This is a genomic window from Anaerohalosphaeraceae bacterium, assembly GCA_035378985.1.
GTDB lineage: Bacteria > Planctomycetota > Phycisphaerae > Sedimentisphaerales > Anaerohalosphaeraceae > JAHDQI01.
In genome coordinates, this window is the sequence record DAOSUR010000001.1 from 230,687 (window position 1) to 288,357 (window position 57,671).

The following is a 57,671-nucleotide window of genomic DNA, read 5'->3' on the forward strand; positions in this document are numbered from 1 at the left end:
CAGCAAAACAACCCAAGCATCCTGCCTTCCGTTATGAACTTTTATCGGCTCGAGGGGGAACAGATTCACGAAGTGGCCGTCGGTCCGGTTCATGCCGGAATTATTGAGCCGGGGCATTTTCGGTTTCAATGTTTGGGAGAGCATGTTTCCCATCTTGAGATTTCCCTGGGCTATCAGCACCGCGGCATTGAACGCCGTCTCATCGGCGTCCCGACCCCCCGCACCTATGCCTTGATTCAGACGGCTGCCGGAGATACCACCATCGGCCATACCACCGCGTACTGTCAGCTGCTTGAATCGATGGCGGATATCCAGGCGCCTCCGCGTGCTCAGGCCATTCGCGGCATTGCCCTTGAACTGGAACGGCTGGCCAATCACACCGGCGATCTCGGGGCGCTGGCCAATGATGTCGGATATCTGCCGACCGCCTCGTTCTGCGGACGCATCCGCGGCGATTTTCTGAATCTGACCGCCCTGCTGTGCGGCAATCGATTCGGGCGAAATCTTCTCTGCCCGGGCGGCGTGCGGTTTGATTTAACCGCCGAGAAAACGGACCAGATGCGCCGCCGCCTTCGGCAACTGAAAAAAGACGTCACGGTCGCCGTGGAACTGCTGTGGAACACCCCATCGGTACTGGCCCGATTTGAAGAAACAGGCAAGATTGATGAACAAACCTGCCGGCAGCTGGGGCTGGTCGGCGTGGCAGCACGGGCCTGCGGCATCGAAACGGATGTGCGATTCCGCTTTCCCGCCGGCGTATACCAATTCGCCCAAGTGCCTGTGTCCACCTGGCATACAGGCGATGTATTCGCCCGGGCCTACGTCCGCTGGCTTGAGATTCAGCGGTCGCTGGCCTTTCTGCTGGAACTGCTGGAAAACTGCCCCGGCGGTCCCATTCAAACCGATTGGAACGGCGCCGCTCCCAACCGCTTCTGCGTAAGTCTGACGGAGGGATGGCGGGGAGAGATTTGCCACGCCGCCGCGACAGACGCCCAAGGACGCCTGGCCTTCTACAAAATTATAGACCCGTCTTTCCATAACTGGACGGGGCTGGCGATGGCCCTTCGCGGCCAGCAGATTTCCGATTTCCCGCTGTGCAATAAAAGTTTTAATTTGTCCTACTGCGGACATGACTTGTAAGAGGATAAACGGATGATTCGTGCCCTTCTGGCCCGCCTTCAGCAGAAACACCGAACCGTCGGTTTCCCGAAAACCGAACCGACATTGCCTCCGGATTTTCTCGGACGCCCGGAGCTCTTTCCCCAGCGATGTTCCGCAGACTGCCGGCGCTGTATTGAGGTCTGCCCCACCAGTGCCGTTCAGAAAAAGGACACTGTGGCACTGGACATGGGCCGATGCCTCTTCTGCGGACGATGTGCGGAGAAATGTCCTTCCGGAGTAATTCGATTCTCGCGGGATTATCGGCTGGCAGCCTCGACAAAAGCTGACCTGCTTTTAAAAGGAGAAGAATACAAACGAGCTGAAACATTGGGAAAAGAGCTGAAACGGCTCTTCGGCCGCTCCCTGAAACTCCGGCAGGTTTCCGCAGGCGGCTGCAACGCCTGCGAGGCAGATACAAATGTGCTGACGACCGTCGTTTTCGACTTGAGCCGCTTCGGCATTCAGTTTGTGGCCTCGCCGCGGCACGCAGACGGCCTGCTGATTACAGGTCCGGTGCCGGAAAATATGAAGCTGGCTCTCGAGAAAACCTATCAGGCCGTGCCGGCTCCGAAACTTGTGATTGCCGTCGGCTCCTGCGCAATTTCCGGCGGCCCCTTTGCCGGACATCCCGAAGTGCACAACGGCGCTGACGGGATTGTCCCCGTGGATTTGTATATCCCCGGCTGCCCGCCTCATCCGATTACAATTCTGGACGGTCTGCTTCGGCTGTTGGGCCGAATTGACTAATCCGCACGGCTGGTAAACGAAGCACTGCCGGATGTCAGGCCCGATGCGGAAGCCGTCACGGTAATCAGCCCCGGCGTTTCGAGAACCCGAATCAGGCCGGTTGCAATCCCCGCCTCGGATTTGACCGCAGCCGGTGAAACCAGCTCCGCCGGCCCGGAGACGGACAGCGTAACCATGGTACTCGACGCTGTCGGAACCAGTGTTCCATTGGCATCCAAAATGGAAACATAGACAAACACCAGCTCCGAACCATTCGCCGGCACATCCGTCGTATCAAAGGCCGGCGACAAAGACCGGGCTGCACCGGGGGTTCGGACCTGATGCTGGGCGACCACCTGTCCATCGATGAGCCCCTCGGCCCGCAGGACGCCCGAACTCCACGTCAGCCCGCTGAAGGTAAACGGCGGATGCGGCAGATTCGTCCCTGTATCCGGAGACCGCTCGTCTATCAGAACATCATTCAGAAACAGCCGCACTCGCTGACAATTGCTGTACACCGTGACCGTCGTCGGCGAAGAAGACCGCCAGTGATTGGCGATAAAGACCATCGGCCCGCCGTCAACCCCCTCGATTTGCACATCGGGATCCCGCTGGCTCCTCCAGAAATAGTACGAAAACTTCGGCAGCCGATAGATATCCAGCACGCCGGACGGATACGGCCCGTAATCGATACCCGCCCACAGCCCGTCGCCGCACAGGTAAGTCATTCCGAGATTCTGGCTGTAGCCGTCCATATGATTGACGACCTGCGCCAGCATCGCCGTTTCGCCGTAGGCATATTTATCCCCCACAGACCCTCTCCGCACATCGCTGGCACAGCCGTCGCCGCCGTATTCCCAGTGGCCGTATTCGCTGATAATCAGGGGCTTGGAACTGCTGTAGGTCCGCGCCCCGGCCGTGGGAGTGGCAATAAAAATATCGTAAATCCAGTCATACAGCCAGCCGCTGATATACGCCCCCGGGTACTCCGCCCGTCCGATATTCACAGCGGTCGAAGCATAGGTCGAGTTGAAATCCGTCTCGTTGAGCGACAGCTCCCAGGCAATCACCGAAGGCCGATTGCGGTCCCGCCGAATCACCTCCCGCATCATCTGATAGGAATGATTGCGGAATGTCGTGCCCCCAATGTACTGAAAGCCCGGAATCGCATTCATCACCAAAATCCCCAGTTCATCGCAGGCGTCCATAAACGCCGGGTCCTGCGGATAATGCGCCGTGCGGATATAGTCAAACCCCGCTTCCTTAATCTTGAGGGCATCGCGCCGGTGCCCGACATTGCCCATCGCATACCCGACAAACGGATAATCCTGCAGCCGGTTGGCCCCCGGAACTTAAACGGCTGGCCGTTAATTCGAAAGCCGTCGGCCTTGCTGAACGAAATGCTGCGGACGCCGATTCGCGTCTTCTGCCAGTCCGCCGGACGCTCCCCGTCAAACACTTCCGTATAGAGCGTGTAGAGATACGGACGGTGCGGATGCCACAAATTCGGCTGCTGGACGGTCATTGTCTGTGTAAACGTGAAGGCCGCTCCGGCGGCTATGGTCTGGGAAGAGGCGGCTTGGGCAACAATTCGCTGCTGTTTGTCCGCAAGATACGTTCGAACCGTACAGCTCCGTGCGGCTCCGTAGTCATTTTTCACCTGGGTTTTGACCTGCACCTGGGCCGAGGAGCTGCTGACGGACGGATACGTCACAAAAATTCCGCCGCCGGCCGGCGTATTGGCATAGACGGCATCCGTCACATAAAGCTTGTCCATATAATGCAGCCACACATCCCGATACAGCCCGCCCCAGTTAAACCAGTCGGCATTGCCGATCGGCACATCCGGATTGTCCGTATTGTCCACCTTAACGGCGATGACATTCTCTCCGCCGTAAATCAGACAGCCGCTGAGGTCATACAGAAACGGCAGATACCCGCCGTAATGGGTGGTCAGTTTTGTGCCGTTAATCCAGACATCCGTAACGGTATTGGCCCCTTCAAATTCAAGGAAGACCTTGCCGTCCGCCGCCGCAGGGTCTATCGAAAACCGCTTACGATACCAGCTGACCCCCTCATAGCTGTAGTTCGGCCAGGCCGGACGCAGCGGGTCCGGACCTGTCTGGCCGCTGATGGGCGGATTGTGCGGCAGACGCACGGAGACCCAGCTGCTGTCATCATAGGAAGGAGCAGAGGCCGCATCGCCCGAAATGCTCCCTTTATAAAATTTCCAGCCGAGATTGAAGGACACTTTCTGCCGTCGGGTTGAAATGGGAACGTAATAAACATCCGCCGGCTCCTGGAGCCACTGAAAAGCAAACACCGCCAAATCCCCCATCCCGACCTGCCCATCGCGGTCCAAATCGAACCGGGCGTCAAACTCCGCCTGACCGCTTGCCGTCTGCCAGGCACAGGCCATCTGTCCGAGGTCGGCGATACTGATTCTCCCATCGCCGTCAAAATCCGCCGTCAGCGGCCCGGCATAAACCTCCGCCAGCAGCCAGGCGGCCAGCAGCATCGTCCACCCTGTCTGTCTTCTCATCGGCAACCCCCAAGTGAAAAAAAAATTCGAAATCCGAAATACGAAACTCAAAACAACAAAAAATTATTGTTCCTGTCGGACAGAACGGACAAGAAAAATCCGTTCGATTTCCAGGGCGTGCGGCTCGTTGGCGGCCTCCGGAAACAGCCGGGCCCCAAAGGAGACCTGCACGGCCTCCAGCCGGCTCCAGTCAACCGGCCCGCCGCCGCTTCGGTCCGGCTGGTCCCAATAATCCAGCCCCACCGTCGGATAAGGCCGCGGCAGCCAGCTGGCCGTCATCGGCTCCAAACGGCTCAGCGGGATTTCGTGCTCCTTCCATTCATCGGTCAGCGGGATCCGAACTCCGCGCACCCAGCCGTCCCGCCCAATGAAAAGCAGCTCCATTTGCCTCGTCTTGGGCAGTCCCGCCCGAACCCGGACCCGAACCGCATTCAGCCGCTTCAAATCCTCCCGGCGCGGCTCTATCCGCTCATCCAACAGCAGACGAAACGAGACATCCTGCGGCGCCGGACGAAACGTCGGCACATCGACCCGCAGCGCTGTATTGTCCGCCGTCGTCCCGGAGGTCAGTCGGTGCCGGAAAGAAACCCGGTGTTCCGAATTGGGGAAAATCAGTCGGCCGCTGTCCGCCGACGCCTCAAACAGCACAAACTCCGACTCCGCCGCCGCAACCGGCACCTGCCAAAGCGGGGGCGAAGGCCGTACGGCAATCTCCTCCAGCTCAAAGCCGTGAGAGGCCCCTTCAGACCCCGGAAACAGCCACGCACCGAACGTCAGCCGTGCCGTTTTCAGATTTGCAATGCAGACATCTTTCAGCAGAATCTCTGTGCGGCCTTTTCGTCCGTCCAGCCGCAGCAGATGCTTGTTCTGCATCCCGTAGCGGTCAATCAGCAAAAGCTCCAGCCGGTCGGTCTGCTCGCTCAGCGGCCGTCCCTTGAAAATCAAAACGGCATCTTCGTAGGTTTCCTTCTCAAAAACGTCGGGACCTTCAGACGGGGGCGGACTGTTCAGGGCCAGTTCAATGCTGACGGCCCCATTGGCTTCAAATCCGGCCGTCTGCACGCGCAGCCGCCGCCGTCCGCCTTCTTCCGGCAGCGAAACGGACGCATGACGGGCGGACCACTGCCTCAGCTCCGGCGTCTGGGAAACCGCCGCTGCATCAAACAGCACCTGCGGGGCCGCTTCGGCCTTCATTGAAGAAGTCGGCGGTCCGACAATCCGCGCCGGAAACGTAAGCATTTGCCCTTCCTGAATCACACTCACCGCATATTCGATAAGTTGACCCGCTTTGCCCTCTATCGACGCCTCATAGTCGAACCGCGAAAGCGGTTTCATCGGAATCTTTTCAAACTCCGCCCCCGCCTGTCTCCGCACCCAGCAGACCACCTCCTGCGGCGGCTGCTCCCACACGCCTTTGACCCGAACCGCAAACGGTCTGCCTTCTGCAATCTGCCGAGGCGGAAGATGGTGAATCACAACCGGATTTTTCTGCCGGGCGGGTACAATGTACTCACGGCTGAAATCGGCTGCCGCTGAAACGGAGGGTTCTCTCTGGAGACGATACACTCCCGGCTGGATTTCCAGAGTTCCCTGAGCAGCCCTGCCGGCAAGAGAATTGCCTTCATCGGCCCCCTCATACGTAAACGAGGTCCCTAAATCCGGCACGGCAATCTTCATCCGCCTTGTCCCACAAGCTAAATATGCCGCCTGACGGCCCCTGCTGGGCCGGCCGAACGGGTCGCGGATCCACACGACATCCGGGTAGACCTCCAGCCGCCAGAGCCCTTCAGTCTGTCTTTCCAGAAAATATGCCCCGGTTCCTTCATACTCGACCACAGGCGAGCAGCCGCAGCCGATGACCCGTTCCAGCCGCTCCGGTTTGGGCGGAGTCGTCTGGGTCGTATTGGAATAGAAAAACTCCCGCTCTGTAACCAGCTCGCTCAAATCCTCCTCGAAACTGACCCGCACCGGCCCGAAACGGTTTGATTCCGATGCGGTAAAGCTCCTCGGCAGACGGCGGAAGCACTCGGCCGCAATCAGCAGACTGACGGCCTTATTCGGCGTATAAACCAGATTAAGATAATGAGTCTGATATTCGAGATTTCTCGAGGCCAGCGGCAGCGGGTCATAGGTGAACATCGCCGCAAACTGAGCCCCGCCGCTGCGAAATGTGCGGGCTATCGCCGGATACAGATACGAGCCCGCCACATCCGCCGTATCAAATTCGTAAACGACTTTGGGCTTGTTCTTTAAGGCCGGGTCAAACAAAAGCCGATACGACTCCACCCGCAGCAGGAAATTGCTCGTGAGGGTAAAGCCGCTGACCAGACCCGTCGGATACCAGCCGAACGTGGCCCCATCGGCTCGGGAATCCCGCACGGCCGGTGCAATCGTCATATCCTGACTGACGTTGAAAACAATCGGCTTGTTCCAGCCGGCGTCCCGAATCGCCTGAATCAAGACATTGATATACTCCACGGGCTTTTGGCCCGGGTGATGATGCGGCTCATTGACCGGTTCAATCATCACAATCGCCGGCTCATCTTTGTAAGCACGGCCCGTATAGCGATTGACATGCTGAACAATCTGCGAAAGATACCGCTGCTGAACGGCAATCGCCTCCGGATTAATGCCCAGTTCGCGCTTGGGGAAAAAACGCGGGAATCCCTGACAGGTGTTCATTTCCTCCGGCTCTGGCCAGACCGGACTGTACAGCGTAATCGGCGTCAGCAGAATGGATATCCCTCTTTTCTCGGCCTGGGCAATCACATAATCCAGCAAATCCAGATGCTCATTGTCAATGAGATTGCCCTGCCGGTCGCTGTTTTCCCAGTCTCCCCAGAAACTGAGCCGAAGCCCGTCCAGCCCCAGCCGAGCCAGATGGGCCATATCCGCCTCCACCGTCTTTTTGCGGTCCGCCCCGACATAGCCGGCGGCCCGGAAACTGTAGCCGGACGGCAGACAGTAATTCACCCCAAACAGGGCGGCCTCCTGCTGGGTGTCCTGCCGGCGAAGCACGCCTTCCGCATCTATAAAAAGACCCCTCTGGGCTTCGGACCGCCCCGCTCCTCCGGCATCCAGGGCACAAACCGCCGCCGTCCAAAGCAGCACAGCGACTGATTGAAATCCTTTCTTCATCCGCATCGATTGTATCATCTCCATCCGAGCTGTTCATCTGAAAAAAAGTCCCTGTCCGCCTCTGGGACAGGGACACTGTTTTTTAAAAGAAATCCGCCTTCATCCCTGAAAAGCCGCCATCAATAATCCGGGTAGCGTTTCATCCATTCCGGCCACTGACGGCTTTGATTATTATTCCACCGCGTGTTCCATTTCAGCCGCCATAACTCTTTCAGACCGACTTTTCGACTCTGTCCATCGACAAACAGCCAGTTGGGACCGCCGTTGTGCCGGTCCAGACAATACGTGCTCAGACCGCCGCTGTTGTAGGCGTTCTTGCCGGCTTCGACTCCCCGCGACGGCGGCGGCGAATCCGTATCGATGGCATTGGCCCCCTCCCACATTCCGCCGCCCATCAGCGGCACGGCGGACGGCACGCGGATTCGGCTGATTTTCCGCCAGTAATAGTCCCGCCAGGCCGGAGCAATGTTATATGTACCCGGCACACCCACATCCAGCGGGTTGTGTGCCCAGCCGTTCACGGAATAACTGCCGTACTGGCCGTGTTCTCCCCAATAAGGCACAGAAATGCCGCCATACCCATACCGGCCCCAGGCCGTCAATTCTCCCGGAACCTGACCGGGCACCGTATCCAGAAACCGCGTGGCCCGCGGACAGAGCCGCAGGTCGTCCGTATTCTGATAATACGACAGCAAATCCGTCATCCACATTTTCCCGCCGTTCCAGCCGATCGGAAGACTCGAGTCATTATCCTGTGCATAGAGGGTATAGAGGATCCCCCACTGCTTCAGATTGGAAAGACACACAACTCCCTGGGACTGCTCTCGGGCCTTGCGAAGACTGGGCACCAGCACCGACAGCAGAACCGAAATAATTGCAATCACCACGAGCAGTTCAATCAGGGTAAACGCACGCACTCTTTGCTGCATACGGTCTTTCATGGTTTTGCCTTTCCTTTCTATCCGAGTATTCCGTTATAGGGGGAAGAACCGCTCAAGCAGATCTTCCCCCTTTTCCGGTTTCAATCAGGATAAACAGCAGCCTGCAGCCACAGTCGAGCCAGTTCCGCTGCATCTTCTAAATCAATGCGGCTGTCGCCGTTAACATCTGCCGGTTCAATGAGCGGCTGAAGCATCGGACTGGAGGCCGCACCGCCCTCCTGAGCCAGCTGGAGCACCTCTTCCGGCGAAAGGGCGTAATCATAGACGCGGAAGTCATCAATCCAGCCGTCCACAAATCCGCCGGCGCCGCCCGACCACCGCCAGGCCCCGATGGAAAAGAAGCCGTTTGTGTCATCCACGGCCGGTGAATACGTGCTGAATGCGGGCATTTCAACGACTAATCGGCCGTTCTGGTAAATCCGCATCAGGCCTGCCGAAGCACTCTTCACAAAGGCATAATGCACCCATTCGTCCTGCGGATGAGACGGATTGCTGTACAGGTCTGTTGACGAATAATATCGGCTGCCGGTCCAGACGAGCGTATCGCCGCCCGCTTCATACTCAAACTTGCCTGTGACATTCATCCAGTTGCCCAGAACAGCTCCATCCTGTCCGATTTGGAACAGTTCGCCATCTGCATCGCTTTGCCCGGGGTCTTTGACCCAGAGCGAAATTGTGGATTCGGCGCCCAGCGCCGGCGGGGCAGCATTTGGGTCGCCGATATTGGCCGCCGCCGCAGGCACCTGCACATAGGCACTGTTGTTCAGATACAGACAATTTGAACCGCCGATACCGCTGCCGACTCCGCCCCAGACTGCGTTGGGATCCGCACCCGGTACAATCGTTCCGTGATAGCCGAAACCCGACAAATCGCTGACAGTTGTGCCGGTCCCCTCGTCAAAGGCATACCAGAGCACCGGTCCCCGCGAAGGCGTCTGAGCGGTCACCGAGGCGGCTTCCTTCAGCCAGTTCCTGGCGATTTCGACAAAGTCGTAAATATCTGCTACGCAATCCTGATTAATATCCGCCGGCGTATAGCCCCGCAGACACATCGGAGTGCTCAGCCTCAGGTTGTTTACCAGAACCGAACCGGCTCCGCCGGGAGTCGGAGACGCTTTCGTCCCGACACCGATGATAATCCGACTCACGGCCGTCAGGTCCACCCCCTGCGCCGCAAATTCCTGCAAAGCGATGGGCCAAAAATGGAACCACTCATAGCCCGCCTGCTGATTGAGTTCTCGGACATCGCGATACTGAACGGTGCCGCGTTGGACTCCGCCGTTGGATTCAAGCGTTACATAAATTGAATCGACCATGTTATCATGGCCCTTGACATCCAGCGTCAGCAGCCCGTTGCCGCCGCGGGTCCAGTCCGTTGAGCATCCGAATAAATCCGCATCCGCCGCCACTTCTGTCAGATACGAACTGCCGGTATGGTCATAGGCAATCTCCATCGCCCCATTGTTCAAAACCGCTCCGCTGCCCCAAACCGCCTGGAGAGCGGCCGTTGAAGCATAGTCAAACAAATCCAAATCCGTAAACGGACTGATGGTAAACCGCCAGACACCCGCCGCCTTGACTACCCCGCTCGATGTGGTTTCATCCACACGCCAGTAATACGTCTGCCCTTTGACCACCTGTCCGAGCGAAAGGACAAAATTCGGTTCGCCCAGCGGAACCGTCCCCAGAAACTCCGGAGAGGAGGTTGTGGCATTCGCCACCGCCTCCTCGCTGGTTCCCAGATACACATAATGAACGCCGGTCGCCTCCTGAGCCGCTTTCCACCGCAGCGTAGGTCCATAACCGCATCGGGTCGGGTCCTCCCACGGAATCGTACTGTTGTTGGCTGGAGAAAGCCACTCTGCCTGCGTTGTTCCGGAGTAGCTGAGCGAAATATTATCCCAATACACCCCTTTGAGCCAATCGGAGCCGCGCAGGACCAACGTGGCCTGTCCGGCACCCGGCGGAACGGTAAAATCATGATTATACGCTGTCCACACCGTCGGAACCGGATACTGATTATTCGCGAAAAGGATGAATTCATCATACGCCAGATACGTTCCATTCGGCTCGCGATAGGTAATCTCAACCGTGGCATCCCCCCAGTTGTTCGAACTGTACCAGCGTGTAACGACTACACAGCTGAAATGGAGGACCGAAAACGAATTCGGCTCAAAAATTACCGTCTGTCCCAGCTCCACCCCCGGCCATTCCCCCTGGCTGGGATACATCACCGCACAGGGACTTCCGTCATACGTAAAGGATGTTTCCATGGCAAACCAGGCCTGATTAGGATTGCCGATATACACATACCAGCCGTCCGGCACACCGCCGGTCCAGCTGTTCAGATTCCCGTTGACCAGCAGTTCCACCGCTCCGGCCTGAGCCGCCAGCATCACCGCCAGAACAGCCAGCCCCATCTGTATTCTTCGCCTCATAACACGCACCTCCCAAAACCTATTTCTCTTTATCCTGCCGGAAAACAGGATTCTGTTTTCACAGATTTTCTCTTTTAGACCCGTGTCTGGGCCATAGAAGTCTTTTTTTTCAATACCGGCTGCGGTCGTTTCACCGCACCGCAGCCGGTTCTTCTCATCGTTCGATTACCGACGCCGCACCAGCGCCAGGCCGCCCAGTCCGAGCATTACCAGACTGGCCGGTTCAGGCACCACGCTCACATTGTCCACATACAGCGTGCCCCAGCCGCCCATCGCGAACTTCACCTCTGCATAGGCCGCCCCTGCCGGTGTGGTGAAGGTCTGGACAAACGAAGTCCACTGACCCGAATTCGGCGGCGTCAGCAACGGTATCCACTGATACCCGACATAGCTCCAGCTCGAATCCCAGTATTTCAGATTGATGCCTGCATTGGCCCAATCCGTAGCATTGTACACCAGACTGAGCACATAATTCGCTCCGGCCGCCACCGCAAACGACTGCCCCATTTCCTGCCAGGAGCCGTCCGTTGCCGACCACATCTTCGCATTCGGCGTGGAATCATACGTATAGGCGGTCTCAATCGAAATGGACTGATTGACCGTATCCGGCACCCACGTCCACCAGCCGCTCAAATCACCTGTGTTGAAATCCCCGTTGGTCAGCAGATTCGCCCAAACAGAGCCGCTGAGCATCAGTCCTGCCGCCAGCAAACAGATCATTCGTTTCTGCATCGTTCACACCTCCTCAATTCAATTAGGTTTTCTTTCCATCCATTCTCACACACACCACACTTCACACTTTTTATCGGGAGAAATCGGCCTTGAAGCCGTTTTCTTCTTTTTCGTTCAGTCTTCCATCACCAGTTCCAGAACCGGTTCGACAAAGACCACCCAATCTGCGCCGAGGCTGTCGCCACTGTCCATCACTGTCAGAGTCAGAAACCGATGCGTTGGTTCGATCGGAATCTCAATCTGCTCCGGTTCGGAAAATCTCGAGACAGACCGTTTTTCAAAGACAAGCCGACCGTCCAGAAGAACAAACACATCCGCCAGCGTATTGCCGACCGCCAAGCGAGGACTTTCCACCGGCGACAAACCGCAAACGGCCCGAAACGCTCGGACCTGACAGCCCGGAATTGCCCGCCGAACCGCTTCCAGATCAACTGTAATTCCGGCATTGCCGTACATGCAAAGCGCCGTCCGGCTTCTCGCTGCGGGGCTTTCCTCCCATACAAGCCGGAAATATTCCTCCGGTCTGTTCTGTTCAGCCCGTCCGCAATACACCCCTGCGAATCCCGCCCCGCTGCAGAACAGGACCTCTTGAAAACGAAGACCTGTTGAAGTAATCATTCCGCCGCCGGAGGACGTTCGGCCCGGAACAAACACCCCGTCAATGAACGGATGCTCCGGGGTTCTTGCAAACACCGCCGGCCGACTGTTTTCAAGTCGGGCATCCTGAAGCATCGACGCCCGCCCCGTCTGGGCACTTAGACCCCACCCCGACCGACCGCCGCCAAAGCCCGTCCCGCCGCCGACCGCATCCGCCACATCCAGCCGCTGACCCTGCCAGACGACACCGGCCCGCGAGGAAATCTGACGGGCAAACAAATCTTGCTGAAGACGAATGTCCTGAATCGCCCCCTCAGGCCCTGCCTGTTTGGCCTGTCCCTCCTGGACAAGAACACTCTGACGCGGTCCCCCCTTGGTTCCGCCGACAATCACCGACGCCCGGCCCTTGAGCATATGCACCTGGGCGCTGCCAACCCCGCTGACCTTCACGCCGAACTCCGTGCCCAAATCAATCACTTTCATCGCCGGGGTCGATACCGAAAAACCGGTTGCCGAAACCGGACAGCGTACATAAACCTGCCCATACGAAAGCCCCAGTTCTTCCAGTCCCTTAATCTGAAACCGGGCGGGCCCTTCAATTACGGCCTCCACTCCGTCTTCATACGTAAGCCGAACATATCCTTCTTTCAGCACAAACGGCCTGCTGCCGGCATACAAAAGCCCCTCCGGTTCCTGTCCGCCTTCTCCTTCACTATCCCAGACGGCCCCGAGCGCATCAGCGATCCGCGCCGCCGGCTCTTCCGCGGCTGCCGGATGCAGTTCCAGCCAGACCAGCAGGAGCACCATCGCCGCCAGAGCAGCTGCCGCAGCGGCCAGCGAAAACCGGCTCGTCCGCTTTCGCACCTGCACAGGGGACCTCGTTTCGACGGGAATCGTCTTTTCCTCCGGCTCTATCAACACCGCCGGAGCAGTTTTTTCATATTCTCCCAACGCCGCCAGAAACTGCGTATCTTCTCCCGATTCGCTCTGCATCGCCTCTGCATACAGCAATTGTGCCCGCCACATCAGTGCCGCAGAGTTCATCACCTCTTCCAGATACTGCTGAGCCGCCGACGGGTCCGACTGAAGCCGCTTTTCCAGCTCCGAAAACCGCTCCGGGGTAATCTCCCCTTCCAATGCCTCCACAATCAAAAGCCCCAATTCAAATTCATCGCGGGTAAAGGCCTTCATCTTTCCCCTCCTTCCGCCTGCAGATGGGCATTGACGCAGTGTCTCAGAAAAAGATGAATCCGGTTGAACCCTCGGTACAGACTGTACACAGACCGCCCCAACTGCTGAGCAATGTCCTTGATGGCCATCCCCTGTTCATACCGCCGGTAAACCAGTGCCCGGTCCGACGGCTCCAGCCGCTTGAGGCACTCTTCCAGCCACTGAACCCGCTGGTCAATCCGGGAAATCTGCCGGCAGGTCTGGTCAAAAAGCATCTCCATCGTCTCGCTGGAAAACTGCACACGGCTCCGCCGCTGGGTCTTGCGGATATTGTTCAATTCATAGCGGGCAATCTGGAGGGCCCAGGCCAGAAAACTGGTTCCCGGCTCAAACTCCCCGAATCGCCGGCACATAATCATCACTACCTGCTGGAAAAGGTCCTCTGCATCCGCATAGTTGGGCACCATCGCCAAAATAAACCCGTAAATCCGCTTCTGATAAACCAAAAGAAGACGGACAAACTCTTCATTCTGCGACGAGCCGTTCTGATGTGCATAATCCATATAAAAGGCTTCCTGTACTCTTTCCGAATAGGATAACGTACAGTCGGAGCTTTTTTTGCGGTTTATTTTTGGAATGGCACTAAAAAGAGATTCTCAATCCTTTTTGGCCTGTTTATAGTCGATTAAAATGTCCTTTGGCTTGTTCCAGCTGGCTCGGCAAAGCCGGTCATTGATAGTCCGGCCGATGCCTTCATTGGGCACTGCAACAGCAATGATTTCCTCCAGCCCGCAGCGGTCCAGCCGGCGCATCGCCGCATACAGATTGCGGGCCGCCTCTTCTAAGTTCCCTGATACCGAAAGCACTTCCGCCGCGGCAAAATCCCCCGCCTCCGACAAAGGCCGAAACGTCAGCAGCCCAACCCGACGTCCTTTCGGGGGACGTATCAGCTCCGGCGCCAGAAACAAAGGCGTCCGCGGCGCATAATGATGCTCCAGACGGCCCGGTGCCTGCGGAGTATGCTCCGTAAACCCAACACGCTGCACCGGTCCGATAACTTCTTCAATCTGCTCGGCGGAAATCCCCCCATACCGCAGCAAGAGAGGCGGCCGCACGGCCAGCGAAAGAATGGTGGACTCGACCCCTACTGAACAGGGTCCTCCATCCAAAATAAAATCCACGGCATCCCCGAGCTGTTCCCGCACATGCTCGGCACAGGTTGGACTGACATGCCCGAATAAGTTGGCACTCGGAGCCGCCACCGGTACATCCGCCCGGCGCAGCAGGGCCAAAGCCGCCGGATGCGCCGGCATTCGAATCGCCGCCGTCGGCAGCCCGGCCGTCACAATATCCGGCACAATCGGCTCTTTGGGCAGTACCAGTGTCAGCGGTCCGGGCCAGAACCGTTCCGCCAGCAGTTCCGCCTCCTTTGGAAAATCCCGCACCAGACGCCGGGCCTGTTCAATTGTGCCCACATGCACAATCAGCGGGTCAAAACTCGGACGCCGTTTGACTTCGAAAATCCGCCGAACTGTCTCTTCACTCAGCGCATTGGCACCCAGTCCATAAACGGTTTCGGTCGGAAAGGCAACCAGTCCGCCCCGGCGAAGACAGTCCGCCGCCTGCGCAATCTCCTCCTCATTCGGCAAAAACTCCTTCGAACCGATTCTCCGGAGTATCCACTCGGCCGCTTCTCCGATATGCCGAGCAATCGGAGTCCCCGCCGGCACTTCCCGGCAATGCTGCTGTCCATGGCCGGTCAGTACATAGACTCCTTCGGCACCGGCATTTCGGGCCAGTTCGATATCATGCGGATGGTCTCCAATGCAGAACGAACGGCTTAAGTCTATTGAATAATCCTGAGCGGCCTGCCGCAGATAAAACGGACGCGGTTTGATGCATTCACATCCTTCCTGCCGCTGATGCGGACAGACATAAACCTGCGTGATGCAAATCCCCGCCTCCCGCAGCGTGTCCGTCACAAAACTGTTGACGCTCTCAACCTCCTCGGCACGGAGAACCTGCTGGGATATCCCCGGCTGATTGGTCACGATAAACAGAACGAAATGTTCCCCAAGACGCCGAAGCGCTTCGAAGGTTTCGGGGAAAAAAACAACCTCAGACGGTTGACGTACATACCCGATGTCTTCAATCAGGGTGCCGTCTCTGTCCAAAAAAACCGCCGGGCGACGTGTTTGACTCATTTCGGATTCCGTGCTGGCTGTCTGACCACTGCGAGCGAGAGGAGTCGAACCCCCACGTCCTTACGGACACAAGGACCTAAACCTTGCGCGTCTGCCAATTCCGCCACGCTCGCCTGTTTATCCTTTCATCCAATCGCTGTCTTCCTCCTCTTCAGGGCCGAATTCTTCCTCCGCCTCCCCGTCAATTTCCCTCGCCAGGGCCTCCAGTTCATCCTCATCAGGGCGTGCCGGGGTCTTCGGCCCTGCGTGCACTTCTTCAATCTGGGCAATTCGCTTTTCGGCCTCCTGAAGAATCTTTCGGCAATGGGCAATCAGCCGCATTCCCTTTTCGTACTGCTCCAGACTTTCCTGCAGGGGCACCTGCCCGCCTTCGATTTTTTCGACAATCTGGGAAAGGGCCCGAATCGCCTCTTCAAAACTCAGTTTCGACAGGTCATTTTGATTCCCGTCGGTTGTCTTTTTGGCCATGGGTTACGTCTCCTGCTTTGCCGGACCGCATTTCTTCCACCCGGCTCGTAAACTGCAGCCTTTGGGCAAGTTCCGTCAAAATGACATCGCCGACATCAACCTCTTCCAGCCGGCGAATAACTTGTCCGGTCCGCATGTTGATTGTAATGGTATAACCGCGGCGGAGGACAGCCCGCGGGTCCATCGCCGTCAGTTTATTCTCCGCCGCCGACAATTGCAACCGCTTTTGCTCGAGCACTTTAGACAGCCCCTGACGTGCCGCCGCCTGCATCCGCTCCAGACGAAGACGCTGGCCGGCAATCAGCCGCACCGGTTCCAGACGCCGCACGATGTCTTTGGCCTGCTCCAGCCGTCGCCGCAGGCGATCAAACCGCTCCCGCATCACCCCGGCCAGATGAAGCGCAGCCATATCTACACGCTGCCAGGCCCGTTCAACCATTCCCTGCGGTTCCCGGAAGACCCAGCTGGCCAGAATCGTCCGCAGCTGCTCCCAGGCCGTCCGATACGCCGAATGCATCGAATGCACCAGCCGACGCTGAACCATCCCCAGCTGTTTAAGGACTTCGTGCTGGTCCGGTACAGCAAGCATTCCTGCTTTGGTTGGTGTCGAAGCCCGGGCGTCTGCCGCCAGGTCGGCAATCGTTGTATCAATCTCATGACCGACTGCACTGATAATCGGGATTTTCGAGCGGAAAATCGCCCGGGCCAAAACCTCTTCATTAAAGGCCCACAAATCCTCCATCGAACCACCACCGCGTCCGACAATCAGCAAATCCAGCTGCAGCTGCTTGTTATTGCGATTTATCCAATCCAGTTTCCGGGCAATTTCCTCCGCCGCCCCTTCTCCCTGAACCGGCACATCAAACAAAAACAGCCTTACAATCGGCCAGCGATGCCAAATACTGTCAGCTATGTCATGAACAGCCGCCCCGCTTTTGCTGGTGACAATTCCTATCCGTTGCGGAAATTGGGGAATCGGCTTTTTGTACCGCTCCTCAAAAAGACCTTCTGCCTTGAGTTTTTCGTACATCTGCTGAAAAGCAATCTGCAGGGCCCCAATCCCAGCCGGCTGCAAGTCTTCGGCGTAAAATTGAAATTTGCCTTGTGTAGAATAGACCTCGACATGACCGGTCGCCAATATCTCCATTCCATTTTCCGGCTGAAATTTCAATTTCTGGTACTGTCTGGCCCACAAAACACAGGAAATTTGAGATTCTGTATCTTTTAATATAAAATAACAGTGCCCGCTTTGGTGCCGTTTCCAGTCGCTTATTTCCCCTCTGAGGATAAAACGCGAAGGCAAATGCCTGCGGATGGCTTCATTGACCATCGCATTCACCTGAGAAACGGACAAAATGAGTAATTTATCTCGGGCCATAATCAATATTATTGTTGTTATTGTTTATTATATGCGATGTCGAATTTTGAACAATCTCTATATCTGAAGTCAGACTATTTGTGCACCATGAATGTTAAAATAGGAAAAATCTGAAGTCTTTTGCAAATTATTTTAGAGAATTTCCCTTTTTTCTATCAATGGCCCCCTCATCAGAAACGACTTATCTACAGAAGGTCCACGCCTACCAAGCGCATGTGCCAAACCTTCACAAGGCCGAAACAATCGTCACGATTGTTTCGGTTTTTTATTTCTCTTTTCTTCATTTGTTCAAAATCCAAACGAACTTTTCCGTTCCTTCCCCCAACCCTCTGTTCTAAAAACCCGGCTTTTTAGGCCAAAAACTCGACTATTCCATCAAAAAACGCGTCTGTCGATTTGCTGGCACATTCCTTGCACATCCTCCACTCGACTGATAGTGCCTTTATGGAGAATCTTCAATGATTCAGGACAATACCATACTGAACCTTCTGGAAGCAGGGATGCGGGCGGAAGGCATTCGCCAGCAGGCCATTGCTCACAATATCGCCAACATCAATACTCCCGGTTTTCGCCGTTCCGACATCAAGTTTGAAGAGATCCTCCAGGAAGCCCTGAAAAAAAATGAATCCATCGACCCCGATTCGCTGAAACCGGAGATTTATCAGCCGCAGAATACCCCTCTGAATGAGTTCGATAACGATGTGTCTTTGGACAGTGAAGTCGGAGAAATGGTCAAAAATACCATTAAGCACAGGACTTATATGCTGATTTTGAAGAAAAAATACCAGCAGATGGATGCCGCCATAAAAGTATCCGGATGATTCGAAAGGATTGAGAAATGAAAGTGGAGCACCCCAACCTGTTCAATCCAATCGACATCGCCACATCGGGGCTGCGGGCTTACAATAAGCAGATGGAGGTCATCGGCTCCAACCTGGCGAATATTCAAACCACGGACGCTGGCAACGGCCAGCCTTACCGCCGGCTGGTTGCAGAATTCAAAACAAAAGAAGAAGACAGTCTGGCTGGTGTTGAACTGAGTGATATTGTCCAGGACCAAAGTGCCTTTCAGCGGGTCCTGATGCCCGGCCATCCGCAGGCAGACAAAGACGGCTATGTGTTGATGCCCAATATCAACTGGCCTACGGAAATGGTGAATCTGAACCTGGCCAGCCGGGCCTATCAGGCCAACGCTGCCGTTCTCCGGCGCTACCAGAGAATGGTCGAATCGAGTCTGGAACTGTTACGATAAGAAAGGGATGCGCATGAGTGTGCAATTCAACCCAAAAATCCATTATCCCAACACGACGGCTCCCGCCGTATCGAATCTCCCATCCGTTCAGCAGGAGAAAACACCGTCTTTCACAGACAAGATTCTTGAGTCGCTGAACAAGGTCAACGACCAGCAGAACCAGGCCAATCTGTCCATTCTTGACCTGATGACCGGTAAACAGCAGGACATCAACACCGTTGTAGCGGAGGTCGCCAAGGCGGATATGAGTTTCAAACTCCTGGTCGGAGTACGCAACAAACTGGTCGAAGCCTACAAAGAAACCATGCGGATGCAAATTTAGTTCTTTCCGGGGAAGACCTTCAGGGATAACGGAGCGGTATGGGGTTCTTGGATAAAATCAATGCAGTCTGGCAAAAAGTCGGCTTGGTCCAGCGCGCCCTTCTGGCTGCCCTGGTCCTGACGTGCATTCTGACGGCCGTTCTGCTGACCCGCTGGGCCACTCGGCCCGAAATGCGGCTGCTGTTCGGCAATCTCTCTCTGGAACAGGCCTCCAAAATCGCCGACAAAATCAGCGAACAGAACATTCCCTACGAAATCCGCGGCGGAGGCAGCAGCATTTTTGTCCCTGCCGACAAAGTCCACGAACTTCGGGCCCTGGCCGCCCGTGAAGGACTGCTCCCCAAAAGCGGCGAACCCGGCTACGAAATTTTTGACAACGAAAAACTCGGCGTCAGCCCTCTGGTTCAGAAGATGAACTACAACCGAGCCCTGCAGGGGGAGCTGGCACGCACCATTCAGGTCTTTGACGGAGTTCAATATGCACGGGTTCATATCGTTCGGCCTGAACAAACCCTCTTTACCGGCGGCGAGCAAAAAGCAACCGCCTCCGTGATGCTCCAGCTCAAGCCCGGCTGGCAAATCAGTCAATCTACAGTCGCCGCCATTGCCAATCTGGTTGCCGGCGCCGTTGAAGGACTTACACCGGAGCAAGTGACCGTCGCTGACAGTCAGGGACACATTCTTTCCCAAGCCGGAAAACTGGACAGCCATGCCGCCGGAGCCAATACCTATCTGGAGTACCAGAACGCCGTGGAAACGGAGATGGCAAACCGCCTTCAGCAGGCCCTTGAACGCGTGCTCGGCCCGAATCGTTCCACCGTGATGGTCAAGGCCGCTATCGATATGAACAGCGAATCCATCGTCCGCAAAACCTACGAAAAAGGAATCCCCGTCGAGGAAACCATCGACGAAACATCCACCATCAAACAGTCCGCCGGCAGCTCCTCCGAAGAAGGAGGAAGCAATACTCCCTCCTCCACAGAAAAGAAAGGAACAACAACAACCCAATACCAGCTGCCGGAAACCGTCACTACCCAAACAAAAATTCCGGGGCGAGTGACGGCCTGGTCGGTTTCCGTGATTGTGGATCTTTCCAAACCCTCGACGGAAAATCCGGCAGCAGGAACAGAGCAGACTCAGCAAACCGCTTCGCCGGGAAATGAAAACAGTCTGCTGATGTCTGTGGAGGATGTGAAGGAGATTATCCGCACCGCAATCGGTCCGGACCTCCTGAGCGAACAAAACCTTACTGTAAAACATGTGCCGTTTTACCGCCCTCCGGCGGAACCCATCCAGACGGGTCCCAACTGGGAGGGTCTGATTGAAATCGCGCGTCAATTGTCCATGGGGATTCTGGCTGTCAGTGCCCTGCTGGTGCTGCGGATTTTCACCCGCGCCACGGCCAAAGCCGCCGCCCAGCCGGCGTCGGGCGCTGAAATGATGCTCGGCGGCGGAGGAATGCCGATGCTGCCGGCCGGACTGGATTCACCGGCGGCCATGCGGCGAATGATTGCCGCACAGCTTCAGCAGAATCCTGAACAAGTACGCACGCTCTTCAGCAGTTGGCTTGCGGAGGAACAGTAATCCATGCGTCTGAAGGGGATTCAGAAAGCAGCTTTGCTTCTGACCAGTTTGGATGCGGCTACGGCCAAAGAACTGCTCAAGGGCCAGCCCTAGGAGGTGATTCAGAAAATCGCCATGGAACTGTCCCAACTCGATGCCCAGGGCAAGCAAAACAGCGAACAGGCCTACCAGGTGGCCCGTGAATTCTGCGGGCACCTTCAGCAGGCCCAGACAGGCACCCTGCATATCAAAAGCTTCGTCAATTCGCTCATTCACGGCACAGCCGGCAAAGAAAAAGCCGCTGAACTTCAGGCCCGAATGCAGCAGGCCGTCCGGGAAAAGGACCCCTTCCTGGTCATTGCCTCCTCGTCGCCGGCCCACATTGCCGCCGCTCTCGAAAACGAGCCGCCTCAGGCCGTTGCCTTGGTTCTGTCGGCGCTGCCGCCGAAAGTCAGCACCGAAGTCCTCAACCGGCTCCAGCCCGAAAAAAGCCAGCAGGTCATCTGGCGAATGACGCAAGCCATTGAAGTATCTCCCAAAACCTTGCGGCGCATCGGTGAAATCCTCTGCAAGCGAATTATGGACCTGAACCGAGAGGAATCACCGATTGTCAAAGAAACGGTTCCAAAAGAAATGCTGCGCAAGGTGGCTCTGGTTCTCAGCGGACTGGACAAGGAGAAACGGGACGCCCTTTTGAAAGAAATTGAAGCCCGCGACAAGGAGACCGCCAAAACCGTCAAGGCCCTGATGGTAACCTGGGAGGATATTGTCAAAATCGAAGACCGTTCTCTGCAGCAGGTTCTGCGAAATGTGGAGCCGACCGTTCTGGCCAAGGCCCTTCACGGAGCCGATCCGGCGATTGCCGCCAAAATCCGCTCCAATATTTCCGAACGGGCCTCGCAGATGGTCGATGAAGAAATCTCCCTGATGGGCGAACCGCGAAAGAAAGATGTTCTGGCGGCGCGTGAGGAAGTCGTCAAGCCGCTGCGGGAAGCCAATGAGACGGAAGAACTGCTCTTTATCGAGGAGGAAGGATGAAAACGACGGTTGTCCATCTGCCCTCCGGGGCACCGATTTCGTCCGCCGCCCCTGTGGCTCGTCCGACGCGTCCGGAACCGCAGGCCGCACGGCCTGCACCGACCCCGTTGAATCGGCAGATTCAGCAGGCCCTGGCCGCCCTCCAAAAGGCCGCCAAACAGATGCAGGAAACCGCCCAGCGGCTTTTTGCCTCTCATCGCGAGCAGCTGATTCGGCTCAGTATTGAAATTGCCGCCAAAATCCTGGCCAAAGATATTCAGGAACACAACTATCAAATTGAGTCCATTCTTCAGCAGGCCCTGGAAGGAATCGGTCAGGACCGCCCGATGACGGTCCGGCTCAACCCGCAGGACCTGCAGACGATTCAGCAAACCGCAGAAAAAACCAATGAAGCACCCTCCGCCCTGATTCGGTGGATTCCCGATCCGACCGTGAAACCGGCGGAATGTGTGATTGAAACCGAAGAGGGAATCATTGAATGGATCATCGAGGAACATTTGAAACGAATCTCCGAGGCCTTAACTGCCGGGATAAGAGTTCATGACGAAAACGGAAGAGAAAACCTGCTGCATTGATTTTCAGCCGCTTCTGGAAACCGTGCGGAATCTGCACCTGGCGGAACCCAAGGGTGTCATCGTCCGCGTCTCGGGCCTGATTCTCGAAAGCAGCGGTCCGGCGGTCGGTCTGGGAAAACTGTGTCAAATCCGAATGCGGTGCGGACGGACTATCGAAGCCGAAGTGGTGGGGTTTCACGGCGGTCACGTGATTCTGCTTCCTCTGGATACCATCGACGGCGTGGCACCGGGGGATGTGGTCAGTGCCCTGGACAAACCGCGAATGCTTCCGGTCAGCCGCGCTCTTCAGGGACGCGTGCTGGACGGTCTGGGCAGACCCATTGACCACAAGGGCCCGATCCCGGTTGAAGAACTTCGTCCCCTTCAAAGCACAAGCCCTGACCCGCTTCGGCGGAAAATGATTGATCAGCCGCTGCCGCTGGGCATCCGGGCGATTGACGGGCTCCTGACCTGCGGCAAGGGACAGCGTATCGGCGTCTTTGCCGGCAGCGGCGTCGGCAAAAGCGTCCTGCTGGGTGAAATTGCCAACGGCAGCGCCGCCGACATCAACGTTGTGGCTCTGGTCGGTGAACGCGGACGCGAAGTACGCGAATTCATTGAAAAAGACCTCGGATCGGAGGGACTGGCTCGAAGTGTCGTGGTGGTCGCCACGTCCGATTCCGCTCCCATTCAGAGGGTCAAGGCCGCTTTTACAGCCGTAACCATCGCCGAATATTTCCGCGATTTGGGCAGCCATGTGCTTTTTATGATGGATTCCTTAACGCGTTTTGCACAGGCCCAGAGGGAAATCGGTCTGGCCGCCGGAGAACCGCCGGCAACAAAAGGATACTGCCCGAGCGTTTTTTCGATGCTGCCTCGACTCATCGAACGTCTGGGCTGCTGCCCGCACGGAAGCATCACGGGCATTCTGACGGTTCTGGCGGAAGGCGACGATTTGAATGACCCGGTGGCCGACAGCGCCCGGTCCCTTCTGGACGGACATATTGTCTTAAGCCGCAAACTGGCGGACCGAGGACACTACCCGGCCGTGGACATTCTTCAGAGCATCAGCCGGCTGATGCCGGCCGTCGCTTCTGAACCCCACAAAAAGGCCGCTTTGAAACTTCGGGAAATCTACGCAACCTATACGGACGCCGAAGACCTGATTCAAATCGGCGCCTTTGCACCCGGCAGCAATCGGCGGATTGACGGCTCGATCGCGCTGATTGACCGAATCCGTGATTTCCTGATTCAGCCCGTCCGCCAGCGGGCCTCCTTTGAACAGACTATACAGCAGATGAAAGAAATCGCCGACGCCTGGGAACGGCTTCTCTCTGACGGAAACGGCGCCGCGGCGGAAAAACCGAGTCCGAAACCCAAAGCCCGGCTGAACCCGGCCTCTCAGGGGAATCCTAAATGAAAAAGTTTGTCTGGAAACTCCAACAGCTGCTGACCATCAAGGAAAAACAAGAAAACGCCCTGCGAAGCGAGATTGTCGCTTTGACGGAACAGTCGATGGTGCTGCGGGGGCGGATGATGGCTCTTCAGATGAGTCTGCGTGCTCATCAGCGTCAAATCCAGTCTCTTCCGGAAGACCAGCGCATCGCGGCACAGGCCCTCTATTGGCGGCATGCCCCCGTAGTTGATTCCGCCCTGCGGCAGCTGGCCGAACAGAGACGGGCTCTCGAGCAGCGCCGCCGCCAAAAATTGGATGATTATTTGCAGGTACAGAAATTCCGCAAGGGTCTGGAACGGCTTCGGGAAAAAGCCCGACGGCAGTACGAATACGAGGTGAATCTGGAAGAACAGAAACAACTGGATGATTATACGCATACAAACTGGAACCGTCCGACGGCGGCCTCTGTCTAAATCCAACCCGCTTTCGGACAGGAGAAGAAACGTATGAAAAAAATTCATTTGCTGATTCTGATAATGACCGGACTGCTGTGCTTTGCAGCGGCATTCGGTGTCAGCTGGCATCTGAAAAAGAAACGTGCAGCGGCTCTGCCCCAGCCGGCTTCTTCTCCCGCTGCAACCAACAGCTCCGCCGACGCACCTGCTAAAACAGGTCCTTCGTACCTTCTGGCTGCCTCTGATGAATATACACCCGGTTTATCTGAACGGCAGCTGCAGAACCTGATCGAGGACATCCGGGCACGGATGCAGGAATACCGCACCAAAGAAAAACAGCTGGCTCAGGAGGAACAGCGGATTCAGATGACCCAGCAAACCCTGCAGGAGGAAATTGATCGGCTCAATCAGCTGCGGGCCAAACTGGCTGTATTAGCTCAGGAAGTCGAACAAAAACAGCAGGAACTGCAGAAGAGCATTCTCCAGATTGAAGCCCTCGAGCAGGCCAATTTCCAGCGGCTGGCCGCCACCTACGACAAAATGGATACCACCCAGGCCGCCCGTATCCTGGCGGCGATGGCGGCCGGGCCTCAGGCGTCTGATGCCATCAAAATCCTGTATTATATGTCGGAACGGACAACCGCCAAAGTGCTGGGGGAAATCGGGACCGCCCAGCCCGAATTGGCTTCGATGATCAACTTAAAACTGAAACGCATTCAGGAAATACGCTGAACAAGTATGGATATTGCAACAATTATTGGTTTGGTTCTCGGCTTTACAGTGATTTTTGTGTCTGTCGCCATGGGCGGCGGAGTCATGGCCTTTATTGACATTCCCTCCGTCTGTATCGTGGTCGGCGGGATGCTCTGCGCCACAATGATTCACTTTTCTCTGCCGCAGTTTCTGGGGATTTTCTCTGTCATCAAAAAAGCCGTCCTTGTCAAAGTGCCGTCCCCCAACGAACTGATTCAGCAGATGGTCAATTACGCCGCTATCAGCCGCCGGGACGGCGCTCTGGCTCTCGAAGAGCATATCCGAAAAACGGACAACCCGTTCTTGGCCAAGGGCCTCCAGATGCTTGTGGACGGCCAGGATGAGGAAAAAATGCGGGAGCTGCTGTCGCTGGAAATCGAGTCGCTTCAGGAGCGGCACGCACGCGGAAAAAAGATTCTCGAGTTTATGGGGGCCTCCGCTCCGGCTTTCGGAATGCTCGGAACGCTGATTGGGCTGGTCCAGATGCTCCGCAATCTGACCTCGCCGGACCAAATCGGCGCCGGAATGGCCGTCGCCCTGATTACGACCTTTTACGGAGCCATTCTGGCCAATCTCATTTTTATCCCGCTGGCCGGAAAGCTGGGGCTGTATTCCCAGGCGGAAATCACCGCGATGCAGATGATTCTGGAAGGCATCTGCACCATCAGCCGGGGTGAAAATCCCACCATCGTTCGGGAAAAAATGCAGGCGTTCCTGGCTCCGAATCATCGTGAAGAAATCAAAGCCAACATTTAATCTATGGCCGGGTTCAAAAAAAAAGAAGAACAGCAAGGCGCACCGGAATGGCTGGTCACCTTCAGCGACTGCATGACGCTGCTGCTGACTTTTTTTGTGCTGCTCATCAGTTTTGCCACGTTTGAAAAAGAAACCTTCGAGTCGCTGGCCCAGTCCTTTGCCCAGTCCCTGCCTTCAATCGGCTGGAGCCGAATCAGCGACCGTGAATCCTTCCATAAAAAACAGGAATCGAACGACCAGGTCCAGCAAACCAAAGGAACGGAAACCCGAACCAACATCACCCGGATGACCAGCAACTTTATGAAGGAAAAAAAACCGCTGGATTTTCGAAATCTGAAGGTCTTTACAATCCCCTCGGAACAGTTCTTCTGGGGACAGGGAACCGCTATTTCTCAGCCCGGCCGGGAAGTCCTGGAAGCCCTGGCTAAGTTTCTGGGCTCTGTGACGGGCCGGGTAGTCATCGCCGAAACCGGACCGGTGGAGAATACCGAACTTTCTCTGGCCCGCTGCCTGGCTGTTCTCGAATACCTCACTCAGGAAGGGGGGCTGCCCCTGGAGCGGTTCAGCATCTCGCCGGCCACCACCCTGCGGACGCCGCCCCAGAATCGCCAACTGGAAATTACACTGCTGGAACGGAGCATCTACGAATGAGCACCAAGAAACCGCAGGAAAGCCCCGCCGGAGCACCGGCCTGGATTGTCACGTACTCGGACATGGTTACTCTTTTGCTGACCTTTTTTGTCATGCTTATCAGCATGGCCGATACCCGTGTCGATAAACACAAATTTATGGCCGGCAGCAATTCCATACGACGGGCACTGGCGGATTTAGGGCTGAGCGGTTTCCTGATTGAAAACAAAAGCGGGCCTGAATTTAAACATCCCAAGCCGGCCTACAATATTGACGAAGGGATGGATGAGGAAAAAGATCGTTCCATCGATGCCCGGATGGAAATGCTGCGGCGGGTCTTGTTCCAAATCGAAACCAAAATGAAAATCTCCCCTTCTCAAATCGACGGCATTTCCAAAACCTTCCTTCCAATGAAAATCCAATTTGCCCCCAAGTCCGCCGTACTGAATGAAAAGGCCCAAAAAGAGCTTCAGCTGGCCTGGAACCAAATCTGCATCACCACAACCGGCCATGAAGCCATGGTGTATATCCTCGGCTTAGCCGGGGAGGAAAATACACCGTCCGGTCAAATGATTCTTTCAGCCCGCCGAGCCAAAGCCGTAAAAGACTATCTGGAAACTCTGAATACTGCCGACAAAAAATTGCCTATTTTCTGCTGGGGGGCCGGCAGCGGCGGAGAATGGACCAGTCGAAACGGTCTGACAACCCAACAAACCCAAATTCTGATTACCCTGATTATTGAAAAATAACCCGTAAAGCCATTGTACAATAGATGTTCGTTTTCCTGACGCCGGACTTCTGCAACCCCCTGAAACCGGCGGAAAACACCATTTTGCCTAATCGGCACACCTTTTGCATAGTCCCTCTCCACAGACATAATTTCTGTCCTGCAGGAGACGGCTTAATGCTGAAAAAAAGACTGATATGGCTCGGATTGATTCTGGTTTTTTGCCTGGTGGGACAATGGGTTTTGTCCGCCTCCCAACCTGCTGAAGCCGATCCGCCCCAAACCGCTCAGCCGGTCTGGCTGGAGCAAAAACCCTCTTCCCAATCCCAAAATCTGGACAATCTGCATCAAAATCTCGTCCGGCAGCTCTTGATTATGATTCTTATTGTTGCCCTTTTTGGAGGCGGATTGTGGTGGTTCGTCCGCAAATACAGCAAAGGACTTCTGGTCAGCAAAGGCAGATGGATCACTGTAGTTGAAACAGTTCCGCTTGGACCGCGCAAGATGCTTCATCTTGTGGAAGTGGGGCGCAAAAAACTGCTGCTCAGCAGTACGCCGGAAAGTATCCGCTTTCTTGCCGAGCTGACGGAAACCTCTCTGCCGACCTCCCCTCAAAAGGAGCCGTCTTTATGAGAAAGAGCTGCCTTCCGGCTGTTCTTGTTCTGGCGGGTTGGCTCCAATCGGCTTGCCCGGCGCAAAGCCCTGCCCCCGAGCCGGCTGCTTCGGCCGGGCAAACAACCATGCCCACCATCGAAGACCTTCTCAAAATGATCGACAAGGCCTCGACCGACCCGCAGCAGCAGGCCCCGACTCCCTGGAGCGGACCCATTCGGCTGGTATTTCTCTTTACCCTGCTGGCTCTGCTGCCCAGCATTTTGGCAATGATGACATCCTTTACCCGTATTGCCATCGTCCTCGGTTTTGTCCGGCGGGCCTTAGGAACCCAAACCATTCCTCCCAACACCGCCCTGCTCGGTCTGGCCCTCTTTCTGACCCTTTTTACGATGGCCCCGACCTTTTCCAAAATCCATCAGGAAGCGATTCTTCCTTATTTGAATAACCAAATGGAACTCCAGCAGAGCACGGAAATCGCCAGTGACGCTTTGAAGGATTTTATGCTTCGCCAAACTCGGACCTCTGACCTGGCCGTCTTTGTCAATATGGCTCGAATCACCCCGCCGGCCCAGGCATCGGATTTGCCCCTGCACATCATCACCCCGGCCTTTGTCATCAGCGAATTTCGCACCGCCTTCGAAATCGGATGCCTGATGTTCATCCCGTTCCTCCTGCTGGACCTGGTAATTTCGAGTATTCTGCTCAGTGCCGGGATGATGATGCTGCCGCCGGTCATGATTTCACTGCCTTTCAAACTCATACTGTTTATCCTCGTGGACGGCTGGGGGATTCTGGCTCAGGGATTGAGTTTAAGCTTCAAATAAAGGATTGAACCTATGACGGCTGATTACATTCTTTATCTGGGACGCCACACAATGGAAACCGCCCTGCTCGTCTCGGCACCGATTCTCATCGTCTGTGCCGGACTGGGCATTCTCATCTCGCTGTTCCAAACGGTTACCTCCATCCGGGATATGACGCTGGCCACGGCTCCCAAAATCATCGGCGTAGGCGTCACCACCCTGTTTTTCGGCCATTGGATGCTTCAAATCCTCATTAAATTCACCTACGAAATTTTTGCGCAAATCCAGACCTATGGACAGTAAAGTATGGACCTGTTCGGCGGAAGACTCTACGGTTTTTTCCTGATTCTGACTCGGCTGGGGGCCTTCTTTGCCGCAGCCCCCATCTTCAGCTGGGACGTGCTTTCTGTTCAGCTGAAAATCGCTGCGGCCATTTTGCTGAGTCTTTTTTTCACTGTTTTAACCCCTCCGCCGCTCCTGAATAACCCCGCCCCGATTGAAATGGTGCTGCTGCTCGGACAAGAAGTCTTTTACGGACTGGCCATGGGGATTGCGGCCTACTGTCTCTTCAGCGTTATTCATATGGCCGGCCAGTACATCGAACAGGAAATGGGCCTGAGCATCGCCCAGGTCTTTGACCCCTTCAGCGGCGAAGAAGGGCACCCGCTCGGGCTGCTGCTGGAGATTCTTTTCATTCTCCTTTTGTTCAGCACCAACAGCCACTTTCTCCTTCTGGAGGTTCTTTCCCGCAGTCTCGAACGATTCCCTCCGACAAGTACCCCCCATATAGGGGCCCTTATGGAAAGCATTCTGCGCTCCGGCTCCGCCATGTTCCTTCTGGCCCTTCAGCTGGCTGCGCCGATTCTGGCAGCCTTTATGCTGCTGCTGGTCGTTCTGGCCTTTATGGCCCGAATTGCCCCGGAATCCAATGTCCTGTTTCTCAGTTTTCCGCTGCGAATCGGAATAGGACTGCTGATTATCGGTTTCTTCATCCCGTATCTGAATGAATATATCCAGCAGTTCGCCCAGTGGCTCAATCGGCTGCTGCCGTTTTAACCTTCTATGGCTGAAGCCAACAAAACAGAACACCCAACCCCGCGACGTATCGAAAAGGCGCGTCAGGAGGGCCATATCCCTCAAAGCCAGGAGATGCTCGCTGCCATCTCTCTGATTGTGCTGACCCTGATGACCGCCCTGTGCGCCCCCTGGTTTGTGCAGTGGTCCAAACAGCAAATGCTCTCGGGACTTTCCTGTCAGCCGCTCTGGCTGGACAATCCTCAATCCTTTCTGAAATATGCGAATTCCCTGATACTGGAAATCATGAAAATGACAGCCCCTTTTCTGCTGGCTTTGTCGCTGGCGGGAATCGGCGGATGCATTCTGGTCAGCGGATATAACTTCGCCCCCAAGGCCCTCGCCTGGAAACCGGAAAATCTCAATCCGATGCGGGGTCTGATGTCGCTGTTCTCTCCGGAATCCCTCGTGCGGCTGGGGCTGTCCACCGCAAAAATCCTTTTTCTGGCGGTCATTGTGTGGCTTTACCTGCACAACAAGCTTCAATTCCTGACCACATTCCAGTGGATGCCTCCCGACCAGATTCTATCCTCGATAGGACGTCTGGTTTTCGGGGTCGTCATCCGAATTTGTGCAGGCCTGCTGATTCTGGCCGTTCTGGACCTTCTTTATCACCGCTGGCAGTATATTGAAAAACTCAAAATGACCAAGCAGGAAGTCAAAGCCGAATACCGCGATACAGAAGGAGCTCCCGAAGTCAAAACCAAGATCCGCCAGAAACAGATGGAAGCCGCTATGCGGCGGATGCTTCAGGAAGTACCGAAGGCCAATGTGGTCCTGGTGAACCCGGACCATGTGGCCGTCGCTCTCAAATACGACCCCGCTCAGACACCGGCCCCGATTGTCGTTGCCAAAGGAGCCGACCATCTTTGCGAAAAAATCAAAGAAGTCGCCCGCGCCTACGGCGTTCCCATCCTGCGGCGGCCCCCGCTGGCTCGTGAACTGTACGCCACTGTCAAACTGGGCCAGCCCATTCCGGAAAAACTTTACACAGCGGTTGCTGAAATCCTCGCCCTGCTCTATCGGCTGCGTCATACCAGATAATCCTTGCCCGCTTCCGCCGGCCGGCTATACTAAGGGCAATTTCGGATGAGGAAAACCCAAATGAATGCCCCGGTATCAAGCGGACCCTTTCAGGACAGAGCCGGCTGGAGCCGCACAGAACTTCTGTTTGCAGGCATGGCCGCGATGCTGCTGACCGGTATTTTGCTGCCCTGGTCTTCCCCGGCGCTCGATGTTTTATGGATTCTCCAGCTGTCTTTGACAGCCGCTGTGGTTCTAATTTGTCTGAGGGCTCAAAACACCAGTCAGCTGGACGGCTTTCCTCCGCTGACCGCTGCTGCTTCGATGCTGAGTTTTTTGACCGTTGCGGGCTGCCTGAAAGCGATCGTTTTTCACCGAGAAACCTGCGGACGGCTGGTTGGAATGATTGGTCGGACCGTCGCCTCCCTGGAGCCCCTGCTGGCTCTGCTGACGGTTTTTCTCCTCGGTTTTTTTCTGCTGTATCTGGTCCGGCTGGCAAGCCGAAGAATGCGCAGGGCTGCTGAAGACTACTTTTTCCGGATTTTGCCGTTCAAAAGAGCTGGACTGGAAACCGACCGCTCTCTTCAAATCCTCACCTCCGAACAGGCACAGCTGCTGGCCGAAAAAATCCGAAAAGAAGTTCGGTTCTATGCTTCGATGGAGCAGATTCGAAAACTCTTTCTTGCTCAAATTACAGTCAGTGTTTTTCTCCTCCTGACGGCCTGGCCCCTGGCTTGGCTGTCGGAATGGCTTCAGTCCGCTTCCGCCCCATCCGGACAATCTCCGCTGGAAACCCTGGCGCCCCCGTTGGCCGGAACGGCTCTGCTGGCCTGGATTCCCGCTGCCGTAGCCGCCGGCGCCTGTGCCGCTCTGCTTTCCAGAGAATCCTTGGCCCTGCCTCCTGCGGACAGCAAAAGTGAATCCGCTCAAAGCCGCACCATCCAAATCCGCTCCTGTGTTTCCGGCCGAACAGAAGAGATTGAAATTCTGAATCCGCAATCTCTTGCAGAACCATCCCGCAATCCTCAAGTCCCTGAACAAATCGCGGACTTCGAGCTATCCGGGACAGCATCACAGATAGAAATCCGTCCCCTTCCTGTTCAATGCTCTTCCTGGGAAGAATATTACAGATGGATGGAGGAGTTTTTCACTCAGCCGTCTTTCCGGCGGTCCTTTCTTCTGCTGACGTCGGAATCCGTCAAAGACCTGCCGGTCAACACCGTTGTTCACCCTGCCCTGCATTTGGCACGCAGACAAGAGAATGTCCTTCTGCTGGATGCAGACCCTCGAAATGCTGTGGCGAAAGTCTTCTCACTCGACCCGGCTTCTTTGACTGTTCCTGCGGCTGTCCCCCAAATCCGGCATCTCTGGATTCAGACAATCCGCCTGGAAGAATGGATGCGGAAAGCGGCGGAACCGCTTTCAAATGATTTTGCCTGCCGCCTTGTTTACGCCCCCCAGGCATTGCTCCCTCTCGCCTCAGAAACATGGCCTCCTTCCGTTCACGTCCTCTTTTTCAGCACAAAAACGCCCGCCCAAGTTCAGTCTTTTCTTGCAGGATACCCTTCGATTCACCGCGTATACCTGCTCCCGCCGCTGTCCGCCGTCATCCGGCAAGCCGATTAACCAAGCATGTTCAGGCCGGACATCTGCTGCTGAATCAGCTGCAGCGTTCTTTCCAGCCGTGCATATTGATTTTTCAGCCGCGTCTCAACACGACTCAGCCGTTCTTCCTCTCGGCTGATTTGACTGTCCATATTGTCAATGCGGCTCTGGACGCTCTTTTGAACCATGGAAACGCGTCCGGTGCCGACCTTCAGCATGTTGTCCACTACATCATACAGATTGCCTGCAAAGCCCTGCTTGACGCTTACGGACGCATCAAAGCTTCCGTTCTGCGATGTATCGACCGTTAAAACCAGGCTGTATTCAGGATAAGCCGGATATCCGCTGCTGAGGGTATCCGTACTTCCGTACAGAGTATTGCCTTCGATTCGCATATCCCGTGCTGCCGACCAGTCCTCCGTGTTCAGCTTAATCTGCGCCGATGTGATCACGCCGCCTTCCACTGTAACCCGGACATCATACTGGCCGCCCTGCGTATAACTGCTGGCCTGATAAAATTGAATCGTATTGGAATTGCTGTAGCCCGTCTTCTTGGCTCCAATCAGAGAAAGCACCCCCTGATAATCATCTACGAGGGCCTCTTCCAGAATTGTGCTGTCGAGAGTCAGAGTGCCGTCCGCCTTAAATTTGAGGCCGATATCCGCCGGCTTGACAAAGGTATCCTTGTCTGTAAACCCGGCTGCATTAAAGAGAAGCGGAGAACGGATCAGACTTGTAATGCTGGTTAAACTGTACTCCGAAGACAGAATACCGGTCTTTTTCTCCTCTTCATTATAGGTTGTTTTTTCCTTTAAATAGGAAACCGCCGCATTATACGCATCAACCATCGCCTGGAGTTTATCCTTCAGCGTCGTCGTATCACGGTTCAGGGTCACTTCTACGGACCGATACCCATCGGTGTCATTCCCGGTCGCACTGTGCAGATTCAGGGTGACCCCGGCAATCACATCATCAATCGTGTTGGTGCTGCGGCGAATCCAGGTATTTTCATCCGTATCATCCCCCGGCGGATATCCATCCACCTTAATCATCGCATCCTGAGCCGCCTGGGTTTCCAAAAAAGTGGACGGCGCCAGCAGCGTCAGATTGGACGTAATCGAACCGCCGACCGTTGTTTCCGTAAAGGTTGGAGCCGTCCAGGCCGCCGATGACCCCTCTCCGGGCACCAGCTCAAGCGTAATTGACAGGTCACTGGCCCCGCTGGTAAGGTCTGTAAGTATCAGAGTCCCTTCTTCCAGCCGAAGCTTGACCGTATCTCCAAATGCATTTTCAATTTCGGACATCAGCTCTTCCACGGTCGTGTACTGGTTCACATCGAGAGAATAGTCCACCGGCGTACCGTCCCGAAGGGTACCCTGAATCCGAATCTGATCCGATGTGGAACCCGTCCCAAAACCGGAACTGCCCTGTAATTGAGACAGACGGGTCGTCAGCGAAGCGTTGTCCCCGTTGCTCGTTTTCAGGGCCGAAGAAGTATGAACATCCGTATTGCTCGTGTTGATAGCAATCTGATAATCCGAACCGCTTTCACGACCGCTCAGAACCAGATGATACCGTCCGCCGGCCGACTGATAATCCAGAATGCTGGCCGTAATTCCCGGATTATCCGGGTCATTGTTTATCAGAGTTACCAATTCCTCCAGAGTCGTAGTGGCCGTGGTCTGCACTACAAACTCCTTGTTATTATACGACAAAATCAGATTGCCTTCCCCGACATACTGAGTTTTGTAATTAAATCCATTATGCACCCAGCGGTTGGCGGTAGCCAGCTGTCGAATTTTGATATTGTGCGTGCCCTCAAATGCACTGCTGCTGGCAGTTGCGCTCAGCAGGTCCTCATCACTGGTTTTGGCCTGATATGTCCTCAATTGGCTCGAATCCGACAAAGCACTCAGGGCCGAACGAAAAGAAGTCAGCTTGCTGTTCAGGTCGGTCACGGCCGTTCGTTTGTCCTTCAGCGTTGCCAGGCTGGACTGCAAACTGGTCAGTCGGCGTTTTTCCACCTTCATCAGCTGCTCAACAATCGCCGCTGTGTCAATTCCTGTCGAAAGACCGGTCAATTGGATAGATGCCATGGTCTTCTCTCGCAAAACAGAATCGGTCTACCTTCCAATAATCCTATTTTTATTATCGGCTGAAAATAATCTTCCTGTAATCACCCAATTACCCCAAATCTCTTCATTTAACGGCATACTCTTTTTCCGGGCACTTTGCTTCAATTGCCTCGAGAATCTGTTGAAGAGTTTGCCGGCTGTCGTCCGCCAAACAAAGAGATTTATCGGACAGTAATTGCCGACATAGCTGAGCCGCCCCCAACAGGTTTTTCCGTTCCAAATTGACCTGCACTTGTTTAAAACCTTCTCGGACCAAAATTTCAGACCTCCTCTGTCTGTATTTTTCCGCACACTGAGCAAAAATCTCTCCCTTTCTTTGACGATACGTCTCGGCATGCTTTTCAAAAATGGAGATGATATAATTCCAGAATTGTTTTTTCCTTTCAAAATCATCCCCCTTTAAAAACGGATATAATTGCTCCGGGCGATATCGTTCAATCATTTCCTCCAAACACTGTGCTGTAATGCGATGGCGCTGTTCATAACGTGCGTTATTGCTTCTATCCATCCTTCGATAAAAATATCCGCAGCCCCCTGCAACCCTTCGGAAGCGAATCTGAGGTCCGCATCGGCACAAAAAATCAAAATCCTCCACATTATCCAGTTCCCGATACAATCCGGTTTTTTCGAACAGAGCCCGCCGCTTCAGCGAACCGGAATTCGGAATCGGTGAGTTGCCTCGGGCAAACAGAAGAGCCGGAAGAATCTCAGGATTTTCGATAGAATCGTATTTCCATTCCACTCCCGTCGGCTTTTCGGTTTCATCCACCAACGTTAGTTTTTCCGGATAATAATAATCATAATCCGGATTCTGTATCACAAATGTAATCATTCGTTCCAGATAATCCGGGGTGATAAAATCATCCGAATCAACCCCCAGTACAAATTGCCCACGTGCCTCCTGAATCGCCCGGTTGATTGCCGAAGCAAAGTTTTTATGCGGCTGGGAGAAAAACCGGATTCTCCGATCTTGAAAAGACTGCACCACCGTCGCCGTATCATCCGTACTGCCGTCATCCACAACCACCAGTTCAAAATCTCGATACGTTTGAGCCAGAACCGACTCAATCGCCTGCCGGATAAACGAGGCCGTATTATAGGCCGCCATACAAACACTCACCATCAGCCGGACGGCAGGACCGGAAGCCGGCACCGCAACAGATGGACCGGCCGCAGAATCGGACTTCGATTCCGGCAGAAACGGCCTGCGAATGATTTGATTCCGGTTTTTTGTGTACAATTCCCGAATGAATTGGTCTTCCTGATGTCGGGTCCCCGCGCTTCGCTCCAAACCGCCCGGATTGCGGTAATACAGCCCCAGCGGAACCCGATTGAGCAGAAACGAATGCGTCTGTGAAACCCGCAGGAAGAATTCCCAATCGCCGGAGACCTTAAAGGACGGGTCAAAATAACCGTATTCATCGTGGAGAGACCGTCGCCACATCGGCTGAGGCCCCATAAAATTGCCCTTCAGCAATGCTTCACGGGAAAACGGGGGATGCCAGTCCGCCAATTCGGAAGGCGTTTTGGTCTGCCAGGTCCGATGAGGCACATCCGTAATATAAAAATGAGAATAGACCGCCGCCTGGTCAGGATTTTTCTCGAGCAGGTCCGCCAATACTTCCAGCATCTCCGGGGCATGGCGGTCATCGGTATTCGCATTCGTCAAATACTTGCCGCAGGAAGCCCGGATGCCCCGGTTCCAGGCCGCATAAACCGTTTCCCGCTCCGAGGTTCGAAGATAAAGAATGGAACCTGAGCGTTTCTGGAACTCCTCCACAATCTCCCACTCATTCTCCGGCGAGCCGCTGTCCACCACGACTATTTCCAGGAGCCCTTTTTGAAAAAGGGTCTGATTCGTCAGATCTTCCAGACACCCGCGAAGAAACGCTTCCGACTTGTATGCCGAAACAATCGCTGAAACCAGATAACTCATCGGCCTGCTGATACCTCCAATTGATGAACATGGTTTATGCCGTTTTCAAACCGGTCAGAAAAAACGGCATCTGCCGTTGAAGGAACAACGGGTTCCAAAATTCGAACGGAACCGCAGATGATGCCGAAGATAAACTCACAATAAGCCAGGTTTCTCTGAACTACCTCCAAGGGAACTTTTTTTTGAGTCAGAATAATATGATAGCATTTCCAGGCATTGCCGAATACTCCGGCCAGATTCTGAAACGGATTATACCCCGTTTTTTCAGCACACAATTCCAAAAGCCGTTCATAAAAATAACGGCCCATCCGGTACCACAGTTTCATATCCCAATTCAGAGGATGTTTCTGGTGATAGGCAATCGGTTCCTGAAAACGAACCAGCGGCACCTGACTCAGAATACAGACGATCGGGAAATAATAATCCCACCAAGGCACTCCCAGACAGAAAACAGAAGGCGGAATCTGCTCCAGAAGGCGGCGATGAAACAAAAAAGCATCCACACCTCCGAGAAACATATCTCCTTTCTCTTCATCCAAATTCTGCACGCCTATGCGATGGACACAGAGGACGGCCTTTCGGGTTACTTCCCTCAGAACCCTCCGATGTGCCGGTGTCATTTTCAAATGAATATCCGAATTAATCAGGCCGACAATCGATGCCCCCGTCTCCTTCAAAGCCGTCAGCAAATCATCAATATAAATCAGCGGTTTGCCGAAATGCTCCTTTCCGTTTCGCCGCGCAGGAACAAACCCTACCTGCGGAAACAGCGGACGCAGCAGCTCAATTTCTTCCGGATTATTCACACTCATCACCGAAAAGCCCGCCTTCAGCCAAGATTGAACCGCCCGCTGCTGAAGGTCCAGGTTCCGGGGCGATATGCTCGTTGCCAGAACCGCATCTGCATTCCGATTGGGAAAACCGCTCCTTGTCATTTCCAAGATTCAACCTCCGTTTTCGAACATCCTGCCGCACTTTCCTGCAGGGCCCCAACGGCTCCTGTGTCAACCAGCAGGGTCTGGCATCTTTGTTCCAGAGAAAGGGGAACCGGCTGGTCAGAACAGAGAGACCTGCAGATTCGTATCTGCTCCATCGCCAGTTCCGCCGCCGACTGAACCAAAGGTGATAATCCGTTTTTCCTGTACTGTTCCGCCAGTGAAACAAAGACTCCGGCCGCCAGCGAGCGGAACAGATACTCCTTTTTCCAACCCTGATAAGATTCCCAATGGGCCTCCGGAAACAGCTGTTCCGGTGCAAAGGTATCCAGATACCTCCGAAGAACGGAAAAATGCGTCGCGGCTTTCTCCGGCGTAACGGTCTTGGACCAGGCATTTCCTCGGATTCGCCGCCCATAAAACGATTTGGGCCAATAGCGGAAAACCAATCCCTGTTTCAGAAACCGTCGCCACATATCAAAATCCTCCGCCACCCAAAGCGACGGATCATACTCGCCGATTTGCTCAAATACTCTCCGGCGAATCATCGTACGGAACGGAAGAAGCGGAAAACCGGCATGGAAGAACTCCCGAATCAGCTGATTCGAGTCGGAAAATTCCCGCTGCTGATGAACCCGAATCGTCCTGCCTTCTTCGTTGATCAGAATCGTCTTGCAGTAAATCAGGTCGGCCTCCGGATGCTCGTCAAAAGCGGCCAGCATCTGTCCCAAATGATCCGCCGACAAATAATCATCCGCGTCCAGCATCACAAAATACTCTCCCTTTGACCGACGGATTCCCTCATTTCGAGCCGCCGAAGGCCCCCCTCGTTCCTGAACAAAATATCGAATTCGCTCGTCTTCATACCGCTTGACAACGGCTTCCGTATCATCTTCTGAGCCGTCATTAATGACCAGCAGTTCAAAATGCGGATAATTCTGAATCAAAACACTCTCAATCGCCTCCCCGATAAATTCTCGGGCATTATGAGCCGGCAGAATCACCGACACAAGCGGATTGTCCTTTCGGATACAGCGCGGAATTGTGGAAATGTACGGATTGCCGTACCGCCTGCCGACCAGATACCGTTCATACAGGGAATGAATCGGCTTGCGATGCTCCGCGCTGTTCGGATTGTTGTAATAGATTCCCAGAAATTCAGGCACTCTCTTGAACGGATAACGGGCGGCAATTCGAAGCCAGAAGTCCCAGTCGCCGGCGACCGTCAGCGACTCATCAAAATACCCCAGTTCCTCATGGAGCGACTTTCGCCACATCGGCTGTGACCCCACACAGCATCCAAACAGCAGCCGCTCATACGTATAATCCGGACGCGGAATCTTCTCCCCCCACTCCAGTGTAAACATTTCCTGGGGGATAGGGCTGATAATCTGATCCCCGTAAACAAGGCCGACCTCCGAATGAGCATCGAGCGTATCCGCCAAAATCTCCAGGGCATCCGACCGATACCGGTCATCCGTATTGGCACTGGTCAGGTACCTGCCTGCCGCCAGCCGAACCGCCCGATTCCAGGCCGCATAAATTGTCTCCCGCTGCGGCGTACGCAGATAACGAATATTGGGATACTCCTCCTGATATTCCCGAACAATTTGTCCTTCATTCTGCTGAGACCCGCTGTCAATCACAAGAATTTCAAGCTGCCCTTTTTCATAAAGAGTCTGGCCGATTAAATTCTCCAGACATCCTGCTATATAGGCCTCCGAATTATAGGTTGAAACAATGGCACTGACACGAATCTCATTCGAGGAGACAACCTGAACAGTCTTCTTCGGCTTCACGCTCGGCAGCGTTTTTAGATAACGGCTGATTTCCAATTCCGAAATCGGCGGGGGAGCCGGACGCAGAGGGGGGCGCAGCTCCGGCGGCTGTTTTTCATATTCCTGCTGCTCGGCTTCTAAAATCGCTTCGGCTTCCCGATTGTATTGCTCAATAAAATCGGCGGTTTTCTGGCCGCTGTGATACCGAAATGCCCCCAGATAAGCCTCTGCGGTGAACAAATCAGCGTATCGGAAAAAACGCATCCACAGCTCAAGGTCACCGGCCAAATACGACTCCTTTTTCAGACAGGCGCCCGCCTTTTCCCACAAACTCCGACGCCAGAATGTCCCTTCCTGCTGAATGTATTTGTAGTCTTTCTGCAAATAGCGAGCGCGATTCCAAAGTTTCACATACGGATTTGCACAAAGGATTGTCCCGTCTTCCCGAAGGGTACATATCTTTGCCGTAAGCCAGGAAACATCCGGACGATTTTGGAAAATCGCTGCTGCCTTGAAAAAGGCATCGGGCAAAAATATGTCGTCGGAATTCAGCCACGCCAGAATTTCCCCGGTCGAACGCCGAAATCCCTCTTCAACCGCCGCATACTGACCTCCATCCGGCTTGCTCTGCCAGTATGTCAGATATTTCTCGTATTTCTTAATAATCTCCACAGAGCCATCCGTACTGCCCCCATCCATAATGATGTATTCCAGATTCGGATAGCCCTGATTCAGGACCGACTGAATACACGCCTCCAAATACTTGGCCTGATTAAAGGACGGCGTCACCACCGTGATTTTCGGCCAAGTCGATTGAGGGGCAATCTCCGCCCGGCTTGATTTGGAACTCTGACCGGTTCCTCCCTGCGGTTTCGGCTTCGGCGCCTTCTGCCACAAAACCTGATAAGAAAACGGTCGACCGAATGACTCATAAGGAATATGGTTAGACGGCATCCACCATTTCTCATAAGCCGACTTGGACATTGTGTACAAATCGGGGTCGTTGATGAGCTCTTGAGGCACCACCCACCGATTGAGGGTTTTCTGCGTAAAGAAAAAGTTTTTAACCTGCCCGTGAACCCAAACCCCATTGGGCCTTATAATTGTGTCAACAAGATAAAAACTGTAACCGCCCGGTTTTAAGACTCGATTAATGTCGTCTCGTATATTCTGATGAATCTTCGGATTCTCCGGGACATGTTCCAGGGTTGAAATAGAAAAAACAAAATCGAAATAATTATCCGGCAATTCCGAATTGAAATTGCCCATATAATCTCGTACTAATTTATAATGGCCCTTTGTATCCAGTTCCAATGGACCATGCCCATCTCCCTGCAGGGGATCGATATTCCAGCATTCGTAATCTCGATAAAAATGCTCTAAGATTCTCGAATGTCCTCCGCCTACATCCAAAATTCTTGACCCCTTCGGAATATGACGCTTAAGAAATTCACAAACCAAAAGGTCCTGATACCGCTTCAGATCCCAGTTATCCGGGTCCACCGGCCTGCCGAATAATTCCTGAGACGACTGCTGAAACAATTGAAAATGCCATTTTTTTGAATAGGTAAACTCATCCGCGTTGTCTATGATCGAAAACTCCATCGGATTGTTGAAAACAAGAGTTTTCTCCTTTCCCCGCTGCGACAAGGGCTTCCTATCCGAAACAGAATAAATCTCTACATTCTGAAAAGGAACAGCATCCTCAAAAAGTTTCCACTCCGGTCCACCGACTGATTTTTGGTAAGATGCTGAATCGGGAATGAAAATCCGCGGTTTGTCGGCGGATGATTCCAGCGTTTTTTCGACGGCTTCCGATAAAACAAACGGCTGCAAATCCTGGACGCAGTAGGTCTTCTGCTGGCTGTAGCGGCAATTCCAGTTGCATCGATAGCAATCCAGCGGCAAGGCCGCCAATGTGGTTTTTGGGCTGTAGGGCATAAACCGTCCGAAATGCCCCCCGCCGATAACTATCACATGCGGCACTCCCAGTGCTGCCGCAATATGAGCCAAACCGGTTTCCGCACCCACAGCCAGTCGAGCATATTTTATCAAAGCAGCACTCTGACGCAGGGTAAGCCCTCCGCATAGATTGAACGTCTGCACCCCGATTCGGTTCAGCGGATCCAGATTCCGCTGGTTCATCTCAGAATCGCTTTTGCTCCCCAATGCAATCACCGTCATTCGACGGCTGAGGGCCGTCTTTTCCAGCGCCCTGCCATATTCGTCATAAAAACGAAGATGCACCCGAGCCCCGGCAAACAAAATCACCGCCCGCTCCGGCGCCACGCTGTGTTCCTCATACCAGCGGCGGGCAAACGCTTCATCCTCCTTTGTCAGCCAAATCATCGGGGTTAAGGATTCTACCTCACAGCCAAGCCCTTTGAGAAAATCCCGGTGCCGTTCCAGCTCCGGCTTCCAAGCACCCGGACTTGGAATCAACTGTGTGTACCAGCAGTCTGACTCGGCTTTTTGCTCCGGTGAAATATTGGTGCAGTCTCCTTCCATTCCAATCCGGACAGGAATTTTGGACAGATAAACCAATCCGTCCATTAAATACTGCCGGGAATAGACCGAATGCAGCAGCCAATCCGCCCGCAGCTTCCAAATCTTAGGAGCCCATTTTTGAAGGAATTCCGACGGCTTGTATGTCTCTTCCGTTCTGAAGCGGAGAATCTCATCGACATACGGACAGGCCTCATAAAGCGGCGCCGTTGATTCCTGAATCAGCACGGTCAGCCGCGCCTTCGGAAACCGCCTGCGGATTACCGGCAGCATTGAGGCGGAAAGCACCGCGTCCCCAATGGCATCCGGACGCAGCCAGAGAATATGTTTCGGCTCCGGCAGCGGCTCAGCCGTCATCCGGGGCTTGGGCTGGGGCTCAAAGCGGGCGATGCAGAACCCAAACTTTTCTTTGGAAGCCGTCAGAATCTCGAACCGTTTGTCGTTCTGCATCTGCTGAAAACTGCGGTAATGCTTGACATGGTAGATATCATCCAGCGCAAGAATACAGGGGCCTTTGAGCCGCTCCAGAAGATATTGAAACTCAATCCAGCCCAGATGCCCCGCACTGTCGAGGAGTACAAAATCCGGCCGGCCGTCGAAGGCCTCCAGGCACCGTCCCAGCAGGTCATCCGGTACGTCCGGAAAATCCGTCTCCTGATAATACCGTTCGGCCCGTACCGGCTCCGGATGGTCCACAAAAATCGATTCGCCGCCGGCTGTCTGGGAAACATAGGTCTGAATCTGGTCACGGGCAGGCAGCAGCCGTCGCGGAATCGACAGACCGCACAGCGGTTTGACCGGATAACCTCTGCTTTCCAGATAGGTCTTTGCCTGGGCATAGTAGTTCGGATTGACCTCTATCGTAAAAAAGGTTCCTTCGATGCCGCTGCGGCACATCGCCTCCGCCAGAATCGTGGTGGTTCCTCGGCCCAGATAGGTTCCGGTTTCGATAATCTTTCGCGGCCGCCGTTCCTGAAAAACCCGCGCAATGGCTTCTGCAAATGCTGAGCCGTTTTCCACCGCCATTCCGTTTTTGACATACTCCTCCGCCACCTTCAGCGAAGAACTCTTTGCAGGAGTCAACTCGGCTTGACGGAGAAACTCTTCCGGAAGAATCCCCTTCAGAAAAACAGCCGTCCCGTTGTCCTGTTTGGTATTCAGCAGAAGTCTGAATTCCAAGAATTCCCGTACAAACCGCTTTGCTGCCTCCAGCAAATAAGAGAACTGCGGATGAATCAAGTCATCGAACACAATCACCCCGCGGTCCGCCAGCAGCTTTCTCGCGTCGAGCAGATCCTCCCATGCTCCCGCTTGTGAATGGTCGCCGTCCACGGTAATCAGGTCGAATCGTCGCCCTTCCTGAATCAACTGTTTGAGAACCTGACGGCTGTCGCCCTGAATCAGATGAATCGCAGTTCGGAGGCCTGTTTTCAGCAGAAACGTCTGAAGTTGTTTCTGAGTATATTCGCGGGTATTCGGCAGGCCCGAATAACACCCCGTCCACAAGTCCACACCCACCGCAAGGTCAAGTTCACTTTGTCCCAGCACCTGAACCATCGAAGCACCGGTCCGCACCCCGATTTCCAAATAGGTCTTTGGTTTCAGCCGTGCCGCCGTATAAGCCAACGCAACGTGAAGGTTCCAAAACGGTTTTCCTTCAGAAAGATACTTCTGTATCATCGCAATCCGATTGCGGATCGGCTCATCTGTTTCAATCATCTGCCAGTTTTGAAGCACCCGAGCCGCAACAGCCGGCGAACCCAGAATTGGGAGCGTCTTTTCCTCCGGGAAAACCGCATCAGCCGTTCTGATCTTTTCCATAAAATCCCTCATGACCTCTGGATGAATCCCCGTAAACCGTTCGGTGTGCGAATCCCGATCGCCTGTCCAAACAGGCCATTTCTTCTCAATTTCCTCCCGATTTTCCGGTGTCCACTTCAAAAAGCACTCCTCATACCACGCCTGCAGGTCCAGATTCCACATCCGCCCCCAGCCGTACCGGCGGTACAATTCTATTTTCTGGCGAACCTGCTCCTCCGTTACATAACTGTAATGAAAGGGAATGATGCCCAGCCGACGCGTCGTCTGCCCGTCGAGCAGCTTCATCTGTTCGGTGGTCTGACTGCAGCCGGGCCAGCGTAAAGTCGGAGGCCGATGGCTCGTAAACACTGCTCCCGGTTTGTACTTGAACAGACGACGATAATGATGAGCCGGTTCAAAAAACTTAGGCGAGACGAAAATATAATCCAGGCCTTTCCAGAAATTGTCCGGAATAAAATTCACCTGCGTGATGGAGGGGTCACTCTTCAGGAGAGTCCGTATTTTTTCCAAATCCTCCCGCTTATAGACCTCATCTGAATCAATCAGCCAGACATAATCGCCGGTCACGTACCGAAGGGCCTCGTTCTGCATTTCGCATTTTTCCGGCCAGCGGCCCTGAATCAGACGAATCTTATGCGCCGGGTCCGGAAAGGTTCGCAGAAATTCCACCGTGCCGTCTTTGCTCGAACCGTCCGGATTGGCGGCAAACAGACACTTTTCCACCGCTCCTTCCACAATGATAATCTCATGAGCAAACTCATAAATAGACTTCAGACTGTACTCAATAAACGGCATTCCGTTGAGCACAATCATCACAAATGAAAACCGCGGCTGCGTGGATGACTGGGTTTTCTGCATTTGCCAATACTTTTTCCACTTCTCGTTGAATTCGTCGATTTCGCGGAAATCAATGAGTTGAAAACCTTTTTCAAAAAACCGTTCGATCCCATACTGATTCAGAGCTTTAGACAAAGTTGCCGGTTCACAATCCCGCGTAGGGAAGTAAACAATATGATAATCCCGAAACCGCACAGGCGTCTCCCGGATGCAAATTTCCGGATGTTTTTGGAGCCGGCAGCGCAGCACACCTTCCGGATTCCGTTTGGCTTCCAGATAAACTCGATAAATGTCTTCCATCGCTTCAAAACGCCACACCGAAAAAAAGTCCCGTACCGTTCCGAAACAGATATGATCACAAATCACTTCTTCCGGGATAAAATAGCTTTTAGCAAAAGTCAGTGTTTTCTCGGAACCGTCCAGCAGGAGAGGAAATTCCGGATTAAGAACCGCACAATCCGTCCGCAAGCGCAGAATATAGCGATAACGGGAAAAATCAGGCAGCTGCTCCAAATAATGACAGAGTACATTGACAGAAAAAAACATCCCCATCGTGGCATTGATGGACGAATTGGACCCTGTCTGAAGTCCAACAGCCTGTGCAAAATCCTCCGGTCGATAAGGTTCCTGCCGAATCAGGACTTTGGTGCGCGGATTTTTCTGGACCTCTTCCAAATCCTCCACTTCTTGAGCCCGGACTTTATTGCCGAGGTCCTTTTTCCAGATATGGTAAAAACAATCATAATCATATCCGCGGAAAATCCGGTCAATCATCCTCGACACATAGACGGTATAACGAACCGGCCCGCAGACAAAGATTGCAATCTTTCCGTCAGAAGGTTTCATAAAACCTTTATCCCCGTTTCACACATCCACGTTTTCTGAAACCGTTCAATCCCTTCCACACACCCCAAATCGTATTTGGCCCGGACCGCCGTCGGAATCAGCTCATAGCCGCGTTCAATCAGATAATTGAAAGCCGGTCCGACATAGTACTCCTCACCGGTTTTCGGTCCTTTTTCAAACTGCATTTCAAGGGCCTCCCGCAAAGCCCTGCCGCAGGACAGGGCATAAACGCCCGCACTGGCCAAATTGGAAATATTTTGCTTTTCCACAACTCGAACAATCCGGCCGTCCCGGATTTCGACATAACTCGAACGGCTGCCGAAATTGGCGTATACAGGCAGAAATCCCTGCCGCTGTGAGGTCCATTCAAACCGTTCAAAATCAATAAATTGATCGCAGTTCACCACCGCCGCCGGCAAAGGATTGTCAAAATGATTCCGAGCGGCATACACAGATGCCGAAGGGCCCGGCGGCGTAGTCGGACAAGTCACCAGGTGAAAGGGTCTGCCCGGCACAATCGCATCCAGCATCTCGGCCAGCTGCGACTCGACTTCATACTCCGCCGCAAACGACTCCGTCGTAATAAAAACCAGCTCATCTTCCGGAAGAATATGGCGGCGAATCGACACAAGAAGCCATTCAATAACCTTCCGACCTCCGATTTCGATAAAGGGCTTAAAAGCCCCCAGCGTCTGCGTACGGCTTCCGCGTCCGGCCATTGGGAAAATCCAAATCATGCCTCGACCCTTTCCGTCTGTGCACCGACCGTCTCATTTTGTCCGGAATTCGTAAGCCGTTTGGACGCAAAACGGTTCGGTCTGGTCAGAAATATCATTTGCCCATCCTGCTGAGGCAAATCGATAAAAGTCCGTCCAATCAAAGGCAAAACATATTCCAAATACGCATCCGTTACATCATACTCGCCTGCGGCAATCCATTGCGGCGGCATTCGACGCGAATAATCCTGAATCCGGGAAAAAGAAACGCATCGAAACTCTGCCCGGCCCTCTCCGCCAACCGAACGAGCCATCGAGCCCAGAAAACTCCGTTCTCCCTCCAAAAGAGCCCGCATGGTCAAACGGCCTACTTCATAAGCCCGCATCAGGTCCAGTTCTGATAGAAAAAGACTGTCGCTTCTCTGATCAATCGTAGGAATAAAGGACCGGGCCTGAATCCCCATATCCGCCAGATGATTCACCAGATTTTGGGCCGCCGTGGTGCGGCTGCTGCCGTACATTACCTGGCCGCTTCGATCATATCTCTCTCCCAAATCTCCCACATCATAGCCCTCCGACATTACTACAACAGCCCTGCCGCAGCGAATAACGATCTGTTCAATCGCCCCCAAAACCTCCTGAAGCGGCCGCTGGTCCTCCGGCAGCAGAATTAAAAGCGGCATCTGACGCTCCGGGTCCGCCAGACGGGCACAGCCGGCCAGAAAACCGGTCTTACGTCCGAAGGTCTGCGCAATCAGAACTGTATCATGTTCACACGCCCCCTGATTTTCCTGATCCAGAATCAATGTTTTATGACGCCAATAATGAGCACAGCTCGGAAATCCCGGCGTATAGAGCACATCATCAAATTCCGCATCTCCCAAATCATTGTCCACCGTCTTGGCAGCCGAAGCAACCTGAACAACCTGCCCAAGACGAGCGGAAACAGCAATTGACTGCTTAATGGTTCCATTCCCCCCAATATTGATAAAATATCGAATTTGATAGGCATCGAAAATCCGGCCCAGCTGGTTCAGTTCCGACTCTTCGAGGGGTTTAATTCTCGCCGTACCGGCAAATCCCGAAGACGGGGTATACGCCAGAAGCTCCAGCTCCTCCGGGGTCATCTCCGTCAAATCCAGCATGGATTCCTTCAGCACCCCCTGAATGCCGGGACAGCCGACGTAAATCCTCCCCACCGCTCCGGAACCCTGAGCCGTCCGGATGATTCCGGCCAGGGTGGCATTAATCACACAGGTCGTGCCGCCGGACATCGCAATCAGAAGATTTCCAGACATTTTTTGACCCCGTCAAAAAACAGGCATCTCCAAACCCTCACCGGCCGGCATAGGCGCCGAGCGCTTTCAATCCCTCCCGAATCTGCCGCAGTTTTTCCGCCACCTCCTGCCGTTCGGCGGCAATGACCAGACAGATGTCCTGATAAAGCCCCTGAATCTTCTTCTTCTGCCCGGCATAGCAGGGACGCTCCAAAATCTTCTGTCGGGCAATCTGTGCGGAGATCGGCTGAGATTCCTCCGCCAGCCGAACTGCCCCGTCCAGGTCATACTTGCGCAGTTTCTCCAGCTGCCGCTCCAGCAGGTCGGTCAAATAAGCCAGCATCTGTTCGTCCTGTCCTGCCGGCTCCTCTGTTCGGGCCGGTGCACATCCCATCGCCTTGGTCATACTTCGTTCCTGCCTTTCTGTAGGGCCTTGTGTTCCAGTTCCTCCAGCAGCTGGCGGGCATCCTGATGCCCCGGCTCCAGCGCCAGAATATCCTTCAGCAGGTCCTGCGACTGCCGAATCTGACCTTCCTTGGCGTACAAAGCCGCCAGACAAAACATCACCGACGTATCCGCCGGATGCATCTGCAGATACACCTGCAGATAATGAATCACCTGCCGGAAGGTCCCCATCTGGCAAGACACCTGAAAGAGTCCCAGAAGGGCCGTCAGATGATTGTTGTCCAGTTCCAGACTTTTCAGATAATAATCAAAGGCCTGCTGCAGCCGTCCGCACTGCTGGGCAATCATGGCCAGCCCCGCCCAGGCCCGGCTGTTGCATCCGTCCAGCCGCAGCGCCACCCGAAAGGCCAGTTCCGCATCCTCCAGCCGTCCCTGCTGCAGTTCGATGACGCCGGTGCCCACATACGGCCCCGCCTCATCCGGTTCCAGCCAGGAGGCCTGCTCATAGCATCGGCGGGCACTTTCATATTCGCCCACGGAGGCATAGCAGTCCCCCAGTTCCTTAACAATCTCATACCGCTGCATCCATCCCTGATCGGGATTGTGCAATGCACCCGCTAAGTCCATACTCGGCTCTCCTCAGTTGACATCTCCGGCTCGTCTGCTGCCGGTTTGACTGCCTTTCGTCGAATCGGAGGAGTCCACCTCCTCTGCACCTCCGTTCCCTCGACAATCCTTCGGGCCTGCTCATAAAACTCAATCGCCCGACGGTAGTTTTTCTGCTTCTGATAGATGCGGGCCGCAAGCATCAGGCCGGACACGGTCGGCCGAACGGACAGCACCGGCTCCAGCACCTGCAGGGCCTCTCCGCAGCGTCCCGCCTGAATCAGCGCGTGGGCCTGACGCGTCCGCATCCACAACCCGTTGCCGAAATGCTCCGCCAGATACGCATAAATCTGGGCGGCATATCCCCAATCTCCCTCCTGCTGAACCTGTTCAGCCGCCGCCAGAAAATGGTCAAATCGAAACGGATATTCTTCAAACTTCGGCTTTCGAACGGAAAAACCCCCCGCCTGCAAAGACGCCCGCAGCGGCAGATGTCCATACTGCCGGCGCACCCGCCGGAGTTCCTCTGTTCGGAAAACCGCTCCCCAGCACGTTTCCGTCGCTTCGACCAGCTCAAAGGCCTGATAGGGCTGCCGGCACTCCAGCAGCGGACAAAGCGACCGCTCCAGCCAGGCCGCCTCATCCATCTCCGCCGCCAGTCCCGTCGGCACCAGCGCGGTATAGGCCCCTTCACAGACCGCCAGCATTCGGTCCACACGCTTTTCAAGGGAAGAAGCCGGCTCCGCCGGCACCACAACCACATTCGGCACCGCCGGCCGCCATCCGGACGCCTGCTCCGGACCGAGCGCCACATAAATCTGCTGCGGATAAAAGGTATGGGACCACAAATCACGAAGCGTTTGCTCCAGCAAGGCATCCGCACGTTCAGCCAGAACCAAAACCGACAAATCCTCCACACACGGCCAGGGTTTGGGCGGACGAGTCGTGCGGATAGTCAGCACATTCCGCAAATAGTCCTGGACATTCTTTCGGCGCTGAACGGAAATCCGGTCGCACTCCCCAACCGGCCCGTAATATTCCCCCGTAATCTGGGGGACGTGCAGAAAATCCGTATAAAAACACAGTTTGCGATTCAAATCCCAGTCAATCAGCACATTCAGGTTTTCGTTGTATCCTCCCGCCCGCTCCAGCAGGTCTTTTCGATGCATCACACTCACATGCAGGACGTGATTAAACTGAAGCATCAGCATCCGGTCGAAGTCCCGCGAGATTTCCAGATTTTTTGCCAGCGCAATCCGCCGCCCGTCCGGCTTGACCCGGCAGTGCACCTTATACAAATCGCTGTAAACAGCGCCGCAGCGGTCCTGGCTCTCGATCGCTTCGACCAGCCGCTGAACGTGATGCGGATAAAACTTGTCATCATCCCCCAAATAACAAATGTACTCGCCGCGGGCATGAGCCAGGGCCTCGTTAAACGAATAGGGAAGTCCTCGATTCTCCGAGCGATTGATAAAGGTCAGCCGCCGGTCATCAAATCGACGCACCACCTCCTCGACATCCGCCCCGCCGTCCCGGACCAGCACCACCTGCAGATGCGGCCAGGTCTGCCTGAAAATACTTTCGAGCGCCTCGGCCAGGTATTGCGGCCGGTTGTATGTACTGATCAGGATACTGACCAGCGGACCATGTTGGGGACGTCGAAATGTCATCCTCTCACGAATCCGATTTCTCTGTGGTCTTCGGGGTTGCCCATGAAATAGTCAATCGTTCAACGGCCTCCAAAACGTCCTCCGGCTTGACCGGACAGACAGAAACAACAGCGGCTCCTTTTTTCATCGGCCAGCAATCCCACGAATTCCTGCCCAGATAGACCACCGGCAGCTGAATGGCAGCCGCCAGGGCCGCAATTTCCTCATCCTCACTGATGAGCAAATCACACTGCCGAAGAACCGTCGCGATTTCTCGAGCCGTCAGCTTCCCGCGAAGGTCTTTGGCCTCCTGCGCCGCTGCACCGCCTCCTCCTCCCACATACAGAAGCCCCGCACCCCATTTCTCTTTCAGCTGGCGGCTCAGTTCCGCCGACTGAACGGACAGCCAGCTGGACGAATCCGTCGAAATCGGTGCCAGGGCAATTCGCGGATGAGCCAGTTTTGACAGACCGAATCGCTGCGTGCGGACAAAATCAAAACTGTTTAAGATAATTTGAGGTGTCTGCTGCTGTTCCAGGCGAACTCCCAGTTGTCCCGCCGCATCAAACATCCAGTCCATACCGGCTCCTTTCTGCGGAGCTCCCCGCAGGTAAATCACTTTGTCAAAGGATTCCTTCAGCTCCCCGGCATCTCCATAAGCCAACCCGTGCACGCCGGGATGCCCGATGTATAAATCTGCATATTCATGACAGATTGTAATCTCCTGTTCCGATGCGGCAGCTTGTGCATAAATCCGAACAGCCGGCTGAGCCCACAGCGCCGGCAGCAAACCGGCCGGCGGAACAAGCAGAACCTTCATCCGTTTGGTTCCGGTGCCGTCTGACAAAATCGGCTGAGTCGGCTCACCGGACAACGGAGCGGAATCCTCCGTCAAAAAGGGACGGCGGACGGACTCCTTCCCGAACAAGAACAAACCGTTCCTGCTTCCGCCGGTCCCGCGGCTGTTCCTGAAATGGCTGAGAGCCGCTGAGCCGCCTCGAGGGCCTTCCTGGCCAGCTCCTCAATAGAGTCCGACGCCGAAACAGAGGAAGATTTGGCAGGCGCCGGCTCCTGCGGCCTCGGTTCGAAAGAAGCCCCCGAGGGAACAGAACCGCTGATGACAGAAGGACTTTGAACACTTGCCGCCGGTTCAACAGACGGCTGAGATTCATACGGAACCCCGCCGGAACGAAGCGAAATCTGATGTTCTATCTCCGAAAGGACTCGAACCAGCGGCAGATAAACCTGAACCGGACAGCAGCGGTTGACGACCCACTCCCGGTACCGCCGCGGCTCATACGCCCCTTCAAGAATCTGTCGGCAGAAATCCTCCGCCAGCACAAACACAAACTCCTTTTCCACAAACTCGCAGACGCCCGGGAACTGATGCACAACCGGACGAAGCCCCGCCGCCATCGCCTGCAGAACCCCCGGCATCGCCCGCCCGTCCACCGCCGTGGAAAGAATATAGTGCTTGTCCTTCAGCCACCGTGCCCAGCTGCGGGGAACCCCATCCAGAATCACCGCATTGTCCAGCCCCATCGTTTCAATCATCGATTCCACATAGGCACGAATCGTCTCATCTTCAAACTCGCCGGCCAGATACAGCCGCATATCGGCATCCAGATAATGCAGCTTCTGCATACATTGCAGCAGAAACATCGGATTCTGATGCGCCGTCCAGGGTCCTATGGCCGCCAGCCGCTTGCCTTTTCGCCGCTCTGTAAAACCAATCGTTTCGGGATCCACGCTCGGCCCCATGGACAAAACCTGCATAGACGAAGGAAGGGTCCCCAAACGCAGGCGAATCTGTTCTGCCGCCGCCTGGGAAGGAACAAACAAAGCCCGGATTCCCATCCAGTCAATCTGTTCCAGAGCGGGGTGATTCAGGTCTTCATAGTCCAGGAAAAGAATGGCAGGAGCATGCGGATCGCGTCCTTCCAGCAGGGCTCGGCCGATGCCCACAAAAATCGGAATGCTCCGCACATAAACTTCATCCGGCACCGCCGGCGGCTGTCCCCCCACAATCAAACGGATCGGATAGCGCAGTCCAAGATAGTCCTTGAGCCCCTCCAGACGACGTTCCTGCTCTGCATAGAGAAAAACCGCCGTCCGTTTGCTGCGGATAATCTCAATCATCGGACGCAGGATTTCCTGATTCGGCGCCAGCCGCAGCGAATACAGCAGCATTTCAATCGCCGGCCCAAATGCATGCTTTTCCACAAAACAATTGGCGATTCGATTCAGCGTATCTACATTCAGGATTTCCCGGTCCGCCATCTCGTCCAGCAGTCCGACCGCCTGTTCCGGCTGACGCTCCGCCAAATATGCTTCACAAAGGTTAAAAAGAACCTGGGTGAGCATCTCTCCCTGACTGTGCAAACGGGCTTTTTGGAAATGCTCGATGGCCTCCCGCCCCCGATGAAGACAGTACAGAATTGTACCGGCATCATTCAGGGCCTCGGGGTCATTGGGGTTCTCTCTCAAATACCCCTCCAAAAGCCCTAAGGCCTGCTCATATCGTCCCCCTTCCGCCAATTCCGTCGCCTGCATCAGCACTTTTCTATCCATTCCCGCCATTGTTCAACTCCCTTAATTGATTTTTGGGTCCGCAGTGTTCCTCCTTTTCTTGTGCAAATTCTATGCCTTAAAGTCAAAATCGCATTTTTGAGAGAGAAAAGACCAAATCCTGCCGCGTAAAATTAAGAAATGTCAAAAGTTCAAACACCCCCCCTCAGACGCAGGCAGTTGAAGCTTCCGTCTGCCTTGCCGCTGCTTTGAACGGCTGATTCTCAAAAGAAGCCAAAAGCTCATCTACAAGCCGCAGAGTACGACTTAAAGGATATCGCCTCTCCACAAACTCTCGATAAGCATTCGGCTCATATAGGTCCGATAATATCTGCCCGCAAAACTCTTCAGGAGTTGTAAACAGGTACTCCTGCCCGTAGATTTCCTCCGCACCCGGAAAATGATGGATAACCGGCTTTAGTCCTGCCGCCATTGCCTCGAGTATCCCCATTCCCTGGCTTTCAATAACACTGGCAGACACTAAATAATGCTTATCCGCAAGCCAGGAATCTATATCTTCCACCCAGCCGTGAAAATGAACAACCTCCTCGAGCCCCAGAATTCGGACTTGATGCTCCAGATACTGCTTCAAAAGCAAATCATCCAACTTGCCGGCAATGTGGAGATGATATTCCGGGTCAATCTGGTGCAATTCATACATACACTGGAGCAAAAACATCGGATTCTTTACCAAGCGAAGGTTGGCAATAAAAGCTATATTTTTCCCTTTTTCCCGCCGAATGAACGGAATCTTATCCACATCCACCCCGTTTGGAATCCGGACAATTGCTGTCTGCTTACGAATATCCGGCACCCAATGTTCCAGGGCCCGGAGTACATAGGAATTGCCTACCGTGACCAGCACATCCACATTCGGCCAATGAATCTGCTTCGGCCAGGGCAAATAGGCTTCATACCGATGAAGTCGAACGATAATGCGGCAGGTCTTTGGAAAGTTTGTGCCGATCTGGGCCAGATTGCTCGCCCACTCGAACCAGGAAATATCACTCCAGTTCATCAGCGACCGGATTTCATCGGACCGGCTGCCGCTGAACACGCGAACCGGGTAGCGCTGCTGCAGGTAGGACAAAATCGGCTTCAAAAACGTATCTCCATCGGCCCCGCAGAAAAAGGCAATTTTCGGACGATGAACTTTTAACTGCTCAATCGGCTCATCAAAAACAGAAGGAGTTTTCGAAACCGCCCGCCCCATCTGAAAGACCTCCATTGCGGAGGCCGGCTCCTGCCGGCGGAGGAAACAACCGGCAGCTTCCAGCACCAGGGAGTCATTCCAGCAGCCCTCATTCCGCATCATCCGAAAAAGCCGGACTGCCTCATCAGGACGGTTCAGCTTCAGCCAAGCCGCAGCCAAATCCGCCGGAGCTTCCTTGGGTCCATCCAGCAAAGAAAGGCATCGCTGAAAGCACCGAACGGCCCCCCGGAAATCTCCCTGCTGCATCGCCAGCCGTCCCGCCAGATGCCAGCCGGGCCCGTAGGTCGGGCGTGCCTTCAAAAACTCCCCAATTTGACGCCGAGCCGAATCAATTCGTCCGTCTTTAGCCGACTGAACGGCCTGCTGATACAGCTGCGTTGGAGAAGCCATTCCTGTCATTTCATGTCCTTCTATTGAAGAAAATCCAGCAGAGAGGTTGAAAAAATCTTTGACGCCGCCGTCAGCGACATCTCATAGAGCAGCTGATGACGCGCCAAATCAATAGACAATTGTGTGATATCCGCATCCAGCAGACGGCTGACCTCGTCTTCTGAATTGACTTTCATATCCTCCATACTGTCTTTCAGATTGCTGAGCGTTTCAATGCGGCCTCCGATAATCGGAAACGACCGCACCAGTTTCTGTTCAACCTCCTGCATGGACGCCAGAGTCGCGCCCATCAGACTGTCCAGCGTTTTGTCATCCAGATTCTGCGTATTGTTCAGCAAATCTCTGGCGTAAATCAAAATATTAAAAATATCATACGTTCCGGGAACACGAATCGGCTCCGTGCCGGTCTGTTTAATTCCGGTGGCATCCACATAGAGGACTTCCCCCGTCTCGGAATGGACGACGGCTGCATTGGTTTCCGTCCCGTCCACCGTTACCCAGCTGGCTCCGCCGTCAATCGACAATTGGTAATTGCCCGGACTGCCGGCTACAGTCAAATAAACATCTCCCCGAACACTCGAGGTGCCGGTGCCGGCGGCGGCACCGGTTGACCCGTAAAAAACCGGAGTCTGACGGGTATCATCCCGAAACAGCCGATCTCCGACCAGCAGAGCCGAAATCTCCATTCCCTCAATAATTTCGACATTCTGTTCCTGCTGACTGCCCTGATAGGTCACGCGGACAATCTGCCCATTGCTGTCCCGTTCAACCTGATAAGGTGCTTGTTCCGATTTCGCTCCGGCAAACAAATACTGGCCAAGCCGCTCAGAATTGGCAAATGAAACAATTTGTTCCAGCGCATTATTCAGTTCCGTCGCCAACGTACGCCGCACCTGGGTACTCGTTGTGCCGGACATCGTAGATGCCATCGAAGCCCGGGCATTCGCCAATTCACTCATAATGCTCTGAACAACAGATGAACTTAAATCCAAAATGCTGATAGCCTCCTCCATCGTTTTTAAATAAACCTCTTTTTCTCGCTTATCCGTCTGGAAACCGAGGATCTGGTTTCCGCGGCTCGGATCATCCGAAACCCGGTTAAGGTCCTGCCCCGTGGCCGCCTTCTGCTGAAGAACACTCAGGGCCCCCGAATGGCGGCTGATGGCCCAGTAGGTGGCCTTAAATATAGATTCCAAGGAATAACTCATCGCTTATCCTCGCTTGATTCCTTCACAAAATTCTTCGAACCGCACCTCTGAACCGAAGGCGTTTTCAGGACAAAATAGTCATAATCGTGTCAATGGAGTCGTTCACGGAATTCAGATATTTGGCCATGGCCTGAAACATCCGTTCATAGATAACCATCAACCCGGCCTGTTCATTGACATCCACACTGCTGATATTGTCGCGCTGCTCCTCCAGACTTCGCAGAATTTCCTGTGTATTGCTTTGCTGCATATCCAGAACGGAAATCTTCTGTCCGACATCCACCGCCAGCTGCCGATAATATTCCTTGGTCGTCATTCCGTTCAGTGCCGTCAGGGTTTGGTCTCCCAGACTTGCCATTGCCAGGCAGTTCCGGTTGTCCGTACCTTCTACGCCGGTCGAAACGGCAATTCGAGAGGCGTCCGAGCGAATATCATCCGTCACATCAATCGAGGAGGCGTCCCGCCCGCTGAAGAAACAGTTGATGCCCACGGCCGCCAGAAAACCCGATGTATCCGAATTGGCCAGGGCTTCAATGTTAATGACGTCACCGTCGTTTAAATACCCCGGGCTGGACCCGTTTGTTCCCAGCGTAATGGAAATTCCCTGCTCCAGCGGAATGGCCGTCCCCGGAACATACTCCTGCCCCAGCTGAACCGTCGCTACGACACTGCCTGAGCCGTCCCGAACTTCCAGCGACATTGTTCCGTTTCCAATCGCCAGCGTCTGACCGGGCGGATTGGTGTGGACGGTGCAGGTGTACGTCTGATTGACGGTACCGGTATATTGACCGGAGATGGCAATCGTCGGCGGTTTCTGGTCGTCACCCGGGCCGGCGCCCGCCAAAACAGGAGGAACGGTCGACGTCGGCGCCGTTAAAACCCCCGGAAGAAAATCGAATTTATAGCCGGTATTGGCCACAATCTGAAGACGCCCTGCATACAAACCCGTTGCCTCATCCAGTCCCGGAATCGACGCCAGGTCCGCTGCCACGCTTTCCAATGTGCTGGTTTCATCCACCGTGACTGTATAGCGAGTGGAAACACCGTCCGGGTCAATCACCCGAACATAAATTGTCCCCGACGTCACCGGCGGCACAAATTCCGCGACACTGCTTTCCGTCATCGTCCAGCCCGTCAGACTCGTAAACGAGCCGCTCGAACCGATGCCCTGGACATGCAGGCGGTTGATTTCCGAAATCAGCGTCACCGCCAGCGTATCCAGCTTCTCCATAAAATCCGCCAGTGTTTCATTCCGCAGCTCAAAAATAGCCCCCAATGTCCCCGATTGCAAAACGGTTTCGTACTGCTCCGTGCCGGCCGCAGCAATTCCCAGCAGGGTCTGCCCCCCCTCCTCCACCAAACCAAGCCGAATCGCACAGACATTTGAACCAATGACAATCGGAGTATCCGCCACCGCTACATCCACCACCCCATAATCACGGGTGGTGGTTCGAACCGTCACATATTCTCCCATCTGCCCAATCAGCAGGTCCCGCTGGTCCATCAGATTTCCGCACTCCTGCCCTTGAACCTGAAGAGAAAAAATCTCCTGATTCATCTGAGCAATCTGTTCTGCCAGCTGATTAATCTTCGAGACAACCTCCTGACCCTCTGTATAAAGAGAATCCTGAAGACTGTTGACAATGGAGGCGAGGTTTCGGAATTGACTGGTTAGTGTCTCCGCCGATGCCAGCACGGAGGTCTGATAGTTGACATCCTGCGGCCGAAGAGACAGGTTATAAAGAGAGGCATAAAAATTATCCAGACTTTCACTGATGCTGCTCAGCGACAGCTCCCCCATCGCACTTTCCACCACCCTCAGACCATCCAGTTTTCGGGACAGTGAGGATAAAGTGGAGTTGTACTGAAGCAGCTGCGCCTCCAGAAATTCATCCATTTTGCGCCGGATACCGGCAAAATCCACCCCCTGTCCGGTCATCACGCCGTTCATATAGGAATCCCGAGCCGGCCGCAAATCCACCTGCTGGCGGTGATAGCCCGGCGTGGCGGCGTTCGCCAGATTGTTGCCGATGACATTCAGCGCCTTTTGCGCTGCGCTGATTCCGCTCATCCCTATATCATAACCGGCCATCGTCCGCGTTCCTTCCTGCTGTCTTTCTCTATCCTTTCATCTTGACCAGCCCGGTTGAGTTCATTCCACCGACACGGCCGTGCGCATCATACAGTCCTCCCCCCGCCGGCTGCCCCGTGAGAACTTCCAGCAGCCGCCGATTCAGCCGCGCGCATTCACGAACCAGAAGCTCCGTCGCCAGATGCTGCCGACGAAGACGAGCCGTCAGTTCCTTCAGGCGTTCCTGCCGCTCCCGCAGCGGCACCTGCTGCATAGGCTCACATCGTCGGCAAATCTCCGACAGACACACCTGTTCAACCCGGCAGCCCATCGCCGCGGCGAACTGCTCCATCAAATGCCGACGGCGGGTTTCCATTTCGGAACCGATCCGTCCTTCCTCGTCCAGCTGCTCCCGCATCCGCTCGAGAGCCCCGGTGTCCCGCCGAATCAGAGCCCGGCGAAACTCATCCAGGAAGACCAATACCCGCTCCAGTGCCAGCGCCTGGCAGTCCAGATAGACCAGAAGTTCATCAACCTGCTGTCGGCTGATCGGCTTCATAATCGCTCATCCAATCCGGCCGGACCCGCCGAGTCGGCCGCATCCCTAAAAGATTCTTCTCTCATCCACTGCTGAACCATTTCTTTCCACAGCCCCACGCCGCCTTCCCGCGAAACCTGCTCTCCCAGAAACATCCAGAACATACTTTGAATTTGT

At 54.6% G+C, this 57,671-nt stretch carries 46 protein-coding genes, 1 tRNA gene and 1 pseudogene (2 of these 48 running past the window's edge); 20 read left to right on the forward strand and 28 right to left on the reverse strand.

Going from position 1 to position 57,671, the window contains the following annotated elements; all coding sequences use genetic code 11:
* Positions 1-1,140, forward strand: partial view of an NADH-quinone oxidoreductase subunit C gene (locus tag PKY88_01055; protein HOQ03789.1) — the 3' portion only. The gene continues 384 nt to the left of window position 1, outside the view; only the last 1,140 of its 1,524 coding nucleotides appear in the window; its start codon lies beyond the left edge, outside the window; its stop codon occupies positions 1,138-1,140.
* A 12-nt stretch (positions 1,141-1,152) separates the two neighbouring features.
* Complete coding sequence (nuoB, locus tag PKY88_01060; GenBank protein ID HOQ03790.1) at positions 1,153-1,908, forward strand: NADH-quinone oxidoreductase subunit NuoB; 756 nt, start codon at positions 1,153-1,155, stop codon at positions 1,906-1,908.
* Here the strand turns inward: nuoB and PKY88_01065 are convergent.
* The 12 genes and pseudogenes from PKY88_01065 to xseA form a co-directional block, all read right to left on the reverse strand.
* Positions 1,905-3,191 (reverse strand): glycoside hydrolase family 2 TIM barrel-domain containing protein, encoded by a 1,287-nt coding sequence (locus PKY88_01065; GenBank protein ID HOQ03791.1) that lies wholly within the window; start codon positions 3,189-3,191, stop codon positions 1,905-1,907. The genes nuoB and PKY88_01065 overlap by 4 nt on opposite strands.
* 113 nt (positions 3,192-3,304) lie before the next feature.
* A pseudogene (locus PKY88_01070) lies at positions 3,305-4,225 on the reverse strand (beta galactosidase jelly roll domain-containing protein).
* A gap of 267 nt (positions 4,226-4,492) precedes the next feature.
* The gene (locus PKY88_01075) at positions 4,493-7,591 is read right to left on the reverse strand and encodes a cellulase family glycosylhydrolase (GenBank protein HOQ03792.1); all 3,099 of its coding nucleotides are present in this window, start codon (positions 7,589-7,591) and stop codon (positions 4,493-4,495) included.
* 95 nt (positions 7,592-7,686) lie between these two features.
* Positions 7,687-8,508, reverse strand: coding sequence for a type II secretion system protein (locus PKY88_01080; protein ID HOQ03793.1), 822 nt, complete (start codon positions 8,506-8,508; stop codon positions 7,687-7,689).
* An 80-nt stretch (positions 8,509-8,588) separates the two neighbouring features.
* A complete protein-coding gene (locus PKY88_01085; protein HOQ03794.1) occupies positions 8,589-10,946 on the reverse strand; it encodes a LamG domain-containing protein in 2,358 nt (785 codons plus the stop codon).
* Between the two features lie 165 nt (positions 10,947-11,111).
* Entirely contained in the window at positions 11,112-11,678 is a 567-nt protein-coding gene (locus tag PKY88_01090) for a carbohydrate binding domain-containing protein (protein ID HOQ03795.1), read from the reverse strand.
* A 114-nt stretch (positions 11,679-11,792) separates the two neighbouring features.
* The gene (locus tag PKY88_01095; GenBank protein HOQ03796.1) at positions 11,793-13,466 is read right to left on the reverse strand and encodes a hypothetical protein; all 1,674 of its coding nucleotides are present in this window, start codon (positions 13,464-13,466) and stop codon (positions 11,793-11,795) included.
* Entirely contained in the window at positions 13,463-14,008 is a 546-nt protein-coding gene (locus tag PKY88_01100) for a sigma-70 family RNA polymerase sigma factor (GenBank protein HOQ03797.1), read from the reverse strand. Before PKY88_01100 ends, PKY88_01095 begins: the two co-directional genes overlap by 4 nt.
* Positions 14,009-14,101: 93 nt before the next feature.
* The gene (locus PKY88_01105) at positions 14,102-15,649 is read right to left on the reverse strand and encodes an L-threonylcarbamoyladenylate synthase (protein ID HOQ03798.1); all 1,548 of its coding nucleotides are present in this window, start codon (positions 15,647-15,649) and stop codon (positions 14,102-14,104) included.
* Positions 15,650-15,678: 29 nt separating this feature from the next.
* A tRNA-Leu gene (locus tag PKY88_01110) sits at positions 15,679-15,762 on the reverse strand.
* Between the two features lie 4 nt (positions 15,763-15,766).
* A complete protein-coding gene (gene xseB, locus PKY88_01115) occupies positions 15,767-16,117 on the reverse strand; it encodes an exodeoxyribonuclease VII small subunit (GenBank protein HOQ03799.1) in 351 nt (116 codons plus the stop codon).
* On the reverse strand, positions 16,083-17,495 hold the full coding sequence (xseA, locus tag PKY88_01120) for an exodeoxyribonuclease VII large subunit (protein HOQ03800.1): 1,413 nt from the start codon (positions 17,493-17,495) through the stop codon (positions 16,083-16,085). The genes xseB and xseA overlap by 35 nt, the downstream gene beginning before the upstream one ends.
* A gap of 458 nt (positions 17,496-17,953) precedes the next feature.
* Between xseA and flgB the strand changes: the two genes are divergently transcribed.
* The 18 genes from flgB (at position 17,954) to PKY88_01210 (ending at position 32,081) form a co-directional block, all read left to right on the forward strand.
* Positions 17,954-18,316 (forward strand): flagellar basal body rod protein FlgB, encoded by a 363-nt coding sequence (gene flgB / locus PKY88_01125; GenBank protein HOQ03801.1) that lies wholly within the window; start codon positions 17,954-17,956, stop codon positions 18,314-18,316.
* Between the two features lie 17 nt (positions 18,317-18,333).
* Positions 18,334-18,747, forward strand: a complete 414-nt coding sequence (flgC, locus tag PKY88_01130; protein HOQ03802.1) for a flagellar basal body rod protein FlgC — start codon at positions 18,334-18,336, stop codon at positions 18,745-18,747.
* A 13-nt stretch (positions 18,748-18,760) separates the two neighbouring features.
* Positions 18,761-19,069 carry a flagellar hook-basal body complex protein FliE gene (gene fliE, locus PKY88_01135; protein ID HOQ03803.1) on the forward strand — a complete coding sequence of 103 codons (309 nt, stop codon included), beginning with the start codon at positions 18,761-18,763 and terminating at the stop codon, positions 19,067-19,069.
* A 38-nt stretch (positions 19,070-19,107) separates the two neighbouring features.
* Positions 19,108-20,652 carry a flagellar basal-body MS-ring/collar protein FliF gene (fliF, locus tag PKY88_01140; protein ID HOQ03804.1) on the forward strand — a complete coding sequence of 515 codons (1,545 nt, stop codon included), beginning with the start codon at positions 19,108-19,110 and terminating at the stop codon, positions 20,650-20,652.
* A gap of 114 nt (positions 20,653-20,766) precedes the next feature.
* Complete coding sequence (locus PKY88_01145; protein ID HOQ03805.1) at positions 20,767-21,669, forward strand: FliG C-terminal domain-containing protein; 903 nt, start codon at positions 20,767-20,769, stop codon at positions 21,667-21,669.
* Complete coding sequence (locus PKY88_01150) at positions 21,666-22,244, forward strand: FliH/SctL family protein (protein HOQ03806.1); 579 nt, start codon at positions 21,666-21,668, stop codon at positions 22,242-22,244. The genes PKY88_01145 and PKY88_01150 overlap by 4 nt, the downstream gene beginning before the upstream one ends.
* On the forward strand, positions 22,210-23,643 hold the full coding sequence (locus PKY88_01155) for a FliI/YscN family ATPase (protein HOQ03807.1): 1,434 nt from the start codon (positions 22,210-22,212) through the stop codon (positions 23,641-23,643). Before PKY88_01150 ends, PKY88_01155 begins: the two co-directional genes overlap by 35 nt.
* Positions 23,640-24,092 carry a hypothetical protein gene (locus tag PKY88_01160; GenBank protein HOQ03808.1) on the forward strand — a complete coding sequence of 151 codons (453 nt, stop codon included), beginning with the start codon at positions 23,640-23,642 and terminating at the stop codon, positions 24,090-24,092. Before PKY88_01155 ends, PKY88_01160 begins: the two co-directional genes overlap by 4 nt.
* A 33-nt stretch (positions 24,093-24,125) precedes the next feature.
* Positions 24,126-24,806 (forward strand): hypothetical protein, encoded by a 681-nt coding sequence (locus PKY88_01165; protein ID HOQ03809.1) that lies wholly within the window; start codon positions 24,126-24,128, stop codon positions 24,804-24,806.
* 6 nt (positions 24,807-24,812) lie between these two features.
* Positions 24,813-25,583 (forward strand): motility protein A, encoded by a 771-nt coding sequence (locus tag PKY88_01170; protein HOQ03810.1) that lies wholly within the window; start codon positions 24,813-24,815, stop codon positions 25,581-25,583.
* Between the two features lie 3 nt (positions 25,584-25,586).
* The gene (locus PKY88_01175) at positions 25,587-26,234 is read left to right on the forward strand and encodes a flagellar motor protein MotB (GenBank protein HOQ03811.1); all 648 of its coding nucleotides are present in this window, start codon (positions 25,587-25,589) and stop codon (positions 26,232-26,234) included.
* A complete protein-coding gene (locus tag PKY88_01180) occupies positions 26,231-26,962 on the forward strand; it encodes a flagellar motor protein MotB (GenBank protein HOQ03812.1) in 732 nt (243 codons plus the stop codon). Before PKY88_01175 ends, PKY88_01180 begins: the two co-directional genes overlap by 4 nt.
* Positions 26,963-27,117: 155 nt before the next feature.
* Entirely contained in the window at positions 27,118-27,573 is a 456-nt protein-coding gene (gene fliO / locus PKY88_01185) for a flagellar biosynthetic protein FliO (protein ID HOQ03813.1), read from the forward strand.
* Positions 27,570-28,379 (forward strand): flagellar type III secretion system pore protein FliP, encoded by an 810-nt coding sequence (fliP, locus tag PKY88_01190; GenBank protein HOQ03814.1) that lies wholly within the window; start codon positions 27,570-27,572, stop codon positions 28,377-28,379. Before fliO ends, fliP begins: the two co-directional genes overlap by 4 nt.
* 12 nt (positions 28,380-28,391) lie before the next feature.
* Positions 28,392-28,661: a flagellar biosynthetic protein FliQ gene (locus PKY88_01195; protein HOQ03815.1), complete on the forward strand. Its 270-nt coding sequence runs from the start codon at positions 28,392-28,394 to the stop codon at positions 28,659-28,661.
* A 3-nt stretch (positions 28,662-28,664) separates the two neighbouring features.
* Positions 28,665-29,414, forward strand: a complete 750-nt coding sequence (locus tag PKY88_01200) for a flagellar biosynthetic protein FliR (protein HOQ03816.1) — start codon at positions 28,665-28,667, stop codon at positions 29,412-29,414.
* 6 nt (positions 29,415-29,420) lie between these two features.
* On the forward strand, positions 29,421-30,476 hold the full coding sequence (gene flhB / locus PKY88_01205; GenBank protein HOQ03817.1) for a flagellar biosynthesis protein FlhB: 1,056 nt from the start codon (positions 29,421-29,423) through the stop codon (positions 30,474-30,476).
* A 60-nt stretch (positions 30,477-30,536) separates the two neighbouring features.
* Positions 30,537-32,081 carry a hypothetical protein gene (locus tag PKY88_01210; protein HOQ03818.1) on the forward strand — a complete coding sequence of 515 codons (1,545 nt, stop codon included), beginning with the start codon at positions 30,537-30,539 and terminating at the stop codon, positions 32,079-32,081.
* On the opposite strand, the gene fliD is transcribed toward PKY88_01210, so the two are convergent.
* From fliD to PKY88_01290, 16 genes are all read right to left on the reverse strand, one after another.
* Positions 32,078-34,156: a flagellar filament capping protein FliD gene (fliD, locus tag PKY88_01215; GenBank protein ID HOQ03819.1), complete on the reverse strand. Its 2,079-nt coding sequence runs from the start codon at positions 34,154-34,156 to the stop codon at positions 32,078-32,080. The genes PKY88_01210 and fliD overlap by 4 nt on opposite strands.
* A 103-nt stretch (positions 34,157-34,259) precedes the next feature.
* Positions 34,260-36,131 (reverse strand): glycosyltransferase family 2 protein, encoded by a 1,872-nt coding sequence (locus tag PKY88_01220; protein HOQ03820.1) that lies wholly within the window; start codon positions 36,129-36,131, stop codon positions 34,260-34,262.
* Positions 36,128-37,072, reverse strand: a complete 945-nt coding sequence (locus PKY88_01225; GenBank protein ID HOQ03821.1) for a hypothetical protein — start codon at positions 37,070-37,072, stop codon at positions 36,128-36,130. The genes PKY88_01220 and PKY88_01225 overlap by 4 nt, the downstream gene beginning before the upstream one ends.
* Positions 37,063-44,853 carry a glycosyltransferase gene (locus PKY88_01230; protein ID HOQ03822.1) on the reverse strand — a complete coding sequence of 2,597 codons (7,791 nt, stop codon included), beginning with the start codon at positions 44,851-44,853 and terminating at the stop codon, positions 37,063-37,065. The genes PKY88_01225 and PKY88_01230 overlap by 10 nt, the downstream gene beginning before the upstream one ends.
* Positions 44,850-45,590, reverse strand: coding sequence for an NTP transferase domain-containing protein (locus PKY88_01235; GenBank protein ID HOQ03823.1), 741 nt, complete (start codon positions 45,588-45,590; stop codon positions 44,850-44,852). The genes PKY88_01230 and PKY88_01235 overlap by 4 nt, the downstream gene beginning before the upstream one ends.
* Positions 45,587-46,867, reverse strand: coding sequence for a 6-phosphofructokinase (locus PKY88_01240; GenBank protein HOQ03824.1), 1,281 nt, complete (start codon positions 46,865-46,867; stop codon positions 45,587-45,589). The genes PKY88_01235 and PKY88_01240 overlap by 4 nt, the downstream gene beginning before the upstream one ends.
* Before the next feature lie 37 nt (positions 46,868-46,904).
* A complete protein-coding gene (locus PKY88_01245) occupies positions 46,905-47,252 on the reverse strand; it encodes a hypothetical protein (GenBank protein ID HOQ03825.1) in 348 nt (115 codons plus the stop codon).
* Positions 47,249-47,878, reverse strand: a complete 630-nt coding sequence (locus PKY88_01250) for a tetratricopeptide repeat protein (protein HOQ03826.1) — start codon at positions 47,876-47,878, stop codon at positions 47,249-47,251. The genes PKY88_01245 and PKY88_01250 overlap by 4 nt, the downstream gene beginning before the upstream one ends.
* The gene (locus PKY88_01255; protein ID HOQ03827.1) at positions 47,869-49,527 is read right to left on the reverse strand and encodes a glycosyltransferase; all 1,659 of its coding nucleotides are present in this window, start codon (positions 49,525-49,527) and stop codon (positions 47,869-47,871) included. The genes PKY88_01250 and PKY88_01255 overlap by 10 nt, the downstream gene beginning before the upstream one ends.
* 4 nt (positions 49,528-49,531) lie before the next feature.
* Positions 49,532-50,434 carry a hypothetical protein gene (locus PKY88_01260; protein HOQ03828.1) on the reverse strand — a complete coding sequence of 301 codons (903 nt, stop codon included), beginning with the start codon at positions 50,432-50,434 and terminating at the stop codon, positions 49,532-49,534.
* On the reverse strand, positions 50,398-52,086 hold the full coding sequence (locus PKY88_01265) for a hypothetical protein (GenBank protein ID HOQ03829.1): 1,689 nt from the start codon (positions 52,084-52,086) through the stop codon (positions 50,398-50,400). The genes PKY88_01260 and PKY88_01265 overlap by 37 nt, the downstream gene beginning before the upstream one ends.
* 154 nt (positions 52,087-52,240) lie before the next feature.
* Positions 52,241-53,677 (reverse strand): glycosyltransferase, encoded by a 1,437-nt coding sequence (locus PKY88_01270; GenBank protein HOQ03830.1) that lies wholly within the window; start codon positions 53,675-53,677, stop codon positions 52,241-52,243.
* A gap of 20 nt (positions 53,678-53,697) precedes the next feature.
* The gene (gene flgL, locus PKY88_01275) at positions 53,698-54,885 is read right to left on the reverse strand and encodes a flagellar hook-associated protein FlgL (GenBank protein ID HOQ03831.1); all 1,188 of its coding nucleotides are present in this window, start codon (positions 54,883-54,885) and stop codon (positions 53,698-53,700) included.
* 64 nt (positions 54,886-54,949) lie between these two features.
* The gene (gene flgK / locus PKY88_01280; GenBank protein ID HOQ03832.1) at positions 54,950-56,977 is read right to left on the reverse strand and encodes a flagellar hook-associated protein FlgK; all 2,028 of its coding nucleotides are present in this window, start codon (positions 56,975-56,977) and stop codon (positions 54,950-54,952) included.
* A gap of 28 nt (positions 56,978-57,005) precedes the next feature.
* Positions 57,006-57,515 carry a flagellar protein FlgN gene (locus PKY88_01285; protein ID HOQ03833.1) on the reverse strand — a complete coding sequence of 170 codons (510 nt, stop codon included), beginning with the start codon at positions 57,513-57,515 and terminating at the stop codon, positions 57,006-57,008.
* Positions 57,512-57,671, reverse strand: partial view of a hypothetical protein gene (locus PKY88_01290; GenBank protein ID HOQ03834.1) — the end only. The gene runs 239 nt beyond the window's last position; the window shows 160 of its 399 coding nt (coding positions 240-399); its start codon lies beyond the right edge, outside the window; the stop codon is at positions 57,512-57,514. The genes PKY88_01285 and PKY88_01290 overlap by 4 nt, the downstream gene beginning before the upstream one ends.

Excerpts from the sequence above, each read along its gene's own strand:
- nuoB (HOQ03790.1), top strand. The coding sequence starts at position 1,153 with ATGATTCGTGCCCTTCTGGCCCGCCTTCAGCAGAAACACCGAACCGTC.
- PKY88_01065 (HOQ03791.1), bottom strand. The coding sequence starts at position 3,191 with ATGGGCAATGTCGGGCACCGGCGCGATGCCCTCAAGATTAAGGAAGCG.
- PKY88_01075 (HOQ03792.1), bottom strand. The coding sequence starts at position 7,591 with ATGGAGATGATACAATCGATGCGGATGAAGAAAGGATTTCAATCAGTC.
- PKY88_01080 (HOQ03793.1), bottom strand. The coding sequence starts at position 8,508 with ATGAAAGACCGTATGCAGCAAAGAGTGCGTGCGTTTACCCTGATTGAA.
- PKY88_01085 (HOQ03794.1), bottom strand. The coding sequence starts at position 10,946 with ATGAGGCGAAGAATACAGATGGGGCTGGCTGTTCTGGCGGTGATGCTG.
- PKY88_01090 (HOQ03795.1), bottom strand. The coding sequence starts at position 11,678 with ATGCAGAAACGAATGATCTGTTTGCTGGCGGCAGGACTGATGCTCAGC.
- PKY88_01095 (HOQ03796.1), bottom strand. The coding sequence starts at position 13,466 with ATGAAGGCCTTTACCCGCGATGAATTTGAATTGGGGCTTTTGATTGTG.
- PKY88_01100 (HOQ03797.1), bottom strand. The coding sequence starts at position 14,008 with ATGGATTATGCACATCAGAACGGCTCGTCGCAGAATGAAGAGTTTGTC.
- PKY88_01105 (HOQ03798.1), bottom strand. The coding sequence starts at position 15,649 with ATGAGTCAAACACGTCGCCCGGCGGTTTTTTTGGACAGAGACGGCACC.
- xseB (HOQ03799.1), bottom strand. The coding sequence starts at position 16,117 with ATGGCCAAAAAGACAACCGACGGGAATCAAAATGACCTGTCGAAACTG.
- xseA (HOQ03800.1), bottom strand. The coding sequence starts at position 17,495 with ATGGCCCGAGATAAATTACTCATTTTGTCCGTTTCTCAGGTGAATGCG.
- flgB (HOQ03801.1), top strand. The coding sequence starts at position 17,954 with ATGATTCAGGACAATACCATACTGAACCTTCTGGAAGCAGGGATGCGG.
- flgC (HOQ03802.1), top strand. The coding sequence starts at position 18,334 with ATGAAAGTGGAGCACCCCAACCTGTTCAATCCAATCGACATCGCCACA.
- fliE (HOQ03803.1), top strand. The coding sequence starts at position 18,761 with ATGAGTGTGCAATTCAACCCAAAAATCCATTATCCCAACACGACGGCT.
- fliF (HOQ03804.1), top strand. The coding sequence starts at position 19,108 with ATGGGGTTCTTGGATAAAATCAATGCAGTCTGGCAAAAAGTCGGCTTG.
- PKY88_01145 (HOQ03805.1), top strand. The coding sequence starts at position 20,767 with ATGGAACTGTCCCAACTCGATGCCCAGGGCAAGCAAAACAGCGAACAG.
- PKY88_01150 (HOQ03806.1), top strand. The coding sequence starts at position 21,666 with ATGAAAACGACGGTTGTCCATCTGCCCTCCGGGGCACCGATTTCGTCC.
- PKY88_01155 (HOQ03807.1), top strand. The coding sequence starts at position 22,210 with ATGACGAAAACGGAAGAGAAAACCTGCTGCATTGATTTTCAGCCGCTT.
- PKY88_01160 (HOQ03808.1), top strand. The coding sequence starts at position 23,640 with ATGAAAAAGTTTGTCTGGAAACTCCAACAGCTGCTGACCATCAAGGAA.
- PKY88_01165 (HOQ03809.1), top strand. The coding sequence starts at position 24,126 with ATGAAAAAAATTCATTTGCTGATTCTGATAATGACCGGACTGCTGTGC.
- PKY88_01170 (HOQ03810.1), top strand. The coding sequence starts at position 24,813 with ATGGATATTGCAACAATTATTGGTTTGGTTCTCGGCTTTACAGTGATT.
- PKY88_01175 (HOQ03811.1), top strand. The coding sequence starts at position 25,587 with ATGGCCGGGTTCAAAAAAAAAGAAGAACAGCAAGGCGCACCGGAATGG.
- PKY88_01180 (HOQ03812.1), top strand. The coding sequence starts at position 26,231 with ATGAGCACCAAGAAACCGCAGGAAAGCCCCGCCGGAGCACCGGCCTGG.
- fliO (HOQ03813.1), top strand. The coding sequence starts at position 27,118 with ATGCTGAAAAAAAGACTGATATGGCTCGGATTGATTCTGGTTTTTTGC.
- fliP (HOQ03814.1), top strand. The coding sequence starts at position 27,570 with ATGAGAAAGAGCTGCCTTCCGGCTGTTCTTGTTCTGGCGGGTTGGCTC.
- PKY88_01195 (HOQ03815.1), top strand. The coding sequence starts at position 28,392 with ATGACGGCTGATTACATTCTTTATCTGGGACGCCACACAATGGAAACC.
- PKY88_01200 (HOQ03816.1), top strand. The coding sequence starts at position 28,665 with ATGGACCTGTTCGGCGGAAGACTCTACGGTTTTTTCCTGATTCTGACT.
- flhB (HOQ03817.1), top strand. The coding sequence starts at position 29,421 with ATGGCTGAAGCCAACAAAACAGAACACCCAACCCCGCGACGTATCGAA.
- PKY88_01210 (HOQ03818.1), top strand. The coding sequence starts at position 30,537 with ATGAATGCCCCGGTATCAAGCGGACCCTTTCAGGACAGAGCCGGCTGG.
- fliD (HOQ03819.1), bottom strand. The coding sequence starts at position 34,156 with ATGGCATCTATCCAATTGACCGGTCTTTCGACAGGAATTGACACAGCG.
- PKY88_01220 (HOQ03820.1), bottom strand. The coding sequence starts at position 36,131 with ATGAGTTATCTGGTTTCAGCGATTGTTTCGGCATACAAGTCGGAAGCG.
- PKY88_01230 (HOQ03822.1), bottom strand. The coding sequence starts at position 44,853 with ATGAAACCTTCTGACGGAAAGATTGCAATCTTTGTCTGCGGGCCGGTT.
- PKY88_01235 (HOQ03823.1), bottom strand. The coding sequence starts at position 45,590 with ATGATTTGGATTTTCCCAATGGCCGGACGCGGAAGCCGTACGCAGACG.
- PKY88_01240 (HOQ03824.1), bottom strand. The coding sequence starts at position 46,867 with ATGTCTGGAAATCTTCTGATTGCGATGTCCGGCGGCACGACCTGTGTG.
- PKY88_01245 (HOQ03825.1), bottom strand. The coding sequence starts at position 47,252 with ATGACCAAGGCGATGGGATGTGCACCGGCCCGAACAGAGGAGCCGGCA.
- PKY88_01250 (HOQ03826.1), bottom strand. The coding sequence starts at position 47,878 with ATGGACTTAGCGGGTGCATTGCACAATCCCGATCAGGGATGGATGCAG.
- PKY88_01255 (HOQ03827.1), bottom strand. The coding sequence starts at position 49,527 with ATGACATTTCGACGTCCCCAACATGGTCCGCTGGTCAGTATCCTGATC.
- PKY88_01265 (HOQ03829.1), bottom strand. The coding sequence starts at position 52,086 with ATGGCGGGAATGGATAGAAAAGTGCTGATGCAGGCGACGGAATTGGCG.
- PKY88_01270 (HOQ03830.1), bottom strand. The coding sequence starts at position 53,677 with ATGGCTTCTCCAACGCAGCTGTATCAGCAGGCCGTTCAGTCGGCTAAA.
- flgL (HOQ03831.1), bottom strand. The coding sequence starts at position 54,885 with ATGAGTTATTCCTTGGAATCTATATTTAAGGCCACCTACTGGGCCATC.
- flgK (HOQ03832.1), bottom strand. The coding sequence starts at position 56,977 with ATGGCCGGTTATGATATAGGGATGAGCGGAATCAGCGCAGCGCAAAAG.
- PKY88_01285 (HOQ03833.1), bottom strand. The coding sequence starts at position 57,515 with ATGAAGCCGATCAGCCGACAGCAGGTTGATGAACTTCTGGTCTATCTG.